This window comes from Arthrobacter sp. AZCC_0090 (genome assembly GCF_014207375.1).
Classification (GTDB): domain Bacteria; phylum Actinomycetota; class Actinomycetes; order Actinomycetales; family Micrococcaceae; genus Arthrobacter.
This window is the reverse complement of record NZ_JACHEE010000002.1, coordinates 282228-339898: the sequence shown is the minus strand read 5'-3', so window position 1 is coordinate 339898 and position 57671 is coordinate 282228. Positions and strand designations below refer to the sequence as shown.

At 63.9% G+C, this 57671-nt stretch carries 50 protein-coding genes (2 of these 50 cut by a window edge); 13 read left to right on the top strand and 37 right to left on the bottom strand.

The window, feature by feature from the left end; all coding sequences use genetic code 11:
• The 15 genes from HNP00_RS04275 to HNP00_RS04205 form a co-directional block, all read right to left on the bottom strand.
• Positions 1-487 carry the start of an OmpL47-type beta-barrel domain-containing protein gene (locus HNP00_RS04275; protein ID WP_184736280.1) on the bottom strand. The gene continues 1040 nt to the left of window position 1, outside the view, so only the first 487 of its 1527 coding nucleotides appear in the window; it begins with the start codon at positions 485-487; its stop codon lies off the left edge, out of view.
• Positions 484-993, bottom strand: a complete 510-nt coding sequence (locus HNP00_RS04270) for a hypothetical protein (RefSeq protein WP_260404752.1) — start codon at positions 991-993, stop codon at positions 484-486. The genes HNP00_RS04275 and HNP00_RS04270 overlap by 4 nt, the downstream gene beginning before the upstream one ends.
• 16 nt (positions 994-1009) lie before the next feature.
• Positions 1010-1861 (bottom strand): hypothetical protein, encoded by an 852-nt coding sequence (locus tag HNP00_RS04265; RefSeq protein ID WP_184736276.1) that lies wholly within the window; start codon positions 1859-1861, stop codon positions 1010-1012.
• 83 nt (positions 1862-1944) lie between these two features.
• Positions 1945-2427, bottom strand: a complete 483-nt coding sequence (locus tag HNP00_RS04260; protein WP_184736770.1) for a hypothetical protein — start codon at positions 2425-2427, stop codon at positions 1945-1947.
• 351 nt (positions 2428-2778) lie between these two features.
• Entirely contained in the window at positions 2779-3006 is a 228-nt protein-coding gene (locus tag HNP00_RS04255; protein WP_184736274.1) for a hypothetical protein, read from the bottom strand.
• Between the two features lie 54 nt (positions 3007-3060).
• A complete protein-coding gene (deoC, locus tag HNP00_RS04250) occupies positions 3061-3765 on the bottom strand; it encodes a deoxyribose-phosphate aldolase (RefSeq protein WP_184736272.1) in 705 nt (234 codons plus the stop codon).
• A 142-nt stretch (positions 3766-3907) separates the two neighbouring features.
• Positions 3908-4819, bottom strand: a complete 912-nt coding sequence (locus tag HNP00_RS04245) for an FAD-dependent oxidoreductase (protein WP_184736270.1) — start codon at positions 4817-4819, stop codon at positions 3908-3910.
• A 163-nt stretch (positions 4820-4982) separates the two neighbouring features.
• Positions 4983-6329 carry a patatin-like phospholipase family protein gene (locus tag HNP00_RS04240; RefSeq protein ID WP_184736724.1) on the bottom strand — a complete coding sequence of 449 codons (1347 nt, stop codon included), beginning with the start codon at positions 6327-6329 and terminating at the stop codon, positions 4983-4985.
• Positions 6329-6808 (bottom strand): hypothetical protein, encoded by a 480-nt coding sequence (locus tag HNP00_RS04235; protein ID WP_260404751.1) that lies wholly within the window; start codon positions 6806-6808, stop codon positions 6329-6331. Before HNP00_RS04235 ends, HNP00_RS04240 begins: the two co-directional genes overlap by 1 nt.
• A 7-nt stretch (positions 6809-6815) precedes the next feature.
• Positions 6816-7298 carry a hypothetical protein gene (locus HNP00_RS04230; RefSeq protein ID WP_184736267.1) on the bottom strand — a complete coding sequence of 161 codons (483 nt, stop codon included), beginning with the start codon at positions 7296-7298 and terminating at the stop codon, positions 6816-6818.
• Positions 7295-8275: an acetoacetate decarboxylase family protein gene (locus HNP00_RS04225; protein ID WP_184736264.1), complete on the bottom strand. Its 981-nt coding sequence runs from the start codon at positions 8273-8275 to the stop codon at positions 7295-7297. Before HNP00_RS04225 ends, HNP00_RS04230 begins: the two co-directional genes overlap by 4 nt.
• Positions 8272-9309, bottom strand: a complete 1038-nt coding sequence (locus HNP00_RS04220; RefSeq protein ID WP_184736261.1) for an esterase — start codon at positions 9307-9309, stop codon at positions 8272-8274. Before HNP00_RS04220 ends, HNP00_RS04225 begins: the two co-directional genes overlap by 4 nt.
• A complete protein-coding gene (locus HNP00_RS04215; RefSeq protein WP_184736259.1) occupies positions 9306-11342 on the bottom strand; it encodes a hypothetical protein in 2037 nt (678 codons plus the stop codon). The genes HNP00_RS04220 and HNP00_RS04215 overlap by 4 nt, the downstream gene beginning before the upstream one ends.
• A complete protein-coding gene (locus HNP00_RS04210) occupies positions 11339-14038 on the bottom strand; it encodes a GMC oxidoreductase (RefSeq protein WP_184736257.1) in 2700 nt (899 codons plus the stop codon). Before HNP00_RS04210 ends, HNP00_RS04215 begins: the two co-directional genes overlap by 4 nt.
• Positions 14039-14194: 156 nt before the next feature.
• Complete coding sequence (locus HNP00_RS04205; protein WP_184736255.1) at positions 14195-15214, bottom strand: LacI family DNA-binding transcriptional regulator; 1020 nt, start codon at positions 15212-15214, stop codon at positions 14195-14197.
• A gap of 132 nt (positions 15215-15346) precedes the next feature.
• On the opposite strand from HNP00_RS04205, the gene HNP00_RS04200 reads away from it, so the two are divergent.
• Positions 15347-16816, top strand: a complete 1470-nt coding sequence (locus HNP00_RS04200; RefSeq protein ID WP_184736253.1) for a sugar porter family MFS transporter — start codon at positions 15347-15349, stop codon at positions 16814-16816.
• Positions 16817-17021: 205 nt separating this feature from the next.
• Here the strand turns inward: HNP00_RS04200 and HNP00_RS04195 are convergent, their stop codons facing one another.
• Genes HNP00_RS04195 through nirB form a run of 3 tightly spaced genes read right to left on the bottom strand, consistent with a single transcriptional unit; the run spans position 17022 to position 21868 of the window.
• Complete coding sequence (locus tag HNP00_RS04195) at positions 17022-18182, bottom strand: uroporphyrinogen-III synthase (protein WP_260404750.1); 1161 nt, start codon at positions 18180-18182, stop codon at positions 17022-17024.
• A 10-nt stretch (positions 18183-18192) separates the two neighbouring features.
• Positions 18193-19227: a uroporphyrinogen-III C-methyltransferase gene (gene cobA / locus HNP00_RS04190; RefSeq protein ID WP_184736251.1), complete on the bottom strand. Its 1035-nt coding sequence runs from the start codon at positions 19225-19227 to the stop codon at positions 18193-18195.
• 13 nt (positions 19228-19240) lie between these two features.
• Entirely contained in the window at positions 19241-21868 is a 2628-nt protein-coding gene (nirB, locus tag HNP00_RS04185) for a nitrite reductase large subunit NirB (protein ID WP_184736249.1), read from the bottom strand.
• Between the two features lie 280 nt (positions 21869-22148).
• Here nirB and nirD point away from each other — a divergent pair, with 280 nt between their 5' ends.
• On the top strand, positions 22149-22517 hold the full coding sequence (gene nirD, locus HNP00_RS04180; RefSeq protein ID WP_184736246.1) for a nitrite reductase small subunit NirD: 369 nt from the start codon (positions 22149-22151) through the stop codon (positions 22515-22517).
• A 27-nt stretch (positions 22518-22544) separates the two neighbouring features.
• Here the strand turns inward: nirD and HNP00_RS04175 are convergent, their stop codons facing one another.
• From HNP00_RS04175 to HNP00_RS04155, 5 genes are all read right to left on the bottom strand, one after another.
• Complete coding sequence (locus tag HNP00_RS04175) at positions 22545-24311, bottom strand: phospho-sugar mutase (RefSeq protein WP_184736244.1); 1767 nt, start codon at positions 24309-24311, stop codon at positions 22545-22547.
• 152 nt (positions 24312-24463) lie between these two features.
• Positions 24464-26125 (bottom strand): glycoside hydrolase family 32 protein, encoded by a 1662-nt coding sequence (locus HNP00_RS04170; protein WP_184736242.1) that lies wholly within the window; start codon positions 26123-26125, stop codon positions 24464-24466.
• A gap of 105 nt (positions 26126-26230) precedes the next feature.
• A complete protein-coding gene (locus tag HNP00_RS04165) occupies positions 26231-27835 on the bottom strand; it encodes a glycoside hydrolase family 68 protein (protein ID WP_184736240.1) in 1605 nt (534 codons plus the stop codon).
• A gap of 543 nt (positions 27836-28378) precedes the next feature.
• Complete coding sequence (locus tag HNP00_RS04160; protein WP_184736238.1) at positions 28379-28519, bottom strand: hypothetical protein; 141 nt, start codon at positions 28517-28519, stop codon at positions 28379-28381.
• The gene (locus tag HNP00_RS04155) at positions 28516-28905 is read right to left on the bottom strand and encodes a hypothetical protein (protein ID WP_221451136.1); all 390 of its coding nucleotides are present in this window, start codon (positions 28903-28905) and stop codon (positions 28516-28518) included. Before HNP00_RS04155 ends, HNP00_RS04160 begins: the two co-directional genes overlap by 4 nt.
• A 177-nt stretch (positions 28906-29082) precedes the next feature.
• Here HNP00_RS04155 and HNP00_RS04150 point away from each other — a divergent pair, with 177 nt between their 5' ends.
• From HNP00_RS04150 to HNP00_RS04140, 3 genes are read left to right on the top strand one after another with little or no spacing between them, the layout of a single operon-like run.
• A complete protein-coding gene (locus HNP00_RS04150) occupies positions 29083-29610 on the top strand; it encodes a PadR family transcriptional regulator (RefSeq protein ID WP_184736234.1) in 528 nt (175 codons plus the stop codon).
• Positions 29607-30323 carry an ABC transporter ATP-binding protein gene (locus HNP00_RS04145; RefSeq protein ID WP_221451135.1) on the top strand — a complete coding sequence of 239 codons (717 nt, stop codon included), beginning with the start codon at positions 29607-29609 and terminating at the stop codon, positions 30321-30323. The genes HNP00_RS04150 and HNP00_RS04145 overlap by 4 nt, the downstream gene beginning before the upstream one ends.
• Positions 30320-32551 carry an FtsX-like permease family protein gene (locus tag HNP00_RS04140; protein WP_311770493.1) on the top strand — a complete coding sequence of 744 codons (2232 nt, stop codon included), beginning with the start codon at positions 30320-30322 and terminating at the stop codon, positions 32549-32551. Before HNP00_RS04145 ends, HNP00_RS04140 begins: the two co-directional genes overlap by 4 nt.
• A gap of 140 nt (positions 32552-32691) precedes the next feature.
• On the opposite strand, the gene HNP00_RS04135 is transcribed toward HNP00_RS04140, so the two are convergent.
• Both HNP00_RS04135 and HNP00_RS04130 read right to left on the bottom strand, forming a co-directional pair.
• A complete protein-coding gene (locus HNP00_RS04135; RefSeq protein WP_184736231.1) occupies positions 32692-33018 on the bottom strand; it encodes a hypothetical protein in 327 nt (108 codons plus the stop codon).
• A 49-nt stretch (positions 33019-33067) separates the two neighbouring features.
• A complete protein-coding gene (locus HNP00_RS04130; protein ID WP_184736229.1) occupies positions 33068-33325 on the bottom strand; it encodes a hypothetical protein in 258 nt (85 codons plus the stop codon).
• Positions 33326-33472: 147 nt separating this feature from the next.
• Here HNP00_RS04130 and HNP00_RS04125 point away from each other — a divergent pair, with 147 nt between their 5' ends.
• Positions 33473-34102, top strand: a complete 630-nt coding sequence (locus tag HNP00_RS04125) for a hypothetical protein (protein ID WP_184736226.1) — start codon at positions 33473-33475, stop codon at positions 34100-34102.
• A gap of 182 nt (positions 34103-34284) precedes the next feature.
• Here HNP00_RS04125 and HNP00_RS04120 read toward each other — a convergent pair whose 3' ends face one another.
• On the bottom strand, positions 34285-35103 hold the full coding sequence (locus HNP00_RS04120; RefSeq protein WP_184736224.1) for a purine-nucleoside phosphorylase: 819 nt from the start codon (positions 35101-35103) through the stop codon (positions 34285-34287).
• A gap of 129 nt (positions 35104-35232) precedes the next feature.
• On the opposite strand from HNP00_RS04120, the gene HNP00_RS04115 reads away from it, so the two are divergent.
• The 6 genes from HNP00_RS04115 (at position 35233) to HNP00_RS04090 (ending at position 41731) form a co-directional block, all read left to right on the top strand.
• On the top strand, positions 35233-36648 hold the full coding sequence (locus HNP00_RS04115; protein WP_184736222.1) for an NAD(P)H-quinone dehydrogenase: 1416 nt from the start codon (positions 35233-35235) through the stop codon (positions 36646-36648).
• A gap of 44 nt (positions 36649-36692) precedes the next feature.
• Complete coding sequence (locus HNP00_RS04110) at positions 36693-37679, top strand: S66 peptidase family protein (RefSeq protein ID WP_184736219.1); 987 nt, start codon at positions 36693-36695, stop codon at positions 37677-37679.
• Between the two features lie 48 nt (positions 37680-37727).
• A complete protein-coding gene (locus HNP00_RS04105; protein ID WP_184736217.1) occupies positions 37728-39632 on the top strand; it encodes an HNH endonuclease signature motif containing protein in 1905 nt (634 codons plus the stop codon).
• 110 nt (positions 39633-39742) lie between these two features.
• Positions 39743-40141 carry a RidA family protein gene (locus HNP00_RS04100; protein ID WP_184736215.1) on the top strand — a complete coding sequence of 133 codons (399 nt, stop codon included), beginning with the start codon at positions 39743-39745 and terminating at the stop codon, positions 40139-40141.
• A gap of 101 nt (positions 40142-40242) precedes the next feature.
• Positions 40243-40995, top strand: coding sequence for a tyrosine-protein phosphatase (locus HNP00_RS04095; protein ID WP_184736213.1), 753 nt, complete (start codon positions 40243-40245; stop codon positions 40993-40995).
• Positions 40996-41170: 175 nt separating this feature from the next.
• Positions 41171-41731 carry a hypothetical protein gene (locus HNP00_RS04090; protein ID WP_184736211.1) on the top strand — a complete coding sequence of 187 codons (561 nt, stop codon included), beginning with the start codon at positions 41171-41173 and terminating at the stop codon, positions 41729-41731.
• Positions 41732-42166: 435 nt separating this feature from the next.
• Here the strand turns inward: HNP00_RS04090 and HNP00_RS04085 are convergent, their stop codons facing one another.
• The 3 genes from HNP00_RS04085 to HNP00_RS04075 are packed head-to-tail and all read right to left on the bottom strand — an operon-like array spanning position 42167 to position 47377.
• Positions 42167-43729, bottom strand: coding sequence for an FAD-dependent oxidoreductase (locus HNP00_RS04085; RefSeq protein ID WP_184736209.1), 1563 nt, complete (start codon positions 43727-43729; stop codon positions 42167-42169).
• Entirely contained in the window at positions 43726-45969 is a 2244-nt protein-coding gene (locus tag HNP00_RS04080; protein WP_184736207.1) for a molybdopterin oxidoreductase family protein, read from the bottom strand. The genes HNP00_RS04085 and HNP00_RS04080 overlap by 4 nt, the downstream gene beginning before the upstream one ends.
• 1 nt (position 45970) lies before the next feature.
• Complete coding sequence (locus tag HNP00_RS04075) at positions 45971-47377, bottom strand: MFS transporter (protein WP_184736205.1); 1407 nt, start codon at positions 47375-47377, stop codon at positions 45971-45973.
• A gap of 292 nt (positions 47378-47669) precedes the next feature.
• Between HNP00_RS04075 and HNP00_RS04070 the strand changes: the two genes are divergently transcribed.
• On the top strand, positions 47670-49079 hold the full coding sequence (locus HNP00_RS04070) for an MFS transporter (protein ID WP_184736203.1): 1410 nt from the start codon (positions 47670-47672) through the stop codon (positions 49077-49079).
• Positions 49080-49185: 106 nt separating this feature from the next.
• Here the strand turns inward: HNP00_RS04070 and HNP00_RS04065 are convergent, their stop codons facing one another.
• The 8 genes from HNP00_RS04065 to HNP00_RS04030 all read right to left on the bottom strand — a co-directional run.
• Complete coding sequence (locus HNP00_RS04065) at positions 49186-50994, bottom strand: biotin carboxylase N-terminal domain-containing protein (protein ID WP_184736201.1); 1809 nt, start codon at positions 50992-50994, stop codon at positions 49186-49188.
• Positions 50995-51131: 137 nt separating this feature from the next.
• Positions 51132-51617: a GNAT family N-acetyltransferase gene (locus tag HNP00_RS04060; RefSeq protein WP_184736199.1), complete on the bottom strand. Its 486-nt coding sequence runs from the start codon at positions 51615-51617 to the stop codon at positions 51132-51134.
• 17 nt (positions 51618-51634) lie between these two features.
• A complete protein-coding gene (locus HNP00_RS04055) occupies positions 51635-52141 on the bottom strand; it encodes a phage tail protein (protein WP_184736197.1) in 507 nt (168 codons plus the stop codon).
• Positions 52138-52575 carry a hypothetical protein gene (locus HNP00_RS04050; protein ID WP_184736195.1) on the bottom strand — a complete coding sequence of 146 codons (438 nt, stop codon included), beginning with the start codon at positions 52573-52575 and terminating at the stop codon, positions 52138-52140. Before HNP00_RS04050 ends, HNP00_RS04055 begins: the two co-directional genes overlap by 4 nt.
• Before the next feature lie 2 nt (positions 52576-52577).
• Positions 52578-53972: a collagen-like protein gene (locus tag HNP00_RS04045; RefSeq protein ID WP_184736193.1), complete on the bottom strand. Its 1395-nt coding sequence runs from the start codon at positions 53970-53972 to the stop codon at positions 52578-52580.
• Positions 53973-54130: 158 nt separating this feature from the next.
• Positions 54131-54805 (bottom strand): nucleoside triphosphate pyrophosphatase, encoded by a 675-nt coding sequence (locus HNP00_RS04040; protein ID WP_184736191.1) that lies wholly within the window; start codon positions 54803-54805, stop codon positions 54131-54133.
• Positions 54806-55026: 221 nt separating this feature from the next.
• Entirely contained in the window at positions 55027-57549 is a 2523-nt protein-coding gene (locus HNP00_RS04035) for an MMPL family transporter (RefSeq protein WP_184736189.1), read from the bottom strand.
• A 24-nt stretch (positions 57550-57573) separates the two neighbouring features.
• Positions 57574-57671: the 3' end of a TetR/AcrR family transcriptional regulator gene (locus tag HNP00_RS04030; RefSeq protein ID WP_184736187.1), read on the bottom strand. The gene runs 607 nt beyond the window's last position; only the last 98 of its 705 coding nucleotides appear in the window; the start codon falls outside the window, past its right edge; its stop codon occupies positions 57574-57576.

Below are 57671 nucleotides of genomic sequence, written 5' to 3'. Positions count from 1 at the left end.
CAACGCTGACGGTTGGCGGAGTCGTATCGATGGATATGCCCGCGCTCCGCGCGCTTTCGGCACCCGTCCAGAGTGAGATTATCGGCGTGATGGTGTAATACCAGGTTCCGTCGGGGACGCTTTGCTCGATGCAGCCCAAGCCGGATACCGTCCCCGTGCAGCCTCCTCCAGCGGCGACCTTGGTACCGCCGGAAGGAGCCGAGTAGCGGGCCACGGTGTAGCCCGCCACTGCGTGTCCGCCCGCTGTGGTGGCGGCAGCCCAGCTGACCGTGACATTGGTGCCGCTCAATGAGCCTGCCGGTGCGCCGCCTTGCGGCATGGTGTCTGCTTTGGCTGCACCGAAATTGCTGCTGCTCAGCGATTGCCAGAAGGCGTTGGCTGCCGGGCCGCCCCAGGAGATGAAGAGCACTGCCAGGAGCGTCCACGTCACGCGACGGTGGAGTGCGTGCCTGTATCCGCGGCCTGCAGAGTGCTTGGGCTTGTTCATTTGCGGACCGCCATCGTCACTGGAAGGTGGAATACGGCGCCTTGGCAGCTGGATTGTGATGCCGTCGACATTGACGCAGCTGCGGGCAGGGTGATCAGAACGGAGGAGTTTGCCGGGATGGACACCGTTGGAGTGAGTGGCGCGGTCGGGGCGTTGAACGTCACGCCCGTGGTAGTGCACAGCGGGTGGGATGAATCCGCGGTAGCGGCTCCGTTGGCGATGAAGCTGTACACCTGCACAGTGAAGGCATTTGGATTGTTCGCTCGCACGATGACCTCCGCGCTACCTCCAGGGACGAGGGTGGTTGCGGGACTGTCACCGGCCACCAAAGCGTCCACGGTCACCGTCTGCATGGTGCCGTTGGCGGCCGAGCCACTGCCGATCCCGATGCTGGACCAATAGGCGTAGGCCGATCCGACTCCCAGCACCAGGCTCAGCAAGGCAGCCGTCACAGCCGCTTTGGCCGCGGCCAAGGAGCCGGTCTTCATCCACCTGTTCGCTTTCATGTCAGTTGCCCGCATTTCAGTTGCCCTGTCCCGTTCCGGAGTAGGAAAGCTGGATGGTTGCGCCTTTGCAGCCGTCCTGGTTGAGCGAGGTGTCCAGCATTCTTATCTGTGGCCACCGAGCCGCCAGGATGCCGCTTGTAGAGAGAAAGGAATTGCCTGGCGGGGCAGAGATCGGATAACTGCCGCTGAATTGTGTGACTGCATAGTCCGAAGGATTGCATGGCCGGTTATTCGCCACAGCCTCTGCAGTTCTGGTGACTCCAGTGATGGATACAGTAAGCCCGGTGACGTTGAGGCTGGAATTGCCCGGGTTCGCCAAACGAAGATCAATCGACACGGCGTTGCCAGGTGCCAGAAGTCCGGTGGGGTCGCCTGAGATGGTGAACGGCTGGTGCTGGCCGGCGGTCACAGTCAAGGAAACGACGACGACCGCGGACTGTGTCGTTCCGCTGCTGCCCTTGAGGCTCAGGGAGTAGGTTCCAAGAGGTGTGGCGGATGTCGTGGACACGTTGAGGTTCGCTGATGCTGATCCGGTCCCGACGGCGACGACTGCGGGCGAAAACGATGCTGTGGCGCCTGCCGGCAGCCCCGAGATTGACAGTGAGACGTTGCCAGTAAACCCGCCTGTGGGCTGGACCACGACGTTGAAGCTTGCCGAGGTCCCCTGTGTCACGGACCTGCTGGTAGGTGCAAGTTGTAAGGTGATGCCTTTTTCGGGGTTTTGGGCGCTGTTTCCATTTCCGTTGCTATTGGCGGCGAGCACGACGCCTGACGTAAAGGTCACCAAAAGAAGGCCAACCAGAAGCACCTTGGCGCCCGCGCGGGCGGTGCGGATCGGCGATCGGAATAGCTCCGGAATGCGTGGCACCGGTTCCTCCTCTGGGTTTGTTCTACGTGGTTCTGTTAAGACAGCACAAGCTGGTGGGCCGTTGCCGGCCCACCAGCCCTCGACTAGTTGCTGGTGTAGGTGAAGTTGACGGTGGCGCCCTTGCAGCCGTCCTGGTTGGTGCCGGTCTTGTCGTTGAACGCGATCGTCGCACCGCCCCAGCTGCCCATACCCGTGCCGCTGGCCACTTCGTGGCCGACGGTCATTGTCGGCAAGGCGAGGGTGAAGTCGCCGGCGTCGCAGGCCCCGACTGCACCAGCGGCCTGGGTGACGCTCGCGATGCTTGCCGTCACGCTGGCAACATAAACCGGGCTGGTGTTGCCGTTGTTGAAGTTGCCGCTCAAGGCCTGAGGCGCGCCGCCCGGCTTCAGATCGGTGACGACGCTGGTCTGCACGACCGTAACCGGCGCATTTGTGCCGGTTGCGCCCGAGGCGACACCGCTACCGGTGTTGGTCCAGTATGCGAAGGCTGCTCCGCCGCTTGCTGCTACGAGGGCAATTGATGCTGCTGCCGCGTAGATCTTTCCTTTTTTGCTCAATTTACGCATGATGAGACTCCTTGTTAATTGTTATTCCCCGGAATAGGTGAACAGCGGCAAGGAATTCGCAAATTACCAATCCTGCTTTGACTGCCCATTCATTCGATGACCAAATGCTGGCATGGTGGGTGTTTAACAAACAACGAGTGGTGCTACCCGTTTTTCCCATTCAAAACGAGTGGTACTACTTGCTCGACCACCACTTCCGACCTTCTTTGGTGGGGAACGACGGCGACACGCCCTTTTTCGGGGCGCGCCGCCGTCGTTCGCGTTGAAAGGAGGTCAGAAGTGGTGGAGTCACACTTAAATAGTTGTGGCCCCGGACCAAAGTCCGGGGCCACAACTTTTGCAGTTGGTTTCTTAGCTTTCGCCTGCCGAGTTGGAGCGGCCGAGGATGGTCTGCGGAATCCAGAATGCGAGCGCAAACAGGCCGAGGCACACGGCCATGGGCCACGGGTTGCTCAGCGTCAGGAAGGACAGCGAATAGATCGCACCGAGGAACAGGACCATGCTGAACACGAAGAGCAGAATGCTCTGGCCCAGTGGGTTCTCTTTTTCGATGGGCTGGCTCGTGGCGTTCTGGGACATGCTTTTCCTCCTCGGCCCCTGGGGGCTCAAAAACCTTGGCGGCTGCGGTGCAATTCAGTACGCGGATGAACCTTGTTCACCTTTGACGATGGCAATTCCGGAGCTCGCACCGATACGTGTTGCACCAGCAGCAATCATAGCCTGTGCATCAGCCAGGGAACGCACGCCACCGGAGGCTTTGACGCCGAGGTCCGGGCCTACCGTCTTGCGCATGAGGGCAACGTCCTCGACTGTGGCGCCGCCACCGTTGAAGCCGGTTGATGTCTTGACGAAGTCCGCCCCGGCCTCGACGGAGGCTTCGCAAGCCAGGACCTTCTGCTCGTCGTTCAGTAGCGCGGTCTCGATGATGACCTTGAGGATGGCCCCGCCCGCGTGGACTGCCTCCGCTACGGCCGTGATGTCGTCCACCAATGCGCCCTTGTCCCCGGCTCGGGCTGCGGCGATGTTGATCACCATGTCGATTTCATCCGCACCGTCCAACACGGCACCACGGGCTTCAAAAGCCTTGACGTCGCTGGGCGTGGCCCCCAGCGGGAACCCAATCACCGAGCAGGTGAGCACGCCGGAACCCTTGAGGGCCTTGGTGACGGTCTTAACCCAAATCGGATTGACGCAGACCGATTTGAACTTGTACTCGGCCGCCTCGGCACAGACCTGGCGCACCTCGGCCTCGCTGGCCTCCGGCTTGAGAAGGGTGTGGTCGATGTAGGAAGCGATGCTTGCACTACTGTCCAGTGCGGTGGAGGCTTGGTTGCTCATGGAGGTCCTTCCGTGGCGGCCCGGTGGCTTCTGCCGCAAGGGTCGCGGCTCGTCAAATGACCATCTTGCCACACTGCCGCGCCGCCGTGGAGGCTGCCCTGAAACGGCGCGAATACCGGGTGTCGGGCCGCCTCACGCCTCCTCAAGCGGCGGCGACGGCGGAACCTGCAGACGGTATGGACCTCGGAGCGCGGACCCTGGCGTCTTCCTCAAGCCGGGCGGCACAATGGGCCGCGGCGGCATCGGAAGACAAGACGAGGCCCAAGCGCATGCCGTCCCAGGAGGCGGCGTCACCGATCGCCCAGATGCCCGCCACGGACGTGGCGAGGTCGCGCCCCACCCGGATGCCGCCGTCGGGAGCTGTTTGCACGCCGGCGCTTTCGGCGAGCTCGTTGCGGGGGAGCCGTTCCTCGGCGAGCACCACAAGATCGCCGTTCATGCTGCTGCCGTCTTCGAAGACGATCCCCGTGGCCGGGAAGACCGAACCGGCGACGGAAGGCATGACGGCAGCGGGGCGCAAGGTGGTGCGGACGGGTCGGACGCCGCGGGCACGCAGCACAGCCTCGGCTTGGCCGGCCGCCGGGCCGGTGCCCACCAGGATTCCGAGCGGGCGACGGCCCAAGACCCGGGTAATGTCCTTGACCGCGGTGCCGATTTGCTCGGCGTCGTCGATGGTGGAGTAGCTCAGCCCGCGTGCAGCGCCCTGGACCGGCGGAAACATGGGCGAGGAGCCGGTGGCGACAACCAGCTGATCGTACGGGAACTCCATGCCCTCGGTGGTGGTCACCGTGCGGGCCTGGGCATCAATGAAGCTCGCGGCCTGGCCGAAACGAACGGAAACCTGGGGGAGGGCAGCTAGCTCGAGGAGGGCATCGGAACAATCGTCGCGGTTGCTCAGGACGGTGATGGTGCCGTGGAAGGCTGCGGTTCCCGGCTGTTGGCGGCTTTTGTGGGGTGTGCTGATCCCCATCAGCCGACGCACGAGCGCCTGGGCGGCGGGCCCGGCTCCTGCGATGACGAGGTGGATGGAGTCTGCGGGCGGGGTGATGGACATGGTGGGTCCCTTCGCTGGATTGACCTGTGGGTGCTTGCCTGTGCCCAGCGTAGGCGTTGGGTTTTTCGGTGGTGTTTCCCCGTTGTTGCTATTTCGCAGGCGCCCGTTCCCTGATGGTTACCCGCCGGTAATGAGCTGGATCACACGGGGAAGGACGCGCGTTTCAGTACCTCTGCAGGAGGTCCCGGAGTCCGTTGGCTACAAAGGTCTCCGCCGCCTTGGCCCGGCCAAGGAACCCGTGGGCACCAACGGGTTCCGCCGACGCGATGAGCCCTGCGGCGTCGCCGAGGCTCATGCTGACCTCGGTATCGATCCGCCCTTCCACCACCAGCCGGGCGCGGCGGGAATCGGACCACGCGTCAGGTCCCGGATCGTCGTGGAAGGTGCGGGTCACCGACACGTCCTGCCAGCCGCCGTCGAGCTTTACTCGCGCCCTGTAGCTGACGTTTTCCCCGTGGGTTTCAACGCGCCCGTCGGCGAGGAAAACGCGGGCTCCGAACGGCCCGTGGTCAAGGAAACCGGACACCTGTGGTGCGGCTCCGGCGTCGGCGGAGGGCAGCACCACGGTGGCCGTCAACGTCAGCGGTTCCCCGCCGGATTCACCGCGGAGGGTGTCGTTGAAACGGACCCCGGTAGGAGGCTCGGTCATGGCCGTACAGGAAGAATCCTTCGCCAAGCCGTCGCTGGTCATCGAGTCCAGGTATTTCCGTGCGTCCCGGTAGCCCATGCCGATCAAGGTGTCTGCGTTGATCCGGTCCAGGTAGAACTCGGGATCGAGCGGGAGGGGATGCTCCGGACGCACCACGTGGAGCACAAACTCGCGTCCGATGGCCTTGGCCGCCTCGAAATCCGCAAGGAGTGCGCCCATGGCACTCATTTCGATCATGTGGACGTACTGCTCCAGCGGGCCGTCGCCCCAATAGGGGGAATTCCCGATGCACCAGATCAGCCAGATTTCGTCAGCACCCCGCCGCAGCGCTTCCTGGACGTTGGCGTCGCGCACCCAGACGGCATCGGTCCAGATCTTGCCGTCCCGCCGCAACGGTGTCAGGAAGATGGGCAACGACATTCCGGCGGCCATGAGCTCCGGATCGATCTCGCTTGCGTCAAGCGCGTGGCAGCGCTTTTCCACGAACTCCACCACGTTGAAGGAGCCCCCGACGGCGCCCGGTTCCGCCGCCCGGCGACGGATCTCAGCAGCATCGATCCCCAAAGCCGGGAACACTTTGTTGAGGAGGCCGTCGGCATCGCCAATGGCAGGCAAGGACCACGGTCCCTTCAGATAGTCGCCCAGGGGGAGGGCCGAGCCGAAGTCCTTGACGTTGACGCCGGACCAGTTGCTGCACATGTCCTCCGGGGACACTCCGGAGAGCATCATCCCGGCCGTCAATATCCCGCCGGACGTCCCGTCCACATGGTCGAACGTGAGCCCTTCCTCCGCGAGCGCCCGCACCACGCCGGCCTGCCAAGCCACGCGCATCCCGCCTCCGGCCAACACCAGGGAGCGCATCACGTCCTAGCCCTCCCCGGAACCGTACCCCCGGCGGACGCAAGGCGTCGCCAATAGATGAAGCAGAGCACCGCCGTCGCAAGATCAAAGAAGGCAACCGTCAGCGCCAGTGGCGCGAAGACGCCGTTCAGGACTCCGATCCCGACGGCGGTGAACGCGCCTGCCTTCTGCACTCCGGACCACAGGACTACTTCGTGCGAAGCTACGGGGTTGAGCAGGGTGTGCAGGAGCAGTCCGCCTACCACCACCATGAACATCCCTACGGTGCCGAAGAGTTGGTGCGCCTCCGGCGTTGGCTCTGCCCCGATCAGCTGGAGAATGGCCGCACCGAACGGAATCTGCGCTGCCCCGGAAAAGACAGTGATGATGGCGATGGCTGCCAGGACGGCCCGCAACGGATCGGCGGTGGCCCAATTCAGGACCCCGGGAGCGTGTTCCTTGTGCGGACGCGGGTGCGGCTGTGGGTGCGCGGTGCTCATGGGAACCTCACAAGTAGCTTGCCAGTAGCCTGCCGCGGTCTACGAGCAGCCAGACCATGGAGAGCCAGGTGAGGGTGGAGACGTAGAAGCGGATGTCGTTGAGGAACATCCAGCGCAGCAGCAGTTGGCGGAGTTCGGCGTCGTCCTTGAAATCGCCGCCGCGGATCCTGATGTTGATGGGGATGATGATTCCCTGGCCAACCACCGTCAGTGCGATGATGCCCAGCAGGCAGATGATGGCGGGAACGACCCGGATGCTGCCCCATTCCGTCCACACCAGAATGGCCCCGGAGACGAACATGATGGGCACCACCACTGTGAAGAATTTCGTGGCCGCACGGGTTGGAATGCCGAAGTGCATGTCCACGTTGTCGCGGGAGAGGGACTTCCAGGTGGGGTAGAGGAACCATTTGAGGACCCACATGGTGCCCACGTACATGGTGGATCCAAAGAGGAAGTACAAGGCGTTCAGGAGGAGGAGCCAGTTCATGATGCCTGCCCTGGGCCGGTCTGCGTCTGCTGTGCCGATTGCCGTACGCCTGGGCGGGAGCGGTCCGGAGGTGCCAGCCACTCCTGGCTTTGACCGAGGCCCACCACGCTGTCCATCATGTCTCCGCCGCGGAGGGCAGCCGCTTCCGCTTCCGTCGCGGCCGTGACGAACCACGCCTCGTAGTGGTCGTCCAAGACTCCATGTGCTTCCGGAAGCCATGCGGTGAAGACCGGCTTCGGCTCCACCCGGAGGGTCTTCAAGGGCGCGACGCCGGGCGCGTCACCCAGGATGAGCCGAGCCTTCGCCTCCTTGCCAAGGGCGATGTCCCCGGTGGCTTCGAAGTAGATATCCGACTTCCAGAGCATCCCGCGGAAGGCGCAATAGTTGGAGGCAGCCAACTTCAAGGGGAGTCCGGCCGGCTCGGGCCGTTCGATTTCGATGTAGCAGCCCAGCTTTCCGTCCTGGTCGTATTGGGCCGAAACAGTTTGGTCCGTGACGACGAAATCGAGGTTGGCCTGGTGCTTGGGCATCCCCCAGATTCCCTTGCCGCCCTTGACCGAGATTTCGGTGCTGACGGGCAGGTCCACCACGAACTGGCCGAGCTTGAACGTCTTCTGGAAAATGAGCGGCAGGATCGGCGGCACGGGCCGGCTGCCGTGGGTGATGGCAATGGCCAAGGAATATTCGATGTATTTGCCGATGTCCGTCGATTTGTAGTTGACCACGGTGACCACCAGCAGCCCCTTGCCGCCGAGGCTGAAAGGCCGCATTTCCGTTCCGGGGAGCAGCGCTGCGGCGGCGCGTTTATTGATGGGGAAGGCCGCCATGAGCACGGGTGAGTCGTCCGAATTGACTGGCATGACGTATTTGATGCCGTCCACTTTTGCGTACTGGCCGGTGAGTTCAATCTGCCGGCGGGGGAGGGGCGACGGCATGAGCTTGAGGAGGGATGCGAGCAGCTGGTCGACGTTGTTCATGAGTTCAGCTCTTGGACGATGATCGGGAAGGTGTCCCGCCACGCCCGGGCGCCGAAGAAGACGTCCAGATGGCCGTAGCCGGGAATGAGGTGCAACGAATCCTTGCCGGGTCTGTGGGCCTGGAAGAACTCGAAAGTGCGTTCCTGGCTCTCGGGCAGGAAGCAGAGGTTGTCCATGCCGGCCAGGAAGACGAACCGCGCGTCGGTCCGAGGTGCTTGGGCCACGAAGTTCTCCGGGAGCTCGGGGTGGTTGCCTGCTGCCACCATGTGCCCCGCCTTGATGCTGCGGCCCATTTCCTCGAAGAAGCTCACGGGGACCTCGGCAAATTCACCCTTGAGCCATTCGTGCGTGGCGTCGTCGAGGTTTTCGTGGGACCACAGGGCCGGCCTGCCGCTGCCGTAGGTGAAACTGACCATCTTGCAGACCGTGTTGTTGCATTCGTGGTGGCCGGCCTTGACCAGGAAACGGATGAGGCGGGTGAAATAGCCCTCGGACTTGTACGCCCACGACGGCGACAAATAAGGAGTGAACAGCTTCACCACGGGCGTCAGGTAGTCGATCTTGAGCCGCGAGAACGCCGGAACCACCGGATGCAGGGACACTGCGTTGGAGATGATGGTGTCCACTTGCGGCAGCAGGCCCGCCGCGGCAGACATGGCGAACGATGTGGAGCCCTGGCAGTGGATCACGGCCTTGAGGGTCGCGGCGCCGGCGGCCCGGAGGACGTGCTCGACGGCGGCGGGATGGTCGTAGACCGCGGCGTCGCCTAGTGTCCAGGAGAGGGGGTCGAGGTCGATCGAGGCCCGCCAGTTCAGCATCCAGACGTCCCAACCGTCCTCAAGCAGCACATCGACCAGCGTGGTGGGGACCGGTGGCCGAAAGAGTTCAGCGCGGACCCCGGACCCATGCACCAACAGCACGGGACCCTTGCCGGGACTCAGTGGCGAACTCACGTGCACAAGGCTGAGCGGCGTGTCGTCGCGGGCCAGGAAGGGGATGACCTCGGTGTGGTGCTCGGCCCGGGTGACAGTCATGGTGAAATTCCTTCCCGGGAGATGGTGATGGGCGTTTCAAGTAGCCGGACTGCCGGGAGCCCGGCGGCAGTGCCGCCCTTGGCCGGCACTGGACGGACGCCGTCGGCCGTGGTTTCCAGCGCCCAATCGCGGCAGATCTCATCGATGACCAGCGGGTAGACCGTGAGCGTGCCGTCCGGGGCCAGGCGGATGCGCAGGAAACCCTTGTGGTCCTCCACCGACTGCCCGGACATCGTCCAAGACGCCACTTCACCGTCTCGCGTACCCAGGATGAAAAGGGCAAAGGCCTCACTGCCAAGGACCCAGCCGCTCACGAAGATGACTGCAAGGGCGAAAAGGGCCCCCAGGAATTGAGGCCAGCCGGGAGGCCAGTGCAGGACTGCAACGACCACCAGGCCCACTCCCATCGCCGCGAGTTGGTACAGCACTCCGCGCAGGAAGGTGACAAGGCCCTTGCGGTCCCGGATCACCGATGAGGTGCCGAACAATTTCCAGAGCAATGCCAGCGCGCCGAGGAGTACAAGCGGTCCCAACACGCCGTAGAGCAACGGCCGTGCCAGGCCGGCCCCTTCGAGGGAACCAAGGGTGTCCATGAGTGACTGGCCGCGGAAGCTGCTGAAGACAGTCCATCCGGCCAGGAAGAAGAGCACATGGATCAGTCCCAGAAGAGGTCCGAAGCCTGGATTCCGGGCAGGAAGCCAAAACGGTGAGAACGGGTTTGCGAGCCGACGCCTCATTTTCCGGCCGTCGTCGCAACTGGGGTAGCACGTGGGAGTCCGCGTGAAGCTGCGGCCGAGCGAGCCGACGTCCGGCGTTGGGAGCGACGCCGAGACGTTCGGCGACGTGGTGGGCGTCGGCAGGATGATTTCCTCGGGAAGTTCGGAGGTGTCGGCGAGGTAGGCGCCGCCGAGCCCGCACGTGATGAGCTGCGTTCGTCCCGGCTGGCTTGATTCGCTTCCATCGCCGGGACTGCTTTGTGCTCCCTCTGCGCCCTGGGCGCTTTGTTCGAAGCGTGAGTAATGGTGCTGGTCGCCGCTGAGCCAGAGACGGACTATGGCGCCTGTGTCCTCGAAGCGGCCAGTGATCGGGTTGAAGCGGCGGCGCAGATAATCCTGCTCGAAGAAGTTGACCTGGCGGAAGGCGCTCGCCGAGGGGGAATCGGAGAAGATCCAGTATGGAGAAGCCAAGCACAGAATAATGGCATCGCCCGGCTTCAGCTGCGTGGTGACGTTCTTGTAGAAGTACTCCAACTGGGGCTCGTCGATGTACTGGCCAAGTTGGCTGTCCAGGCCCAGCACCCACCAGCCCGGGTTGCCGGGACCGCCGGTGAGCCGCACGCCGAAATAGCTTCGGTTCTGGACTGTTCGCCAGGCTCCGATACTGCGCTGCCTCGTGAACAAGCGGATGAACGACGTGAGTCCGTCGTACCAGTCGTGGTTGCCGGGCAGCGCCAGCATCAACGTGGCAGGCGGACAGGCGCTCGGTGGCGGAGTGTCCGAAGTGCCAGGCACGGGAGCGGGAAACGCCTTGCGGTACGGGCCCACCATCTTGTCTTCGTAGCGTTCCGGCGACGCCACGGGATAGACCTCGTCGCCGCCAAGCACCAGGACGTTGCCCCGCGGCAGGGCATGTCCAGCCACCTCGAGCCTGTCCTGGGCCAGCAGAAGCGCTACCGAATACGTAGCGTCGAAACCGTCGCCGAGGTCAGCGGTGAAATCAAGCCACAATTCCTTGGTCGTGGGGGCTCCGGCCGGTTCTTCCACCCGGCTCCGCAGTTCGTCCGGCGCGGGCAAGCCCTTGTCCATGACGGCAGGCTGGGCGGCCTGGCCAGGCAGCGGGAGCCGGTCAAGGTACAGCGGCTCGCCCGGGAGCCCGGCCTCGAGTTCGCGCTTGTCGCCGAAATCGGCGAAGAGGGTTGCCGCCGCTACCTTGAGGCCCGTGCGGCCCAGGGCAATGGGCGAGAGCCAGCGGACAGTATCGCGGGGCGTGAATCCCAGTTCCCCGCCGTGTTGTGCCAACTCCCAGTGCTTCATGATCGCGGCCGGAAAGGGAACGGAATCTTGGGAACAGTTCGCCCGTAGACCTGCCAGAGCTCGCCCAGGAACAATTTCCCAAACGCCGTGAGCCCAGCCGCGGGAGCCGGGCCCACAGCCCGGAAAGTGGTGAGTTGCCAGGCGAAGTCCAGCGGCCTGATGTGCAGTATCCCGGCGCCGACGACGGCAGGATCGTCGCCGTCGTCGTCCTTCCTCGCCGCTGCGTCCGGTTCCGGCGGCGGAACATGGCCCCGCAGAATCGTGGCGTAAAGGATGGTGGTGTCCGGCCAGACGTCGAAGCCGGCCTCGTTGTGGATGAGCTTGTAACCGGTGAACGTCAGCGGGGTGCCGCCCGGATCGCGCAGCCAGAGCCGGTACAGCATGCGCCTGCTCGGTGTGCCGTCGCCGTTGTCTCCTTCGGAGCCACCTTCCACGAAGAGGTTGAACCAGCCCCTCTCCACGGGCAATCGTCCACCGAACTGGTCCGCCAGCACATAACCTTCGGCCGCGGCCGGGTGGGCGGGATCTGCGACGAAAGCATCGATGTCCTTCGCCGTGATGGTCAGTTCAAACATGATCCGGCGCCCCCGGTCGCGGCCCAGGCTACGGCCCTTTTCGGGATCGGAGATGCCAGGGCTGAACCAGCCGTGCATCTGCTCCGTGAAACTGACGGACGTGGTTTTGTTTTCGAACTCTCGATGAGGATCAAGCCCGCGAACCTGCTGCGCCGGCCCGGAGGCCGCGGCCGGCTTTTCCTTGCGGCCCGAGATGCCTTTGGTCGCATCGGGGGCAAGTGCACGTGGCGCGGTCTCGGCTTGGTCGACGACGGCGGCCGCCGCCACGGGCGGACCCTGCACGGGAGTGATGCCTCCGCGCTCTCCGGAAACCGGACCGGCTCCCATGGCGCCCGGCCAGCTGTCCGACTCAAGGATGTGCCGGCACGCCCGCTCCGCGAAGGCCGCGATAGTGAGGGAAGGATTCGCTCCCACGGGTCCGGGCATCGCGGCACCGTCCACCACGTGCAGGCCGGGGTAGCCGAACACTTCGCCGTATTCATCGCACACGCCCTCGGAGGGATTCCTTCCGGACGGCGAACCCCCGATGGGGTGCACCGTGATGACCCTCTTGGCCCACCACAGGGGATTGTCCACGAAGTTCCCGTCCAGTTGGCCGGCGATGTCCTCCATCGTTTTCTGCACCCTGCTGAAGTAGCCCTCAGACGAGGACAGGGTCCAGTCGATGGCGAGCCTGCCATCCTGCAAGCTCATCACGCCGTCGGGGATGTCGCGTCCCATACCCAGCAACGGAACGGAACTGCTGGACAGCCGACCATCACCAAGAGCCGCGGCCAAGTCTGCAGAGATGTTGGAATGGTGGCCTTCAAACAGCCGGTCCTTGAGGATTTGCGTGGCCATTTTGGCAGTACGGCGGGCCACTTGCCCCAGTTGGGCGGTTTCGATCAACCAGTTGATGAAGGCCGGATATCCGGCATCTTCCACGTAATATCCGCGGCCGGAGCCTCCGTCCACCGTATCCGGAACGCGAATGGCCGTGGTGATCACCGGGCCCCGGCTGCCCGAAAGCATCCGGACTCCCGGGGTGCCACCGCGCCCGTTCGGTGGGCCTGCCTCGCCGGTCTTCGCATCCATGATGAGGGTCAGGAGGTCACCGTTGCCGCTGAACCTTGTGCCCAGGGTTTCGCTGAGCCCCGGCAGGGAACCCCGGTTGCGTAGGAGCAGGAAGTTGCTGCCGAATGTGCCCGCACCGAGAACCAGGCGACGGCAACGGATGAACCGCTCGCGCAGCAGCGCGCCGGGGTCCTGGGGATCATGGATTACGTAGCGGACTTCGTAGCCGCCGCGCTGAAGTCCGTTGCCGGGTAGCGGGCGGATGCCGCGCACGTCGTGGAAAGTGCGCAGATCTGCGCCGGCGCGTTTCGCGGCGGACAGATAGGTGTGGTCCAGGGTGTTCTTGGCGCCGACGTTGCAGCCGATATCGCACTCTCCGCAGAGAAGGCAGGTGGTCCTGACGGTCCCCTCGCCATGGACACTGCCGTAGGGCGCGGCGGGCAGCGGCTGGTTGCTTCGCGGCTCGGCGTCGGGGCCCGTGGAAAAGGTCACGGCAATGGGAGGCCGTGTAATGGCCAGGCCCAGGGCTGCGGCGCTTGCCTCCATGGCGTTGGTCTTGGGCGTGTCCCGGTAGGGATAGGGGACAGGTTGAAGCATCTTTTCGGCTTCGCCATAGAACGGTTCCAAGTCCTCATAGCTGAACGGCCAGTTCTCATAGCCGCCGCCAGGCACCGGGGATTCCTTGACGAACCACTTGGGGTCCTTGCGCAGCAGGACGTTGGCATAGATGAGGGAGCCGCCGCCTAATCCGCTGGACACGAGGCCTTCGGTCCCGCGGAACGTCCAGGCGTCGAACAATCCGTAGAGGCCACGGTCCGGGTCCCAGAAATTGCGGCCCACTTCCGACGGCGTGCGGGCGAAGCTTCCCGGCGGATAAGCCTTGCCGCGTTCCATGAGGACTACGGACTTGCCGCCCTCAGCCAGCCTCAGCGCAGCGACAGCGCCACCAAAACCGGAACCCACCACCACGGCGTCGACGGTCTCGATGGCACCATCTCCGTGGCGCAGAGGATCAGAAGCAGGCCCGAAACCCGCGTCCCCACTTTCCCTGGTCCCCAGACGAACCATGGCCGTTCCTCTCACAGGAGAGCTGACCTGGAGCCACCCGGGCGTAGCCGGACGATGCCTCCGCGGACTATGGCCCCATGTTCCCACCGGGCCGGGAATCTGTCCATGATCTGGAGTTATTGCATGCGTTGCTTACGCGGGAACTCGTACTCTTTTCTACTTCGCGGTTCTCTTCGGCCGGGCCGTTGAGTTGCGGACAACCAACTCCGGCGTGAGGCGCTTGTCTACTATGGGAGCGTCGGGATCGTCGAGCCGCTCCATAGCTACCGCGCCGGCCGTGCGCCCCAGTTCCATCGCGTGGAGATCCACCGAGGTCAGATCGATACCGTGGAGCCGGCCGGTCCGTGAATTGTCATAGCCCACCAAGGACAGGTCCCCGGGGATCGCCAGGCCCATGGCGTACGCGGCTTCGCGTGCCCCCAAGGCGAACTGGTCATTGTGGGTGAAGATGGCCGTGGGCCGGTCTGCGGACTCAAGCAGTTCGGCGGCGGCGCGTTGCCCGGCATCTTGTGTGAAGTCATGGGCAGGTACCGTCCATGGAACCATTCCGGCGTCGCGCATCGCCTTCTCGTAGCTTCTTCGGCGGACCGTATGGCCGTCATAATTGGGTCCGGCGAGATGGGCGATCCGGGTGTGTCCAAGGCTGAGGAGATGTTCTGTGGCAGCCCGGGCGCCGGCTTCGTCGTCGGAATACACGCTGTCGACGCCCGCCACTGGCCGCATGACGCTGACGAGCGGGGCTATCTGTGCCAGTTCCCGCACTCGCTCGTCGGAATCCAGCAGAGTTGCGGCGATGATGATCCCCACCCGCGCCTCGATCAGCGAGTCCACTGCCCCAGGGTCCACGCCGTCGACGGATCGGGAGACACTGAGGATGAGTCGGTTGCGGGCCTGGGGGAGTGCTATCCGTACGCCGCTGAGGATGTCCGCAAAGACCTCGTTGCGGATGTCCATCAGGTAGAGTCCGACGGCGGAGCGGTGCTTGCGTGCCAGATCGGCGGCGGCCGCGTTGGGCCGGTACCCGAGGCGTTTTGCCGCGTCGAAGATGGCCTGCTTGGTCTCGCCGCTGACGCCGGGAGCATCGCGGAATGCGAAAGACACGAGCGTGCGGGAGACGCCGACTTCGCGAGCCACGTCGCTCTGTGTTGCGGGACGGAGCTGCCGGTCAACACCCATGCCTTCATCTTCCCACGGCGAAGACGTCCACATTAAGTCATTTGTTAGTTTGACCTTACATTTAAATCTTTCGCGCGTTAGTCTGGTGTTAGGGCGGGTACATGACCCGCATCACAAGACAAAGGAGTCCTGATGTCTGCTACTCAAAGTCAAAAGGGAGGCGGCAGCGCAGTCGCGCTTCCTCCGCTGACCAACGGCCCGCATCGCAAGCGCCTTGGCCTGGTCGCCCTGATCGCCACCTTCGGTGGCCTGCTGTTCGGTTATGACACGGGCGTCATCAATGGCGCCCTGAGGCCAATGACGGCCGAGCTCGGCCTCACCCCGTTCACCGAGGGCATCGTTGCCAGCTCGCTCGTCTTCGCCGCGGCGATCGGGGCGCTCTCGGGCGGCCGCATCTCCGACGGGTGGGGGCGCCGCAAGACCATCATCCTCCTGGCGGTGCTGTTCTTCGGTGGCACCTTGGTGTGCGTGTTCACGCCGAGTTTCGGGGTGCTCGTCGTCGGCCGCATCCTGCTCGGTCTCGCCGTGGGCGGCGCCTCGGCGGTGGTCCCGGTGTTCCTGGCGGAGATGGCCCCGTATGAGATCCGCGGCTCCCTGGCCGGCCGCAACGAGCTCATGATCGTCGTCGGTCAGCTGGCGGCCTTCGTCGTCAACGCCATCATCGGCATCGTGTGGGGCGACATCCCCGGGGTGTGGCGCATCATGCTTGCGGTCTGCGCGTTGCCGGCGATCGCGCTGTTCTTCGGTATGCTCCGCGTGCCCGAGTCGCCGCGCTGGCTCGTGGAGAAGGGCCGGCACGATGAGGCCCTCGCGGTGCTGCGGTCCGTCCGTTCCGAGGACCGCGCGCTTGCGGAGCTCGGCGAGGTCGAGAACGTCGCCAAGGAGGAGCAGGAGAGCCAGCAGATCGGCTGGCGCGCGGTCTTTAGCAACAAGAACCTGTTCCGCATCCTACTCGTGGGAATCGGCCTAGGCGTCGCCCAACAGCTGACCGGCATCAACTCGATCATGTACTACGGCCAGACGGTGCTCGTCGAGTCGGGCTTCAATGAGAGCGGCGCGCTCATCGCGAACATTGCGCCCGGCGTGATCGCCGTGGTGGGCGGCGTCATCGCCCTGTCGCTGATGGACCGGATCGACCGTCGCAAGACCTTCATCCTCGGCCTCACGCTGACCACCAGCTGCCATCTGCTCATCGGGTTCGCTTCAATGATGTTGCCCGTGGGCAACCCGATCCGCCCGTACGTGATTCTCTTCCTGGTGGTTGCCTTCGTCGGATCCATGCAGACGTTCCTGAACGTCGCGGTGTGGGTTTACCTGTCGGAGGTCTTCCCGCTGCACATGCGCGGCTTCGGTACCGGCGTCTCGATCTTCTTCCTCTGGGTCGTCAACGGTTTCCTTTCGCTGTTCTTCCCGTCGCTGGTCGCGGGGGTCGGGATCACCGGCACCTTCTTCCTCTTCGCCGTCGTGGGGGCGCTGGCCCTGGTCTTCGTCGTCAAGCAGGTCCCCGAAACCCGTGGCCGCACGTTGGAGGCGCTGGAGGAAGACGTCACCACCGGTGCCATCTACCTGGTTCACAAACACCAGGCACCCGTCGGCTCGTAGCAGTCGTGTCCCCGCGGGTTATGAGGTCGGGTCTTAAGACGCTCGCTCACCTATGAGCCCAAATCGCCGGACCCTCCTGCATATTTGGGGTGTGAAACGGAAGCCCCCTGCACATAAAAGTGCAGGGGGCCAGCCTTTACCGGAAGATCTGCAGGAGGATCGGCCGAAACCGGCCCATAAGTGAGCGAGGATCGCGGGGAAGGACCTAGACGCGGAGCCGGTAGCCCCGCTTCACCACGGTTTCCACAAGCTTTCCGTCCGGCAGGGAGGACCGCAATCGGCTCACCGTCATGTCAAGGGCGTGGACGGAGCCTCGCAATTCCAAAAGGTCGGAGAGCGCTTCGCGGGACAGGACGGCACCGGCGGCACCCAGGAGCGCACGCAGCAGGAGCAACGGAGCCGGGGCCAGTTCCACCACCGCGCCATCGATCCTCAAACAGCGGCCGCGCAGCTCAATGTTCCCCGCAGGAGTATCGAGCCGGCGAACATGGTTCAGGGCCAGATGTTCGGTGACGAGCCGGATGAGCGCACCCATGCGGTAGCGGTCCGGTATGAGGGGGGACAGTCCGGCGTCGATCAGCGGTTGTGCGGTGACAGGCCCGACGGCGGCAACGGTCACCTGGGTCTTGAGGGCCTCGATCAGTTGGCGGTACATGCCCATTTCGTGGGCTGTGCTCCACATGGCGTCTACCGCAGGCGCGCTCGTGAAGGTGAGCACATCCAAGTCCCCACTGCAGGCGGCTTCGATGAGGCGCGGCAGCTTGTCTTCGCCGTCGGGCTTCACCCAGCGGTAGGGGGTGACGGTGAGGACTGTCGCACCGGACATACGGAGGCGCTCAAGCTGGCGGACGTCGGTGTAGCCGTGCAATTGCACGGCGACGGTCTTTCCGCGGACGCCCTCTTGAAGGAGCATGTCCACCAGTGTGGCGGTGGTTTCGTCGCTGCTGATCCCGACGTCGGCAAGCCCCGCCGCGCGGACGGCACCGCGTGCTTTTGGTCCCCGCACGAACATGCGGCACGCGCCCAGGACCTCGAGAAGTTGCTCGCCGATGCCGAAAGAATCCGCGGCTTCGCACCAACGCCGCATTCCATAAGCGGTGGTGGCGATGCAGATATCGGGCTTGGCCGCGATGATCGTTTTCGTGTCCTCGATGAGCGTGATGTCTTCCTGGACCGGCGCGATCTTCAAGGCAGGGGCATGCAGCACAGAGGCCCCACGCCGTTCGAGGGCCTCGATCAGGTCACGCGACCGCCGGTGCGAAGTCACTCCGATGCGGAAGCCGTCCAGCGGCGCATCGTCGTTTGGTCCAGGGGCGGCCAGCGGCGAACCTGCATCGACGGAATCAAAGGCGTTCAGAGTGGTCATAGGGTTTCCTTCAGGCTTCAAGGAGCGAAGCCGCGAGCCGGCTCAGTTCTGCGGAGGCTTCGGCATGATTGCGGTTGGCTTCGGCCACCCGGACCACCTCGCCGATGACCAGGACGGCCGGGTTGCTACAGCCAGCGGCAGCCGTTTCGATGGTGCCGAGTTCGGCGATGGTGGTGCGTTGTCCGGGGCGGTAGCCGCGTTCGACGACGGCCATGGGCATTCCTGCGTCCATTCCCGCCCGGCGCAGCCCGGCCGCCAGCTGCGGGAGGGTCCCGATGCCCATGAGAACAACGATGGTGCCGCCGAGGCCGGCCAGATGGGTATGTTCCTTTTCGGTCAGCGGAGCGTGGCCGGACACCACAGTGAATATATGGCTGACTTCGCGGTGGGTGACGGGGATGCCTGCGGCCGCTGGGACGGAGATGGCGCTGGTGACTCCGGAGATGACGCGGACGGGGACGCCGGCGGCGGCGCAGGCCGCGACTTCCTCGCCGCCGCGGCCAAAGACGTAAGGGTCGCCGCCTTTGAGGCGGACCACGTTGTTCCCAGACAGGGCGGCGTCAACCATGAGCTTCTCAATATCGCACTGGGCTACTTTGTGGTGGCCCGGCCGCTTGCCGACATCCACCAGCTTCGCCGACGTGAGGCGCACCAATTCTTGGTAGGGAGCGAGGCGGTCGTAGAAGACGACGTCGGCGTCCCGCAGCGCGTGGACCGCGCCGACGGTGAGCAGGTCCAGGGCGCCGGGTCCACCGCCGACCAACGTGACACGGCCTGGCTCCCCGGCTGCCGGTTCGATGGCGATGGGGATCCCGGCTTCCCGGCAGCGGTCGAGCAACGGCTCCCAACCGGGCTCACCGTCGTCTACGGCCGCGACGAGGAACGGGCGCTCGGGCAGCGGGCCATCGCCCTCGGCACCGTCAGGCGTGCTGAGACGGTAGACGATGGCGCCGGCGGCTTCGTAACGGCGGACGGCCTGCCGGGCGGCGTTGGCCGAACCGGTGACCAGAACGTCGCGGTCTGTGAGGTCGATGGTGAGCTGCATGGCTTCTTGCTCCTTAGTCCTGGCCACGAACGGGGATCGTGCTGGCGATGAGGACGCCGCCTTTTTCCTCGTTGGTGGCCGGGCGGATCTGGCCGCGTTCGGGGACGAAGGCGATGGCTTCGTCTTTCTGGTCAGGGGCGTTGACGAAGGAGCGGAAGCGGCGGAGCCGTTCAGGGTCCTTGAGGGTCTCGGCCCATTCGTCCTGGTAGGTATCGATGTGGCGGGCCATGGCTGCCTCAAGGTCCGCCCCGATGCCGAGGGAGTCGCGGACGATGACGTCTTCGATGTGCTGGAGGCCGCCTTCGAGTTCTTCCTGCCAGCGGGCGGTGCGTTGGAGGCGGTCGGCGGTGCGGATGTAGTACATGAGGTAGCGGTCGATGTATTTGATGAGGGTGTCGTCGTCCAGGTCCTGGGCGAGGAGTTGGGCGTGGGCGGGTTGGAAACCGCCGTTGCCGCCGACATAGAGGTTCCAGCCTTTGTCGGTGGCGATGACGCCGACGTCCTTGCCGCGGGCTTCGGCGCATTCGCGGGCGCAGCCGGAGACGCCCATTTTGAGTTTGTGCGGGCTGCGCAGTCCGCGGTAGCGCAGTTCCAGGTTGATCGCCATGGCCACGGAGTCCTGGACGCCGAAGCGGCACCAGGTGGAGCCCACGCAGGATTTCACCGTGCGCAGGCTCTTGCCGTAGGCCTGTCCGGACTCGAAACCGGCCTCGACCAGTTCCTTCCAGATCTCCGGGAGTTGTTCGAGACGGGCGCCGAACATGTCGATCCGCTGCCCGCCGGTGATCTTCGTGTAGAGCTCGTATTTCTCGGCAACGCGGGCGATCACGCCCAGGCCCTGCGGGGTGATTTCGCCGCCGGCGATGCGCGGAACCACGGAGTAGGTGCCGTCCTTTTGCATGTTGGCCAGGGCGCGGTCGTTGGTGTCCTGCAGGGTGCCGCGCCCGGCGCCCAGGACGTATTCGCTGTTCTGGCTGGCCAGGATGGAGGCGATGGTCGGTTTGCAGATATCGCAGCCGGCGCCGGTGCCGTATTTGGCCAGGATGTCCTCGAAGGAGTCCAGTTCCAGGACGCGGATGGCGTCGAAGAGTTCCTGGCGGGAGAGGCTGAAGTGCTCGCACAAAGCCTTGGAGACCTCGATGCCGGACTTCTTCAGCTCGCCTTCGAGGAGTTTCTTGAGCATCGGCACGCACGAACCGCACTGGGTGCCGGCCCGGGAGCAGGTCTTCAGTTCGCCCAGTTCCCGGACCGGGGCGTTGCCCTCGCAGGAGCCGCAGCCGTTGACGGCGTCGCGGATGCTCCCGGCGGGGACGTTGTTGCAGGAGCACAGGATCGCGTCGTCGGGTAGTTCGGTTTCGGGTGCTTCGCCGCCGCCGGCGGCGGTGAGGTAGGCGCCGGGTTCGGCGGGGAGTTCGCGGCCGAGCAGGGGGCGCAGGCTCATGTAGGGGGTGGCGTCGCCGACGAAGATGCCGCCGAGGAGGGTCTTGGCGTCGTCGGTGGTGACGATCTTCTGGTAGACGCCGCGGGCGGGGTCGGCGTAGACGATTTCCAGGGAGTGTTCGGTCCTGGCGAACGCGTCGCCGAAGCTGGCCACGTCCACGCCGGAGAGCTTGAGCTTGGTGGCGGTGTCGAAGCCCGCAAACGTTGCCTGTCCGCCGTGCAGCCGGTCGGCCACGATCTCGGCCATCGTGTTCGCCGGGGCCACAAGACCCAGGCACATCCCGCCGAAGTTGGCGACTTCACCGATGGCCCAGATACCGGGGACTGGCGTGGCGCAATGGTCATTGATGACCACGCCACCCTTCTTGCCCAGTTCGAACAGCGGCTCTTTGCCATCAGTGGAGTCTTCGTCTGTGCGGAATAGTTCATCGCGGGGACGGATGCCGATGGACGCGATGACCATGTCGGCGGGGATGATGCGGCCGTCCTTCATGAGGACGCCGGTGACCTGGCCGTCGTCGTCGGACAATACTTCGGCGGGGTAGGTTCCGGTGAGGACTTCAAGTCCCTTGGCGGTGACGAGCCGGCCCAATGCCTGGCCGGCGCCTTCATCCAGCTGGGCGTTCATGAGCCAGCGTGAACCGTTGATGACGGTTGCTTGCGCTCCGAGCTCCATGGTGCCGGCCGCAGCTTCCAAGCCGAGGAGGCCGCCACCGATGGTCACGGTCCTGACGGTCCGGCCGAGCTTCTCCGTGAGTTCGGCAATGGCCTTGTTGATGGCCCAGACGTCGTCCAGGGTGCGGTAGACGTGGGCGAGCTCGCCGCCGGGGAAGGAGAGTTGCGCTGCGTCCGAACCGGTGGCAACCACCAGATGGTCGTAGGGGAAGCTGTTGCCGGCCGCGGTTTCCACGGTCTTGGCTTGCGTATCAATGCTTACTACACGCTCGCCGGTGCGGAGATCCAAAGCATCGTGCGCCCACATGGACATGTCGCCCAAGGTGAGGTCATAGTCCACGTCGGTGAGGGCCTTGCTCAGCGTGACGCGGTCGTAGGGAACGTGGACCTCCTCGGCCAGGACCGTGACGTGCCAGCCCTCAAGACCGCGGGTGTGCATGGCGTCGGCAAAACGGTGGGCCGCAGGGCCTCCACCGGCGACAACAATACGGCGCAGGTTTTCTGGGTTGGAAGTGTGTCCGGTCACTGGTGGCCTTTCGCATACGCCGCAGAACGTGCTCCGCAACTTGTCATTTCAGACTACGGACGGGCAGTTTCGCCTCAGTTTCCCTTTTGTTTCGTGGTCTTAACTTCTGGGTCACGATTGCATGTCGTTGCGTGTGAGGTCTCTTTTACGCACCGGACACATTGACTGCGTTCCGGTGAAACACTCGCGGCCTACCTTGAAAGTGTGGCCGCTAGGCGGCCAACGCCTGAAAGGCAAGGACAGTATTCGTCCAGTCGATGGCACAGTGAGAGGGGTTGACATGACCGTCATTCTGGAACGGGAAGAACAACTGATGAGCGCGCCGGCGTCCGGCTGGCACCGAGTGTGCCCGTTGGACGAGCTTGAGTTGGCGTGGGGCGAGGCCGCCTTGATCGACGGCATTCAGGTGGCGCTCTTCCGCGTCGACGCCGAAAAGGTGTACGCGGTTGCCCAGCAGGACCCCGCAACCTTGGCCAACGTCATGGCCCGCGGCATCACCGGTTCCCGCGGATCACGTCCCACCATCGCCTCGCCGTTGCACAAGGAGGTCTACGATCTTCAGACCGGCGAATGCTACTCGAACCCCGAACTCCGGCTCCCGGCCTTCAAGACCCGTATGGTTGACGGCTTCATCGAAGTCGAAGTCTAGCTCAGAGCCCCGACAGGGCCAGGCGCCTCAGAGTCCCAGCGCCTCGCGGACGTCAGCCAGTATGTGGTCCAAGGTGGTCCGTGCGGAGTGCCGGGTTTCCGCGAGTTCCGCCGCGGAACCGACTGACTTGATGACTTCCAGGTAGCACTTGAGCTTCGGCTCGGTGCCGCTGGGCCGGATGATGACGCGGCTTTGGTCCTTCGTGAGGTAGAGGAGGCCGTCTGTGGGTGGCAGTTGTTCACTTCCCTCGGCCAAGTCCACAAAGGTCTCGATGGCGGAGCCGCCGAAGGACTCCGGCGGATCGGCCCGGAGCCGGTTCATCATGGCGTCCAGCAAGCCAAGGTCCGCCACCCGGATGCTGAGTTGGTCACTCGCATGCAGGCCGTGCACCAGGTAGATCTCGTCCAGGGTGTCGAAGACTGTCTTTCCTTCAGCCTTGGCCGCTGCCGCTAGTTCGGCGATGAGCAAGGAAGCGGAAATGCCGTCCTTATCCCTCACGAGCTCGGGCGCCACGCAGTAGCCCAAGGCTTCCTCGTAGCCGTAGACGAGTCCCGGAACGCGTGAAATCCACTTGAATCCCGTCAGGGTTTCTTCGTGGGCGAAGCCGGCCGCCGCAGCGATGCGGGAGAGCAGGCGGGACGAGACGATCGAATTGGCAAAAACACCCTTCTTTGCGACATGGCCCGGAGCGGCGTCGCTTTGCCGGCTATCGGCGGTGTGGCGCGCCACCACGTGGGCGCCCAGCAGGGAGCCTACTTCGTCGCCCCGCAACATCCGCCAGGCACCCGTGTCGGGATCCTTCGCGGCGACAGCCGCGCGGTCGGCGTCGGGGTCGTTGGCCAGCACAATGTCGGCATCCGAACGCGCCGCAGCGGCCAACGCCAGATCCAGCGCCCCGGGCTCTTCCGGGTTGGGGAAGCTGACCGTGGGGAAGTCCGGATCCGGTGCTGCCTGCTCTTCCACCAGCGTCACGTCGGTGAAGCCTGCCGCGTTAAGAACCGAGACCGCGGTCGCACCGCCCACGCCATGCATGGGCGTGAGGACGACCTTCAGTTCCCGTGCCGGGAAGTTTTCGACATCGGCCAAGCCAGCCATTGCGGCCTCGTACTCGCCGGTGATGGAGCCGGGGAGCACGGTCCAGCCGGATTCAGCCAAGGCGATGGAGTCCAGGGAACCCACTGATTCGATGCTTGCGGCGATCTGCGAATCGTAGGGCGTCACGATCTGGGATCCGCGGCCGCTTTCCTCCACGGCCCGGCCGCCCAAGTACACCTTGTAACCGTTGTCCTGCGGCGGGTTGTGGCTCGCAGTGACCATGACACCGCCGTCGCAATCAAGGGACCGGACCGCATACGCCAGCAGCGGGGTAGGAAGTGCCGAAGGCATCAGGAACGTGTCGATTCCCGCGGCCGTGAAGATCGCCGTCGTTTCCCGCGCAAAGACATCGGAGTTGTGCCTGGCGTCATAGCCGACGACGGCGCGCGGCCGCGTTCCGGGGGAGGCCGTCGCAACGGCGTCCTTGAGGAAGGCCGCCAAACCTGCTGCTGCCCGCCGCACTACTACGCGGTTCATCCTGTTGGGGCCCGGACCGAGGGCGGCACGGAGTCCCGCGGTACCGAACTGCAGCGTTCCACTGAAGCTGTCTTCAAGCTGTTGGCGGGCCGCGGCAACGCCGCTGGAGGCGAGTCCGGTCAATTCGGAAAGTGCTGCTGCGGTGATTGGGTCCGGGTCCTGGGCTGCCCACTCGCCGGCGTCGGATATCAGCTTTTCAAATTCGGCATCGCTCGATGTCATAGGGATAAAGCTATCGTCAAAGAGCATGGATGCCGAGGCACAGGGTCGTGTCAGCTGTCACAGTCCGGCCACCCCACCCAACTGGCTCGCAGTTGTTGTCGTTATGAGGCGTTTTAACGACAACTAATGCGAGCTAGTTGGGCTGCCGTGCGTCAGGGTTGCTTCCGTGTGCTGGTGAGGTTGAAGCTCGCGGTACCTCCGGTGCTGAAGGCGGTGGCGCCTGTGCTGCCCCATCGCGGGAAGAAGATGTCCGAGATCACCGCCGATCCATCTTGGGTGAAGACCTCTACTGACGAGGAATCCAGGAGGACGCGCAGGCGGACTTTGCCGTCCTTCAGGGGCACGGAGGCTTGGTGGTAGGGGCTGAATTTTGGCGAGAAGTTGGAGGTGCCCGCCGCCGAGCGGTCCACCTTGAGGGTCTGGCTTGCGCGGTTGTACGAGATCCGGAGGCCTGCCTTGCCGTCCGTCGAAGCTCGCAGCACCAAGCCGGCCTCAGCGCAGCCCGCAACATCGATCTCGGCGTCGATCAGCTGGGTTCGCGAACCAAAGTCGCTTCCGAGGGGTTCTGTGGAGTCGGTGACGGTGAGGTTTTTGCCATGTACTTCACTGGTCTTGGCGTCCGTGAGGGCATCTGCTGCAGCGGCGGCGATAGCTGAATGCAGCTCGAAGCGGTTCCCTACAACTACAAGGGATAGTTGGCGCGGGATGGCCATGGATCCGCGCCACGGGGTGCTCGGTACGGACTGCGCGTAGTCCCAGTTGCCCATCCAGCCGAGCAGCACGGGTTTGCCGCCGGGGGCGTCGGAGATGGAGTTCGCAGCGTAGAAGTCCGCTCCGTGGTCCAGCCATTGCGAAGCGGTCAGTGGGTCACCAGGCTTTGCCGCGCGCTCTGCCGTGAATCGCGTGCCGTCGAAGTCGCCCACGAAGTACTGCATGCCGGAGCCTCCCGCGATGCCTCCGGGGTTGATGCTCAGGATCATGACCCACTTCTTCAGTCCGTTGCCGCCGTCGACGTCCATATGGAGCAGCTCCGGAACTTCCCAGAGTCCGCCCTGGGCGCCCACTCCGGAGAAGTCGCTGAGGAAGTTCCAGTGCAGCAGGTCCGTGGATTTGAAGAGTTTCACCACCTGCGCGTCAGCTACCACTGTGGTCATGACCCAGTATTTACCTGGCTCGTACCAGGTGATCTTGGGGTCGCGGAAGTTGTTCGACGCCGGCTGCAGGCTCAGCACAGGGTTGCCTTTGTACTTGGTCCAGGACGTCCCGTGGTCCAGGCTGTAGGCCACCGACTGGGCCTGGCTGCCCTTCGGCAACGCCCCGCCGTCGCCGTACGAACTGGTGTAGAGGGCTACCAGTGGCGGGTTATCGGCAGTCCCCAATCCGGAAGCGTTCCTCGTGTCAGGTACGATGGCGCCGGAAAAGATTTCCTCGCTCGCGGAGCCCTCCATGGCCACTGGCTGCTGCGTCCAATGCACGAGGTCGGTGCTGGTGGAATGGCCCCAGGACATGTCGCCCCAGAAGTTGCCGTGTGGGTTGTGCTGGTAGAACGCGTGATAAGTCCCGTTTTCGTAGACAAGCCCGTTGGGATCATTGATCCAGTTTTGCGACGCCGTCAGGTGCGCAGCAGGCCGCCACGGATCCGATTCGGACGGTGCCGGCGCAGACGGCACGACGGCGGATGGCGAGTTCCCGGCGGAGGGTGGGGCGTCCGGCGTCGTGGTGCAGGAGCTCGCGAACAGCGTCAGGACGACGGCGACGACGGCGAGTAGCGCCTTGCGGACGGGCCAAAACGGGTGGTGGGGGGAGTAGAGCATGGGACTTCCTGGGGTTGGGGAGCGGGGCGCCCGGGTGGAACCGAACGCCCCGCGTTTTGCCGGGCAGGCGACGTATTCTGCCGGCCCGGCGGTTCTAGCCGTGGCCTACTTGTAGAGGCCTTCCCCGCCGACGCGGACGTTGGTAGGGAGGTAGCCGAACGGGCCAAGGCCGTTCTGGCCGAAGCTGTGGTCAACCTGGGTGACTCCACCGGCGAAGTTGATCTTCACGGTGGGGGACAGGGAGCCGCCGCGGACGCCGTCGACGTTGTCGATGAACGACTGGACCAGGCCGCCCGGCTGCACGTAGTGCGAGTAGGCCTGGAACTGGCGGCCGTTCTGCTGGGCCGACAAGTTGCCGCTCGGGTTGTTCGCCGGCAGGTTCAGGTCGGTCGGCGAACCGAGCGCGAGGCCTGAGTTGTTGACAGGCTGGAAGTCCGAACGCACACCGTTGCCGACGAAACCGTAGACGCCGTCGGGACCGCGCATGCCATCGGCATAGGTGAACTGGTGGCTGATGGTGAACAGGTAGTACTTGTTCTTGCCGTTTTCATTCTGGATGAAGATCTGCGGGCGCTCAGTCTGGTCGTTGACGCAGTTGGCGGACAGGATGGGCGGCAGGAAGTGCCACTGAGTCAGGTCCTTGTTGTCTGCGACGGCCAGGCCGACGCTCGCGGTCTGGAACCAGGAACCGGTGGTGGTGTTCACCGTGTTGGTGTTTTCTGCATAGGGATCGCCCGGGCGGTAGCCAAGGTCAGCATCCGTGCACTTGTAGTCGCCACGGTTGCCCGCAGTGTTGCCCTCGAAGACCATGAAGGTCTTGCCCGGCTGGGCCGGGTCCTGGAAGGTGTACGGGTCGCGGAAAGCGAAGCCCGCATTCTGAGCCTTCGTTTGGTACAGCTTTCCATCGGGCTCAAGGAGCTTGGCGTGCTGGAAGCCGTCGAAGGTCACGCCGTTCTTGTCGGCGTGGATGTTGCCGAGGGCCTTGGCGATCACTGCGTCAGGGGCGATTCCTCCGCCACCGGCGTTGCGCTCTGCGCGGTCGTAGAACGTGGTGGCCGTGTAAAACACGTTGACATGGTCGCCCTGCATGAGGCGGGTGGAGCCCGACCACTCGGTGTTGCCGATTGAGGTGTTGTCCAGGAACAGGTGTCCGCCGTAGTTCCACTTGTCCTTGGCCGGATCGGCGTTGGTCTTGCGGAAGAAGTAGCCGATGCGCGCGTTCCAGTGGCGCTGGTCGAAGCCGTAACCTGCGTGTCGGTCAGCGACGAGGGAGAAAATGACGTCCCAGCCCTTGTAGCTGATCTGGTTGGCGTTTTCGTCGGTCAGGGACCATGTGTCCCAGACCCAGACGTCGTCGTTCATCGCCGGGAAGTCCTTGGGGATTTCCGGCATGGTGACGTTTGGGCTCATGGAGTTCTGGCCCGGGGTCACGTTCGGGTTGCTCTGGGCCATGATCTGCTTGGCATCCGCTCGCGTCCACTTAGACGTGAAGTTTGCCGCAGGATCAAATGCTTCCTGCGTGTGGACGCTCGGCAGTGGGAAGCCGGGCGTGGGAGCCGGCATCGTGGTGGCCGGCTTGTCGGCAGGCAAGTTCGCCTGTGCCGCCGGGGATGCCATGAGCACCGTGGCGGCCACGCTGGCAGCGGCCGCAAATGCGGCTACCGACCGCATACGGCGGCGCCGCCTGTTGGGGTTTGAGTGAGATTTCATGCTGCTCTTCTCGCGGAGGTTGGACTACGTGGAATGGGCGCAAGCCCTGTCCGAACTCCGGCGTCCCCGATAACACCGCTGGCGCCATCCGGAACGCCATCGTGTCGGGGTGGATGAGGGCTTTTTGGAGGCCCCCATCCTTGTAGTCCTGGCACGTCGACTTGCCGGGACCGTTCAAAGCTAGTCAGGCGTGGAATGCTGCCGCAACCCGTGTTTCGAGCGGGCTGGGAGCCTATCTGCCACGTGTAAGACATCTATGCGCAAGCGCTTACATTTTTACACCGCGCGCGTGCCATAGAAAGGGTAGTGGGGTCAAATATTTCTGAATAAATCTGATTTATTCGAAAAGTTCACATGCCATTAACGAAGGGGCGAATTGACTTGACGTGCACTGGAATATTGGTGTGACGAGACTTGTCGCATGGTCCATGTGGCTTGGTGCGGCTCGGTTCGATGAGGGCTGAGTGAACTGGTGGTGAGTGGGAGCGCGAACAGCCCGCGCCGGGCTCGGCGCGGGCTGTTCGTCTGATCGTTGCGGACGGGCTACTTGCTCTTCGTGGCGCGCGTTCGCGCCAGGGCCGTGACGCCGGCGGCGAGGCCGATCAGTCCTGCTGCCAGACCGAACCAGCCGGCGGTGGATCCGCCGTCGTCGGACGCTTTCGCAGCCGCCGGTGCCGCGGTCACGGACGGCGAGGAAGTGGGTGCCGCTGCCAGTCGCTTGTCGCGGCGTGGGTTGAGGAGACGGCGCTCATGGTGTCGGGGGCTGGCGCCACGGAAACATGTCCGGCATGCCCGGACTGAAGCGGCGCCACGGAGGAAGCCCCGGACAGTGCGCAGAACGCCCAGTGAAGGCAGAGTTGCCCGGCCCCCAGTAGCCCTGCGAAGACGGGCAGCGAAAGCCGGGAGTGTGTCAATACGGCTACCGGGAGTATCGTCAGCGCGCACAGAGCCGCCAGAATGGCGGGCTCGGGTAGTTTGCCGCCACCGGCCAGGTGCGCGCCCACGGCCAAGCCCAGAATGATGGAACCGACGAGGGCCGTGCGGAGCAGCCGGAAAGGCGCAGATGTCATCATCGGCGGTCCTTTCCGGTCGAAGCGCCATCGTGGAGAATCACTCAAATTCTACTGGCCCGCGACGCCGGATTTCCCAAGCGCCCAGGTAGCGATGCCGGCTACCCCTACGGCTCGAAGGGGGACTCGCCGGCGTCGATCTGGACCAGACTATAAACTCAGTGTATAGATGGAGTGGTGAACAACTCCCTCACCCTGTTGGGTCTGCTCAGCCGTCAGCCGAGCTATGGCTACGACCTCAAGCATTCCTATGACCGCTACTTCGGGGCCGGGAAGCCCTTGGCTTTTGGGCAGGTGTATTCAACTTTGGCCCGGATGATCCGTGACGAGCTGATCCGCGCCTTGGGCGAAGAGACCGGCGGCGGTCCGGACCGTAAAAAATACGAGATCACGGTTGCCGGTCAAGACAAGGTGCGCGAGTGGCTGTTCACTCCCGACGTGCCATCAGAGTCCCTGCAAAGCAACCTCTTCGCCAAGACCGTGATTGCCTTGCTGATCGACGACGATGCCGACCGGCTGCTCGACGTCCAGCGCAGTGAGCACATGGCACGTATGCGTGAGCTCACCAAGCTGAAGCAGGATGCCGAGCTGCTGCAAGTGTTGATGTGCGACCACGGGCTGTTCCACATTGAAGCCGATTTGCGATGGATCGAACTCACCAGCGCACGCCTAGCCCGCCTGAAAAAGGAGCTGCAGAACGCATGAATGCTTTGTCCAGCTTCCCAGCAGTCCTGAGCGCACGCTCGCTTCATCAGTCCTTCGGCCAGACCCAAGCCCTTCGCGGAATCGACCTCGAGGTCCGCTCGGGTGAGGTATTGGCAGTCATGGGTCCATCCGGTTCTGGCAAGTCCACGCTGCTGCACTGCCTCGCGGGGGTCATGGTCCCGGATTCCGGATCAGTGGCTTACAGTTCACCCGGTGCTCAATTGCCCTTGGAGATTAGTGCCCTGAATGAACCGATGCGGTCGAGACTGCGGCTGACCGACTTCGGCTTCGTCTTCCAATTCGGCCAATTGCTGCCGGAGCTCACAGCGGTGGACAACGTCAGCATTCCGCTGCTTCTCGGCGGGACCAAACGCGCGGAGGCCATGCGCCGTTCGGCAGAATGGCTGGACCGCTTGGGACTGGACGGGATGGGGGAGAAACTGCCCGGTGAACTCTCAGGAGGCCAAGCCCAACGCGTTGCTGTTGCACGCGCCATGGTCACTTCCCCTGCCGTGTTATTCGCCGACGAACCTACCGGGTCCCTCGACTCGCTGGCGTCTGAGAACGTGTTGACGCTCATGCTTGAACTTGTCAGGGAGATCGGCACCACGGTGGTCATGATCACCCACGATGCGCGCACGGCTGCATATGCAGACCGGGAGGTCGTTGTGCGCGACGGCATGATCGGCGCAGGGTACCGGGTGTCTTCGTGAATCCGGGTTTGCTGAAACTGGCAGTTGTTGGCAGTAGGTCCTCCTACGGCCGGCTCATGGGAGTCTTGGGTGGGGTGGCCGTCGGAGTGTGTCTGCTGCTGTTGCTCTGGGGTGGCGCCAACGGACTGAACCACCGTGACGAGCGTGGCGCCTGGCTGCGTGAAACGGGCGGCTCCTCCATGGCCACTCCCGTGGCGGCGGAAGGGCGCGGCACTACGGAACCGGTAACGCCGCCACCGTTGACGTCGGATACGGCGCTCATGAGGGCAAATTCGGTGGAAGTTTTCCGTGACCAACTGATCAACCGCCGCGATTTCGCTGTCTCGCCAACGACAACCCTGAAGATTCCCGGCGTTGAACACGCTCCGGGTCCAGGTGAGTACTATGCATCGCCTGCACTCCAGCGCTTGATCGAGGCCACACCCCGGGATCAGTTGGGGGATAGGTTCGGGCAGTTTGCCGGCATCATCGACGATTCTGCGCTACCGGGGCCCGATTCCTTGATTGTCATCACGGGCGCCACGGAAACCGAGCTTCGACGGAGCGGAGCAGCGACTCTGGTGTCCGGGTTCACGTCCAACCCGTATGGCGAGAACGCCAGCGCATATATGACCGTGCTGCTCATCGGGGCAATTGCGGTGTTCTTTCCCGTGCTGTTGTTGATCCGCATCGCTACCGCTTTGGGCGCGGCTGAGCGCCGGGAACGCTTCGCCACCCTGCGACTGATCGGAGCCTCCCCTCAGGTGGTTTCCTGGATCGCCGCCATCGAAACCGCTATCCCAAGCCTGGCAGGGGCAATGCTAGGCATCGTGCTCGCTGTCTTCCTCACGCCGGCCGCCGCCCAGGTCTCGGTCAACGGGACCAGGATGTTCGAAGGTGACCTTGCCATCAAGGGGGCCATGGCCGCCGTCGTCGTCATCCTGGTGGTTGTGGCCGCGACCCTGGTGGCGGGATACAGCACCGCCCGGGCAGGAATTGGCCCCTTGGGAGCGGCCCGGATGGTGCATGAAAAGGCGCCAGGCAAACGACGGCTTGTGCCACTGCTGGCCGGACTGCTTGCCATGATCATGGAAGTTGTCATCACCCGAACCGGGAAATTTCGCACTCCATGGCTTGAAATGCCGCTGCTCGTTGGAGGCTTCGCGCTCATCCTGGTTGGCATTGTGATCGTCGGACCGTGGCTGACCCTGCGTGCGAGTCGGATAGGACTTCACTACGCGCGCAGCGCGTCCGCGGTCATTGCCGCCAGCCGGATCGGCAGGACTCCCGTGGCGACCTTCCGGTCCGTCTCCGGGTTGGTCGTTGCCGTGTTCGTGGTCTCAGTCTTCGCCGGTGCATCCAGCATCATCCAGACAGAAGCCGCGCCCGCCGCCCGTCCAGGCCTCATCCAGCCCACAAGCCTTCATGCGACCATTGGCGCTGGACAGGCCCGTGCGGAGGTGGCACAAGTCGCCGACCGAGCCAAGGAGCTCCCCGGGATCCACAGCGCCACCATCGCCTACGCCCACTCTGCCATCGCCAAGGGAGGCGGCCCCGACTTGTACATTCAAGCCGCTGACGCACCCGCCCTGGGATTCGAAAACATTCCTCAGGCCGACGTCCTGTCCCTGGACCTGTCATTCCTTTACCCATGGACAACGCAACCGCTGACACTGACTCCTGCGCCGGTCGACGGCCTTGCCGCACTCGTGCCGGCGGTGATGGTGGTCGGGACCGACGGGACGCCTGAGGCCATGGACCGAGCCAGGACTCTTCTGAACGGTTCGGGCATCACGGCGCAGCCCGCTTCCTCCGTCATGGACACCCAACTGCAGAGTCGCACGCGTCTGATCCAGGGCCTCGCGGTACTCGCTTACCTCGGCATGTTTGTGGCAATCGCGATTGCTGGGATGTCCTTGGCCGTCGCCACCGCATCAGCAGTCTTGGACAGGAAAAGGGTCCTCGGCCTGATGCGATTGATGGGGATGCCAATGTCCGTCCTGCGCCGGATCATCGTCCGTGAGGCCGCGGTGCCGCTGGTGACCGTGCTGTTCCTCTCAATTGGGCTCGGATTTTTCGTCGCCTGGTTGATGGTGACCGGCATCAACGATACGTACCGGGTGACCTGGCCAGCGCCCGACTACTTCGCCGCCCTGGGCCTGAGCCTGCTGCTGGCCCTCGCCGCAGTGACAGCAACGTTCAGGGTCATCCGGGCACATACCGCAATAACCGCAACGCGCTTCGAATGAGGCAATCAACCAACGAACGCCGTCGAACAGAGTTTCTGCTCGACGGCGTTCGGCGTTAGTCCCGCTATCCTGGCCCTAACCGCGGTTGGTAAATCAGAGCTTTGCGATGATGTCCGCCAGGAGGACATACCGTACCCGAATCAACCCCACCATGAATCGCCAGGAGTCAGGGCACCGCACACCATTCCGGTCCGCCCGAAGACAATTCCCTGAGACACCCAACCATTGAAGAAATCAGCCTTCCATGACCATGATCTGGTTGCCGACCATGAGCTGCTGAACCAAGGAGCGCGGCCGTCAAGGTTGTAGATGTCATAGGAGTTTGCCGAAGCGACGACAACCCGCCAGATATGCGACGCCGGTCCGCCCATCCACGGGTCTGAGATGTTGTAGGCGGTGAAGAAGCCTTGACCTGTTCCTGTGAGAGTGGCTGTGCCGCAGTTGCCGTAGACCGTGCCCATCGTCACGATTTCGCCAGGCTCCGGGCGTTTTGTGCCTGGAATGTAGATGGCTCCCTCAGAACACCCCCTTTGGTGTGTTGACAGGTATGGAGTACTTGACTCCATCCTTGTCAGTGCGGATTTCATAGCCATTGGCCTTGGCGGTTTTCTCATTAAACCCGAGATACTCCAACCGCACTGTGCCCTGAACCGCACTAGGTGAAGGTGCTGGCTGTTTCGCTTCGGCGTTCGCTGGAACTGCAGTCAACCCTGCTCCGATCAACGCCGCAAGCACGACGGAAAGCACGGATACGCGCAAACTATTCAATTTCATTTAATTCTCCTAGACACTCATCCCCCTGAGTGACGCCGAGTTTATGGGCATTCCGATCGCCTCGTCAATGGAATCCATTCGCCAAATTCAAATGGGGTTCCTTGACCCCGATGACACGGGTAAGGTGTCAACCAAAAGGGGGAAATTATGCGCCGCCAGCTACCGTTGCCGAACAACCGGTGGCCCAGTGACATGGCCATCACCGTGGATTACTTTCCGCCCTCCCTCGCGCTCCTTCTGTTTGTCCGTAACGCTTGGGGGCTCGCTGGTTACCGGGAAATTCCGCCGATGGCGTCCGCGCCCGACGCCGGAGGGTCCAAGCTGCCCGACACCCCCGGCCGCGACGAATGGGAAGATCGCTGGAGACGAGCGTGGGACCGTGCCATTGCCTGGTACACGGTGGAGGACCGAAAACGCCGGCACCCCACCTCGGAGGTTCTGAGAGTCCAATCGCAACCCGGCCAGGAACTGCACCCGGCGGTCGCACCATCCTGGTCCGATGAATACGGATTTGAAGGACTGGACAAGCAAGCCTTCATGCGCTGGTTCGATTCTGTGCGGCAACGTCACCTCCAGCCAATCGAGCCCAGCCCGGAACGAACCAGCCTTTCTGCCCTCATCGAGGCGTGGAAAACCGGGCTCGACACCGTAATTTCCATGCCGTATGACGGACACTACGCCCAGCGCATCACTCGTCGGCACCTCGTCGTGTCGGACACCACTCACGAGGACCCGGTTCAGTTCGTCACCGCGCTCAGGGAATTGACCGCGCCTTAAGGTTTGCGCCTTTCACGGGGATCGGGTGCAATATTCCTTTCAATTTCGAGAGGCCATGTCGGGAATATTGCCCGATGTGTCATCGAATATTCAGTTCATTTGCGAACGCCGTCGAGCAGAGTTTCTGCTCGACGGCGTTCGGCGTTAGTCCCGCTATCCTGGCCCTAACCGCGGTTGGTAAATCAGAGCTTGGCGATGATGTCCGCCAGGAGTCGCGAAATACGTGCGCCCGCCGTCTGGCCTGCTTCTATGACTTCCTGGTGGCTCAGAGGTACCGGGCTGATCCCGGCGGCCAGATTGGTGACCAAGGAGATGCCGAAGACCTCCATCCCCGCGTGTCGGCCGGCGATGGCTTCCAAGGCGGTGGACATGCCCACCAGGTCCGCGCCGATTCGCTTGGCGTACTGGACTTCGGCCGGCGTCTCGTAATGCGGGCCGGTGAACTGCGCGTAGACGCCTTCGTCGAGCGTGGGATCCACCTCGCGCGCCAGGCCGCGGATGCGCGAGGAGTACAAGTCCGTGAGGTCAACGAACGTGGCGCCTTCCAAGGGAGAAGCCGCCGTCAGGTTGATGTGGTCACTGATCAGCACCGGAGTGCCAGGGGTCCACGCCTGGTTCAGGCCGCCGCAGCCGTTGGTTACCACCAGGGTCTTGCATCCTGCAGCCGCGGCCGTGCGCACGCCGTGGACCACCGATCGAACGCCTTTGCCTTCGTAGTAGTGGGTGCGCGCGCCCAGCACGAGGGCACGCTTGCCCTCCTTCGTCAGGACCGAGCGGATGGTGCCCACATGCCCCTCAACCGCAGGGGCCGAGAAGCCGGGAACTTCCGATGCCGTGAGGGTCGCCGTCGTTTCCCCTATGAGATCGGCGGCTGCGCCCCAGCCTGAGCCGAGCACGAGGGCGACGTCATGGGATTCGACGCCGGTCTCCGCCGCGATGTAGTCGGCCGCAGCTTTGGCGGCCTCGAATGGGTCTGTGTTGATCAGCTCTGTGTTACTCACTGGTACAAGCTACAGTGCCGTCCGCGCTGTTGAACAGGGCACTCTTGAACAGTGACAACGGGCCTCTCCGAGCGTTCTCAGGTGGGGCTTAGTGGCAGTGGCGCCGTCAATAAGTAAGAATTGATCATTGTGACCATGCATCCTGACTTCAGCTCACCACGAATCGCGATCCTGGGCGGAGGTCCAGGCGGATATGAAGCGGCTATGGTCGCAGCGCACCTGGGAGCGCGGGTCACCCTCATCGAGCGCGCCGGGCTCGGCGGCTCAGCCGTCCTCACCGACGTCGTGCCTTCCAAAACCCTGATCGCGACGGCGGATCTCATGACCCGCGTCGGTGAGGCGGGGGAGCTGGGTGTCAAGTTCGCGGTCGACGGCGGCGATGTAGCGCCGGGCATGCGCGCGGACCTGGGCCACATCAATGACCGCGTCCTGCACCTTGCCCGGGAGCAGTCCGACGACATCCGGGTGGGCCTCGAACACCTTGACGTGGAAATCCTCATGGGTTCGGGAAGGCTCGTGGACAACCACACCATCGAGGTCATCACTTCCGACGGCACCAAGACGATCACCGCCGACGCCATCCTCCTGGCCGTCGGCGCACACCCCCGCGAACTGCCCACGGCGAAGCCCGACGGCGAGCGCATCCTCAACTGGGCACAGATTTACAACCTTGAGGAACTTCCGGAAGACCTGATCGTCGTTGGTTCCGGCGTCACTGGCGCCGAGTTCGCTTCGGCCTACAACGGCCTTGGCTCCAACGTCACCCTCATTTCGAGCCGCGACCAGGTGCTGCCGGGATCGGACACGGACGCGGCCCAGGTCCTTGAAGGTGTCTTCAAGCGCCGCGGCGTGCGCGTCCTGTCCCGCTCTCGCGCCGAAGCCGTGGAAAGGACAGACGCCGGCGTGCAGGTCACCTTGGGTGACGGTTCCGTCGTGACGGGCAGCCATTGCCTCGTCTGCGTGGGTTCTATCCCCAACACCGCCGGAATCGGGTTGGAAGAGGCGGGCGTGGCTGTCACGGAGTCCGGCCACATCAAAGTGGACGGCGTTTCTCGCACCACGGCGCCGAACATTTACGCCGCAGGCGACTGCACGGGGATCTTGGCACTCGCCTCCGTCGCTGCCATGCAGGGCCGCATTGCGGTTGCGCACTTCCTGGGCGACGCCGTCATGCCCATCAAGCTCCACCAGGTGGCGGCCAACATTTTCACGTCACCGGAAATCGCTTCCGTGGGCGTCTCCGAGGCCGACCTCGAATCCGGCAAGTACCAGGGCGACGTGATCACACTGTCCCTGCTGAGCAACGCCCGCGCCAAGATGCGCAACACCAAGGACGGCTTCGTCAAGATCATCGCGCGCAAGGGTTCCGGCACCGTGATCGGCGGCGTCGTCGTGGGACCGAACGCTTCCGAGCTGATCTTCCCGATCGCTGTTGCCGTGAAGCAAAAACTGCACGTCGACGACCTCGCGAGCACCTTTACCGTGTACCCCTCGCTGACCGGGTCCATCTCGGAAGCCGCGCGACGGCTGCACGTGCATATGTAGTTAGCCTCGTTCTCAGCCGGCTTTGGTTTGCTAGCGTCGAGGACATGCCATCTATCTACCCGCCCAAATTTCGTCGCGGTGACTTGGTACGCGTCGTTGCACCTGCCCTGAGCCGTGCCGTGGTCATGGAGCACGACAATACGAGCCACATCGAGAGGCGCTTCGCGGAGATGGGACTGCGGCTTTCCTTCGGGGAGCACGTGGACGAGATGGACGGACTTCTTTCGTCGTCAGTGCAGTCGCGCGTTGATGATCTTCATGCGGCTTTCTCGGATCCGGATGTGGCCGGAATCCTGACCGTGATCGGTGGATTCAGCAGCAATGAATTGCTCCCGTACCTGGACTGGGATCTCATCGCGGCGAACCCGAAGATCCTGTGCGGCTATTCGGACATCACGGCCCTTCAAAACGCTATTCACGCGCGAACCGGACTGGTGACCTATTCGGGGCCCCACTGGTCCACGTTTGGCATGAGGGACCACTTCGAGGAGAGCCACACTTGGTTTGTGGACGCGTTGTTTGGCCAGGCGACCATGGACATACGTCCGGCCGAGGCATGGACAGACGACACATGGTTCCGCGACCAAGATGGGCGAACGCTGATTCCGAGCGATGGCTGGTGGCCGCTGCAAGGCGGCACTGCTAGCGGAAGGATTGTGGGCGGAAACCTCTGCACCCTGAATCTTCTGCAAGGAACGGCGAACATGCCGTCCTTGGAAGGGGCACTCCTCTTCTTGGAGGATGACTTCGAAAGCCATCCGGCCACTTTCGCTCGGGATCTGGCTTTTCTCCTCCAGACGCCGGAAGCTCGCGGTGTCAGGGGGTTGGTGGTCGGTCGCTTTCAGCAGGCAAGCCAAATGACCCGGGCACTGCTTGCCTCGATTGTGGCCAAGCAATCCGTCCTTGCAGGCTTGCCGGTGCTCGCCAACGCTGATTTTGGCCACACTTCGCCTATGCTGACTTTCCCGGTAGGTGGCGAAGCCGAACTTGCGGTCGGTGAATCCTGCGCTTTGAGGATCACGCGCCACTGAAAGGGGTGGGCGGGTTATTTTGTCGGGGCCTGCTGGCAGAGTAGTTCCATGGAAGCGACCGGACACCTCAGCACCCGCCAGGGCGCTGTGCTCGGCGACCGGTTCCTGGTGTCCCATAGGGGGCGGGAGCCGCGTAGAGTGGCTGCGGCTCGTCAAGCGCCGGAGCTGCGCCGACTCGCTCTGCTGGATCCGAGCGAGGATCACAGCGGCGGTCACGGTGGTCCGCAGCGGGTTCTGGAGAGTACTCTTGCGGCGTTGCGGTCGCTGGCGCGGACGGCGGTCGACGACGTCGGGTCGCTGGGGTTGCAGGACTCCGCTGCGTTTGCCTTCCGCGTGGAGGAGCTGTCCCGCACCCTCGATTATTTGCAGGTCGTCGCCGCGGGACAGTTGCACCGTGTGCGACAACACGAGCCGGCCAGCAAAACTGGCTGGATCACAGGCTGGGGAGCTGGCGTCGGGGCAGGCCGTTCCAGAGCTGGAGCTGGCAACGCAGGAGCGGAGGCTGAGGCAGCCGGTACCCGTGCCGACGTCGACGACGGCGGGCTCGGTGAGGGGTTCGGTGACGGAACCGCCCGCACCAGTACGTCCGAATCCAGTGCCGATGCGCTCAGCGCATGTGTCGCGGGTGTTGTGGCGGAAACGGACCGAGCCGGGGTCCAGGAGTTCAGGAACACGGGCGAGCACTTGCGCTCGCTCTTGAGGATCAGCGCGGCCGAGGCCCGCCGCCGCCTTGCCCTCGCGGAGAATCTGCTTCCCGCCCGCTCACTGACGGGGCAAACGATACAGCCACGATATGCGGAAGCGGCCGCGGCCTTGGCCTGCGGGAGCATCGCTTCCCGGTCGGCCAGCACCATTACCACGGCTCTTGAACGCGTCCGGCCCCTGTGCAGCCCCGAAGCAGCCGCGGACATGGAACACGCGCTGACCATGACGGCGGGCGAGAACGACGCCGATTTCCTGGCCAGGATCGCCCGCCGCTGGACCGAGGCCATCGACCAGGACGGTACCGAGCCCAGCGAAGAAGCCTTGCGCCACCTTCAGGGCGCCTTCCTCCGTCGACCCAAACACGGGCTGCAGCATCTGGAAATCTTCGCCACCCAGGACCAATACGAACACTTGCTCACTGTCATGAACACCGCCACCAATCCCCGGACTCGCACATCTGAGGAGCCTGGACCGAGGGACAGCCAGGTGGACGCGGGCTGCGGGAATGACCCGCCAAACGCTTCGGTGAGCGATCGGCCAGGTGTTTCACGCGATGATGCCGCGCCCCTGGACCGCCGCACGAGGGCGCAGAAACTCCTGGACGGGTTGTTGGGCGCCTGCAAGATCGCCCTCGCCACGGGGGCATTGCCCGCGTCCGGAGGCCAGCGCCCCCAGATCATGGCCACCATCGACCACCGGGACCTCCTGACACCGCTCAAATACGCTGGGCAACTCACCTTCCCCGAGCAATCTGAACAACCGGCGCACGCCGGCGGGTCGCTGCCGCACCGGCAACCGGCGCTGTTCGGGCAATCACAGCCGCAAACGGGCACGGGGACCTTTACTTTCACTGGTCCGGTCCCCACGGCCACGCTGCGGAAGATCGCCTGCGACGCCGATATCATCCCCGTTGTCCTCGGCGGGGAAGGCCAAGTGCTGGACATAGGCCGGGCCTCCAGGATCTTCCCCGCCCACATCCGGAAGGCCATCACTGCCAGGGACAAAGGCTGCGCATTTCCTTCGTGCACGATGCCGGCCCCGTGGTGCGAAGCCCACCACATCGAGTATTGGTCCCGGGGCGGGCCTACCAGTGTCGGCAATGGTGTCTTGCTCTGCAGTCACCACCACCATCTGATTCACAAGGAAGAGTGGCACATCCAAGTCCAAGCTGGCGTGCCTTGGTTCATCCCGCCACCCCACATCGACCCGCGCCAACAACCACGCAAGAACCACTACTTCCACGTGTGAACACGTTCGGTAGCCGTTCTCATCGGCTGTGCAAGAGTATGGGGATGGAGATTCGCAATCGGGAGGGCCTCGTTGCCTGATCATCTATTCAAAGGAGAAGCGAGGCGCTGATGCCAAACCATTACTTCAGTACCCGTCTTTATCAGTCCTTGGCGCCCTTTTCGCACTTTGTCGAGCACGCGGGTAGCGGCTTCACGGCGGGCATCATCGGCCAACGCAGGGACGATGGCTTGCTAGTTTCCAATGACGTCGCAGAGCAATGCGAGGCGATGATGGACAACCTGAAAACGCTCCTTGAAGAGCTGGGACTGGGATTTTCGGATCTTGTGCGAACCACGATCTATTTGACGGATTACAAGGATTTTGAAGTCATCAACGCCGTTTACGCCAGTCACATGACCGAACCATTTCCAGTCCGAACCACGATCCAAGCGGCAGCTCTGCCCCTTGGCGCGAAGGTGCAAATAGACACCGTCGTGGCTCTTAGGAAGACTGGTGAAACGCGGTAGGCAGATCCCACGCAGCCAAAGCGTTCAGCGCGTGAACCGCAGTTCCTCGCCGCCGGCGACTTGCATGCTCAGGTTTACTACGCTCTGGTTTACTAGGGGCCATGGGGGACTTTGAAGACAATCAAGATCGCACACTCAAGGTTGACGGCTTGGTCAACGGACGCGACCTCGGTGGTCTTCGGCGCGCAGATGGGACCGTTACTCCAAGGGGTGTGTTCTTCCGGAGCGAGAACGTCGATTGGATCACCGGGAACGGATGGCAACAGATCCATGATGCCGGGATCCGTACAGTGGTCGACCTCCGTCAGCAAGGGGAACGCAACAAAGATACCCGGGAACGGCCAAGCTGGCTTACCACGATCCACGTTGATCTTGACGGTTTGGAAAACAAGGAGTTCTGGGCAGACTACTGGGACAACGGCCTAGTGGGCACAGCGATTTACTTCCTCCCGCACCTTGCAGCCATGCCCGAACGGGCCGGTGCAGCCATAACGGACGTACTCAACGCACCGGCGGGAGGAGTCCTCTTCCATTGCATGGGAGGCAGGGACAGGACGGGCCTGCTTGCCATGGCTCTGCTTCATGCAATCGGCACCGACCCCGAATGCATCATCGATGACTATCTGGAAACAGTCAGGTTGGGTGATGTCCGGGCGGCCAACAGCGAGCGAAACAACGCTGAACCTATGCTCGAGGAATTGTGCCGGCAACATGGCACAACAACCGAAGGCGCGTTCCGGAATGCCCTGGAAAAATTCGATCTCCAAGCCTTCCTCGACGCCGCAGACTTCACCGACGAGGACCGGAAGGCCCTTTTCACTTGGCGCGGCGCGACCATCACACGGAGTCCTTGACGCGGGGGCCCTTAACCTCTAGGTCTCTAGCGGATCGGGTGTGGCCTGATTCCACTATGGCTTCACTAGAGCGTTAGTGGAATCAGGTCGCGTCGCCGATTGGCATGCGGTGTAGCAAGTGTCCAGTGGGGGCGTCGGAGGCCGGTGCGTGTGCGGTGAACGGTAATCTCTGAGGATGGAATTCTTTACGCGATCACAGAACACTCATTTGCGTGCGAGAAGGACAGCCGCGCTCGGGGTCTTGCTGACCGTTGGCGCCTTCGCCGCTGGATGCTCAAGCCAGACGCAGGCCGGACCGCAGGTGACCCCGGCTGAGGCTCCTTCGGAAGCGGGAGTGCCTGGCGTCACCCGGGCGAACGCTCAAGACCGCAGCGTCGTTGCGGATGCGATGAAAACGGCGACGGACTACTATGCGACCACGGAATGGAACCTCGCAGAGATTTCCTCAAAGTACCCTTCGATGGTGGCGCGGTCGAAAGACTCCAACTACACCGACCTTCTAGCAGCCAGCAACACCGATAAGGTCGACGCCGCCAATGAAAGGATCATCCCGTTGATCTCGGCTAAGAGCATGGACGACTTCAACACTTGGATGGACTGGCAGAACAAGGTGATCAGCCTGTCCACTGACCTTGAATTCTGGGGTGCCAGCACAGTTCCTGGTCAGGACTTGAAAGCGAAGGCCACCAAGGACCTAGCGGATGCCCGCGCAGACATCGAAAAGATCCGCAATTAGGTTAGTGCTGACGACACGCTGCGGGCTTCTGAGGCCAAGTCACAAAAGCCCCGTATTGAGACCGTTGATTTCGGTTGTGTGGGCGTCCTCGACCGTGCCGCCGCTAGGCCTTTCCCGATAGCGATTCCAGGTGCCGGTACAGGGCTGCCCTGGACTTTCCCAGATCCGCCGCTACCTGTATCGCCGGTTCACCCGAATCGATCAGACGGCCCGCGTTCATAACCGGGCTGTCGGTGAACTTTTACTCCAAGGGGCGCCGGATAACGAAGCGTGCCGCTTTCCACCGGCAGTATTACTGCCAGTGTCGCAAGCGCGAATCTGCCTGACAATGGCCGGACTGGGACTGAGACTCGAACTTGCCTAACGTGCGGTTACAGCTGCCGAGAGGTTGCACTGTGTTTCAACCATGTGCGGGTTTCCCGAGTTCAGCGCCCCTTACGCCGCAACCCCCTGGAAATGCCGTTCAATAATCCCCTTGATGTCCCCATGGCATCCGCCGCAGCCCGTCCCCGCGCGGGTGGCCTTGGAAACCTCCGGCACCGAGGAGCATCCATCCAGCACGGCTTCCTCGATGCTCGCACCGCTGACGCCCGCGCAGCGGCAAACTGTGCGCTGCGGATCATCAATCGAAGCAGAAGAATCCAGCTGGTCCGGACCGTCCAGGCGAAGCAAAAGCGAACGGTCGGCGGGCAGTTCGGAGCCGCGTTCGAAGAGCATCACGAGTTCCGCGGCCGTGCGCGGCATGCCGACGGTCACGAGTCCTTCGAGCGCCCCGCCCCGCGTCGTCATCTTGACGTAGCGGCCGTGTTCGGGATCGGCCCATTGGGCCACTTGGCGTCGCGGCCTGCCGTCGGCAACGCCGACGCACAGCAACTCGTCGTCCCACGGTTCGGCAGCGTTGTCGCCAGCGACGGCGAGGTTGATGCCGCGGGCCTTCAACACCACCACTCCGGGCTTCTCCTGCGGGAGCGGCGCCAAGGTGACGGCTGCGTCCTGGCCCCCCTCGGCAAGGAGGATCAGGTACTCGGCAAGCCACTCGGCCTGCCGCCAGCCCGGACCAACCAGACCTGAAGGACCCGGTGCGGTGCGGCATTCTGCGCACTCGGCATCGGCGCAGCGGACTTCGGCGCAATCACCGATCGCGAACATGTGCGGCTCGTGGTATGTGCGCAGGTGGTGATCCACCAGGATGCCGGTGGCCGCAGGCAGCCCACAGCCTTCAGCCAGTTCGATCCTCGGACGCACGCCGCAGGAGAGGACCAGAAGATCGCCCTCGATCCTCGAGCCGTCGTTGAGCACCAGGGCGGAAAACATCCCGTCCGGGCCATTGTGTTCAACGGCCGTGGAACGGGCGTTGCCCACCATGGTTATCCCGCTGTTGCGCAAACTCGCCGCGAGTACGGCTCCACCGCCGCGGTCGATATTGCGGCCCAGCGGGAAAGAACCGTTGTGCACCACCGTGGTCACGGCGCCTTCTTCCGCCGCAGCCAAAGCGGTTTCGAGGCCCAGTACACCGCCGCCGAGGACGATCACGCGCTTGCCGGCAACCACGGCCTCGCGAAGCTGTGCGGCGTCACGAAGGTCGCGGAGCGCGGTCACGCCCAAAGGCAGTACCGGGTGCGAAGGATCAGGGTTGATACCCGTAAGGTTCGGAATGACTGGCCTTGAGCCGGTGGCGAACACCAGGCGGTCGTAGCCGGGAGTGGTTCCATCCGAGAGGACAACCTGCTGGCGCGCACGGTCGATGCGTTTGACCGTGACACCCAAGCGGACCTCGACGCCGTCGGCCGCCAAATCGGTGGCGTCCGCCATCGCGAGGGCCTCCGCGGTGGTCCGGCCAACGCCGAGTTCCGCCACCATGACGCGGTTGTACGCGGCTTCGCTTTCCTGCCCGACGACGAGCAGCTGGACGAGCCCGCTGCGCACGGCGGGCAGCAACTCGTCCACCAGCCGGGCCGCGACCGGTCCGAATCCGACAACCACAATTCGCTCGCTCACGATGCCTCCTTGACGTGCATTGACAAGCCGGCCGCCACTGGCGCAGCTGTGGAGAGCACTGCCAACTGGGCAGCCAACTCCGGTTCGACTATTGGCAGTGCCGCCTTCCGGACCCAGACCCTGCTCGTCTTGAACTCCGGCATGCCGGAAATGGGATCCGTAACCGCCTCGGTGAGCCGGTTGGCGCTGCCCAGACCGGGGAAATGGAAGGGCAGGAAAACGGTGTCCGTCCGGATCGAGTTGCAGATCTCCACCCTGCATAGGACTTCTCCGCGCTCGTTGGAGACCCGGACAAAGTCGCCAGCGGAGATGTCCCTGACGGCCGCCGTCGCGGGGTGGATCTGCAGGAGGGCCTCTGGCTGCGCGGCCGAGAGCTCGGCGACCCGGCGGGTTTGGGCGCCCGATTGGTAGTGTTCCAGCAGCCGCCCGGTGACGAGCGTCAGCGGATCGTGATCAGAGCCGACGACGGCGGAGCGCTGGGACCGCTTCTGCGGTGCCACCGGGACCATCACCGCGCGCCCATCGGCGTGCGCGAAGCTGTCGAGGAAGAGTCGCGGCGTTCCCGAGCTGCCGGTGGGATAAGGCCAGTACGCGGCTTCTCCGCGATCCAGCATGGCGTAGTCGATGCCGGAGTAGTCGGCCAAGCCGCCAGCCGAGGCGAGCCGTAGTTCCTCAAAGACAGTCTCGGGATCATCGCTGAACGTGGACGGCGCCTCGAGGGATTCGGCGAGCCGGGCCATGAGCCACAATTCGCTGCGGACGCCCGGGGGAGGGGTGAGGGCCTTCCGACGCCGGAGCACGCGGCCCTCGAGGTTGGTCAGGGTGCCCTCTTCCTCGGCCCACTGGGTGACGGGGAGGACGAGGTCGGCCTCAAGCGCAGTCTCGGACATGAAGAAATCGCAAACCACCAGGAAGTCGAGGCTGCGCAGGCCCTCGATCACGGCGCTGGCGTCCGGTGCTGACACCGCCACGTTGGCTCCGTGCACGAAAAGGCAACGGACGCCGTCGGGCTGTCCCAAAGACTTCAACAGCTCCACTGCCGGCAGGCCCGGGCCGGGGATGAGGGATTCGTCCACTCCCCATACTTTGGCGACGTGGGCGCGGGCGGCGGGATCGGTGATTTTGCGGTAGCCGGGGAGCTGATCGGCTTTCTGGCCATGCTCGCGGCCACCCTGGCCGTTGCCTTGGCCGGTCAGCGTGCCGTAGCCGCTGCGGGAGGATCCAGGCAGGCCCAGGAGGAGGCTGAGGTTGATTGCGGCCGTGGCGGTGTCCGTTCCGTCCACGTGCTGCTCGACTCCGCGGCCGGTCAGGATGTAGCTGCCGCCGCGCCGGGCGCCGTCGGCGAGGCGGCGTGCGGTCTCGCGGATGAGCGTGGCGGGCACGCCGGTGATCGATTGCACGCGCTCCGGCCAGAAGGCCGCGAGGCTGCGGACGATCGCCGGGTAGCCGGTGGTGCGGCTTTGAAGGTATCCAGCGTCGGCGAGGCCTTCGTGGACCACCACGTGGGAGATACCCAACAGCAGGGCGAGGTCCGTTCCCGGGGTCGGCTGTAAGTGGAGGCCGCCGCCGTCGCCGGTGAATGCGGCGGTCGCGGAACGGCGGGGATCGGCCACGATCAACCCGCCGGAATCGCGTGCGCCCTGCAGGTGCTGCACGAAGGGCGGCATGGTCTCGGCGACGTTGGAGCCGAGAAGGAAGATCACGCTCGCCGAATCAAGGTCCTCCACGGGGAACGGGAGGCCGCGGTCCACCCCGAAGGCGCGGTTTCCCGCCGCCGCAGCGGAGGACATGCAGAAACGTCCGTTGTAGTCGATGCGTGAAGTACCCAGCGCCAGGCGGGCGAACTTGCCCAACTGGTAGGCCTTCTCATTGGTCAGTCCGCCGCCGCCGAACACGCCAACGGCGTCGGCTCCGTACTGCTCGCGGGTCTGCTTGACGGCTCCCGTGACCAGCATGAGCGCTTGGTCCCAAGAGACCGGCCGGTGGACGCCGTCGGACCCCTTGAGCATGGGTTCCGTCACCCGTCCGATGTGGTTCAACAACGACGCCGATGTCCAGCCCTTGCGGCACAGCCCGCCCCGGTTGGTGGGGAAGTCGCGGCCGGCCACGTCCAGTAGGGGAAGGGCCTTTGCCTCGGGAGCGGGGTCTGACCCCGGCTGCGCCGAGGGCGCCGCCGGGGTCAGGGTCATGGCGCACTGCAGCGCACAATACGGGCAGTGGGTGTTGGCGCCATTGGGCATATTAGATGTGTCCCATCGCTTTGCGGTTGGCCTTGCGGAGGTAGCAGACCCAGCAGACTGCCAGCATCAGCACGTATGCGCCGACGAAGCCATAGAACGCGGGAGTGTAGGAGCCGGAAGCGCTGGATGCGTTGAGCACCTGGGGGATGACGAATCCGCCGTAGGCGCCGATCGCCGAGATCAGGCCGAGCGAGGATGAAGCCAAGCGTGCCGTGCTTGCGGCGCTGGCTCCGGAGCGGGCGGCTCGGCTGGAGGTAGCGAAGATGACCGGAATCATGCGGTACGTAGCACCGTTTCCAAAGCCGCTTGCCGTGAAGAGCATCAGGAACAGGACCAGGAAGAGCCAGAAGTTCTTGAGCGGAAGGGTCCAGATCATGGTCAGGGTGATGATCGCCATCGCTGCGAAGGATGTGACGGTCATCCGGGCCCCGCCCATGCGGTCAGCCATGCGTCCACCGTAGGGGCGGGCCAGGGAGCCGACCAGCGGTCCGAGGAAGGCGAGCGAGAGGGCAACTGCGCCGAGGTGCATGGAGGAGAAAGCCGGGAAGTAGTCCTTGATGAGCTTGGGGAAAACTCCCGAGAAGCCGATGAAGGAGCCGAACGTGCCGATGTAGAGGAAGGCCATGATCCACAGGTGGGGTTCCTTCAGTGCTGCGATGGAGCCTGCCACGTCACCCTTGGCGCTGGTGAGGTTGTTCATGTACTTCCACGCACCGAATGCGGCGATCAGGATCAGCGGGATCCAGATGAGGCCTGCCATGGGCAGATTGACGGTGCCGGCGGCCAGGAGGGTGACGGCGATCGGGACAACGAGCTGCGCGACGGCGGCGCCGAGGTTTCCGCCGGCGGCGTTCAGGCCAAGCGCCCAGCCCTTTTCGCGGGCAGGGTAGAAGAAGGTGATGTTTGCCATCGAGCTGGCGAAGTTTCCTCCGCCGAAGCCTGCAAGTCCCGCTACCAGCAGCATGACGCCGAAAGGGGTCGCGGGGTTGGAGACGCAAAGAGCAAGGCCGGCTGTGGGGATCAGCAGCAGGAGGGCCGAGACGATGGTCCAGTTGCGGCCGCCGAACTTCGGGACCATGAAGGTATAGGGGATGCGCAGTGTGGCACCGACCAGGCTGGGGATCGAGATGAGCCAGAAGATCTGGTTGGTGTCGAACTTGAAGCCTGCTGCCGGGAGCTGGACGACGACGATCGACCAGAGCTGCCAGACGACGAAGCCGAGGAACTCGGCAAAGATTGACCAGTACAGGTTGCGCTTGGCGATGGAACGGCCGGCGGCCTTCCATTGCTCCTTGTTCTCTGCATCCCAGTTGGCAATCCAGCGGCCAGGGCGGTGTTCGAGCTCGGGGACGAGGGCGGTGGGCGCCTGCTCGTTGGTGAGGATTTCGGTGCTTCGGTCAACTGTCACGGGGTGCCTCCTTTGTGGGGACGTTGTACTTCCACGTTAGGGACGGCGCGTTTCGCGGACCGTCGCGGTTTGTAAACGTGCTGTGACATTTGCCTATCGGAGGGGGTCACCACTGCGTGAGATGGTGGTGAGGTTGTTGTGTCGTGGACCACAGAGTGAGACTTTTTGGGACGTCCGCATCTTGGACTGATTGTCCATTTGTTGGATGCCGGGAACTATTATTGAACTCTCAAATAATCTTTGCCGGCAGGCTCAGGATCGCCAGGCCGGCGTGAACGAAAGCAACCACTACATGTCTTCCATCGCTGAATCCAAGGAAAGCGAGTCAGCCAAGCCGGTGAACTCGCGGGGTCGCGTGATCTTCGCCAGCCTCATCGGAACGTCGATCGAGTTCTACGATTTCTACGTCTATGCCACGGCAGCCGTTCTCGTCTTTCCCAAACTGTTCTTCCCGACGGCGGACGAGACCACCCAGCTGCTGAGCTCCTTCGCTGTGTTCGGTGTCGCCTTCATTGCCCGGCCGCTTGGCTCAGTCGTTTTCGGCCATTTCGGTGACAAGTTCGGTCGCAAGGGAACCCTGGTTGCGTCCCTGCTGACCATGGGTATTGCGACGTTCCTGATCGGCTGCCTCCCCACGGCGCAGGTCCCGGGCTGGACCTTCCTGGCCCCCATTTTGCTGGTAGTCCTGCGTTTCGCCCAGGGCCTGGCCCTCGGCGGTGAATGGAGCGGCGCAGCGCTGCTCGCGACCGAGAACGCGCCGGCCAACAAGCGCGCCATCTACGGAACCTTCCCCCAAATGGGTGCGCCGATCGGCTTCATCCTGGCCAACATCATCTTCCTGGTCTTCAGCTACACCCTGACTCCGGAGGCCTTCGCCGCCTGGGGCTGGCGCGTGCCGTTCCTGCTCAGCGCCGTCATGGTGATCCTCGGCCTCTACGTACGCCTCAAGCTCATTGAAACTCCGGCATTCACCAAGGTGCTGGAGTCCAACGAAGTGGCCAAACTGCCCATCGGACGCGTGTTCAAGTCCAGTTGGCGCCCGCTGATCCTCGGTACTTTCATCATGCTGGCCACTTACGTGCTGTTCTACCTGATGACCACGTTTACGCTGACCTACGGCACCAAGCCCACCTTGGCCGGCGCGCAAGCCGCTGCGGTCAAGGCCGGGAAACCGATGACCGAAGCGGCCGCCGCGGCGTTCGTTCCGGGCTTGGGCTTCAACCGCAACGACTTCCTCTGGATGCTGATTGCCGGCGTCGTCTTCTTCGGCATTTTCACCCTGGTGGCCGGTCCGCTGGCCGAAAAGTACGGCCGCCGCAAGATGCTGCTCGCCGTGACGGCCGGCATCCTGGTGTTCGGCTTGCTGTTCGTGCCCCTGTTCAGCGGCGGCTTCGTGGGGACCATGGCGTTGCTGATCATCGGCTTCACACTGATGGGCCTCACCTTCGGACCGATGGGCGCACTGCTCCCGGAACTGTTCCCCACCAATGTCCGCTACACCGGGTCCGCAGTCAGCTACAACATGTCCAGCATCCTCGGCGCAGCAGTCGCTCCGTTCATCGCGGTCTGGCTCTGGGAATCGGCCAAGGGCAGCACAGTCCTGGTGGGTGTCTACCTCAGCGCCATGGCAGTGTTGACGCTCTTGGCCTTGTTCCTGTCCAAGGAAACCAAGGACACAGACTACGAGAACAACGTGGCCTGATCCGGGCCCAAAACAGCTTCGGCCAAATAGCCTCGCGTTAAACAGCTCCGGCCCCGCACCAATGGTGCGGGGCCGGACCCATTTGCGCTGCTTGTCTTCGATCGTCTTAGTCTTCGATCGTCGCGATCACAGCGCCGGCCGAGACGGTTTCGCCTGCCGTGGCCAGCAATCCGTGGATGGTGCCGGCTCTGTGGGCGGTGAGGGGCTGTTCCATCTTCATGGCCTCGAGAACCACGATCAGATCACCCTCGGCAACCACATCGCCGTCGGCTACTGCTACCTTCACGATGGTGCCCTGCATCGGTGAGGTGAGGGCGTTGCCGCCCGCCACGGCGGCTGTGGCGCCCGCAGAGCGGGAACGCTTCTTGACCTTCGCGCCCTTGGCGCCCGGGCCCGCAGCCGAGGAAACCGAGCCCAGGGTCGCGGGAAGGACAACTTCCAGCCGCTTGCCGCCAACCTCGACGACGACGCGTTGCCGCTCACCGGCGTCGTTGGCTTCTGTTCCTCCTCCGGTGGGGGTCCACGCGGGGATGTTGTTGATGAACTCGGTCTCGATCCAGCGCGTGTGCACCTTGAACGGGCCTTCGGCCGGAGCGAACGCAGGATCGGTGACCACCGCAAGGTCGAAGGGAATGACGGTGGGGATACCCTCCACCACCATTTCCTCAAGGGCCCTGCGGGAACGCTGGAGGGCCTGTTCGCGGCTGGCGCCGGTGACAATCAGCTTTGACAGCATGGAATCGAAGTTCCCGCTGATGACGTCGCCCTGCTCAATGCCGGAATCGATGCGGACGCCCGGACCCGTCGGGTTCTTCAGCGTGCTGACCGTTCCCGGTGCAGGCATGAAGTTGCGGCCCGGGTCTTCGCCGGTAATACGGAATTCAAAGGAGTGACCGCGGATCTCAGGATCGCCGTAGCCGAGTTTCTCGCCTCGGGCGATGCGGAACTGCTCGCGGACCAAGTCGATGCCCGTCACTTCTTCGGAAACGCAGTGCTCCACCTGAAGGCGGGTGTTGACCTCGAGGAAGGAGATGATGCCGTCCTGGCCCACGAGGAATTCGCACGTTCCTGCGCCCAGGTAGCCGGCTTCTTTCAGGATGGCCTTGGAAGACTCGTAGAGGCGTTCGTTCTGCTCGGCGCTAAGGAACGGTGCCGGGGCTTCTTCAACCAGTTTCTGGTTGCGGCGTTGGAGGGAGCAGTCGCGGGTGGAGACCACAACCACGTTTCCGTAAGCGTCCGCGAGGCACTGGGTCTCGACGTGGCGAGGGGAGTCAAGGAAGCGCTCGATGAAGCACTCGCCGCGACCGAACGCGGCAATGGCCTCGCGCACAGCGGACTCGAAAAGTTCAGGAATTTCCTCGACTGTCCGGGCCACCTTGATCCCGCGGCCGCCACCTCCGTAGGCAGCCTTGATGGCGATCGGGAGGCCGAACTCCTTGGCAAAGGCCAGGATCTCGTCAGCGGATTCCACAGGGTCGGCCGTGCCAGGAACCAGGGGAGCGCCAACCTTTTCGGCGATGTGGCGTGCCTGCACCTTGTCGCCCAGTGCAGAGATGGCCTCCGGAGACGGGCCGATCCACGTGATGCCGGCGTCGATGACCTTGGTGGCGAAATCGGCGTTCTCGGCGAGGAAGCCATAGCCGGGGTGGATGGCGTCCGCACCGGACTGCTTGGCAACATCGATCAACTTGTCCATGACGAGGTACGACTCAGCAGCCGTGTTGCCGCCCAGCGCGTATGCCTCATCTGCCAGCCGGACGTGCAGGGCGTCGCGATCGGGGTCTGCGTAGACGGCCACGGAGGCGATGCCTTCGTCCCGGGCTGCGCGGATAATGCGGACCGCGATTTCGCCTCGGTTGGCAATCAAGACCTTGGTGAGAGGGCTGGAAATGGGCTGCGCCGGATTAGCTGACAAGTTGACTCCTTCTGTCCTTCAGGGAGCCTAGCGTGATTTTGAGGGTTCCGCCCATATTGATGGGGGATTCCGTGTGTGAGACGGCCCGTCTTTGTAGGGTTGCTACAAATCGTGATTGATGGTTACGCCAGAGCGGCTCAGCTCGTCCGGTGCGCTTGCGCTGAGGTCGATTCATGCCATCTGCGCAATGACAGGAAAACGGCACCGGCCTCCTCAGCCACGAAGCCACTCCGCTGGTATAAGGCCAGCGCTCCAGTGTTATCGCGCGCTACGGCCAGCCGAACGTCCAACCCCGCTATATCGGCAGCCTCGCAGATGCTGCCGAGGAGCCGCCCGCCCAGACCAGCGCCGCGAAATGCCGGTAACAAGGCGATGTCCACCAACCGAATGTCACGCGTGCCCCATGCGGTCCAGATCCTGCCAGCCGGGACGCCGTCGAACTCCACAATGACGTTCCCGCTGCCGCCCCACAACTCGGACCACTGCTGATGTTGCGCTCGCTGCTGCATCTCCAGCAGGGACGTCGGGAGGAATTCCCGCCCCGGCGCCGCTGACGTGAAGAGATCCAGGAGGAAACCGGAGTCGCGGTCTTCAGGGGTGCGGAGCCGAAGTGCCCTTTCCACGGGTGTGGCCGTGCCCCCTAGCTCCTCGATGGGAAGATCCCTTGCAACGCAATCACATAGTTCAAGGCCAAGGATGGCTGAAGGTTGCTGAAAGCTTGCCCGCCTCCGGCAGGCTGGGTTGAAGCCAACGCCACTCCGGAGTCCGGTGGTCCGTAGGAACCGCCGGGGGCGGGCGCCATCCCTGCCGAGGGCCGATCCGTCGTCTCGGTAGTTGAGGCAATCATTCCGGGGTGGGTGTGCGGCGGAAGATTCGAGGTGATCAGGGTTGTTGTTTCCGAACCGGCGACTTGGCCTTGGTAGTAGCTGGAAAGGCCCGGCCCCTGGCCGTTGTGCAACGCCGCACGGCCCCGCAAGTCGGGGAGGGCGAAGTTTGTCATCCCATCACCGCCGTACATTGTGCCTAGCAAGGAAAACAGGGCCGTGTTCTGCGCGATCGACAACTGTTGGCCGTTGCACAACGCCCAGCCATTTGGGGCGAAGTTGAATCCAACAAGCCGGATCTCGCCGATAAACGGTTCAGTCATGAGTTCGGTCCTTTGCTTCTGGGGGCTGAGGCAGTTGGAGGCAACAGCGTAGCGCCCCTCCTGTCGATGACAGCGGTGGCGTTGCTGCCGCCGTGAGTAATGAAGAGACTGACCAATCCACTCTTGGGGTGGACGATCGCGATGGTTTCCGGGGGAAGCGCTCCGGTGACCAAGCTGAAGCCCAGCCGGAAGCGTTCAGCTGGATCCGCGTGCTCCCCGGGGCGCGGCGCCCGCCGAAGATCCTCCGCAGTTTCCAAGCGGACGACGGCGGGGCCCGCCGCCAGCTGTTGGCCAACCAGCGGCGTCCAACTGGCAAGGGTGAACACGTCGGGTTCAGACGCCTGGGACGTAAGGGGACCCGCGGCGGCCAGGACCACGGCCCCGGCCCCGCCGATCAACAAAGTCCGGCGGCTCAGTTTGAGTGAGGTGTCCATTTTCAGCCTGCGTTAAAGCCGAGCGAGAACCGGAGGTTCCGCACCGCCACACCGTTGGCGTGGGTCACCTTGATGCTGACGCTCTGCCCGGCGGCTACGGCGGCTGTGTCCACGGCGTCGCTGCACGTGGTGGCGGCGGTGGCGATGGAGCAAGTCAACGAAGACGCTGATCCGTTCACCATCACTGTGACGCTCACGGCTGGGCCGCTGCTGACGTTCGCCGTCAGTCCCTTGATGGTTCCAGCTCTCGGCATGACGATCGCAGCGTCGGACTCGGCTGCCGCGATGCCCGAACTGCCGGAGAGGGGCACATAACCGGTTGTATCGGAGGGATCGATGAATCGCACTGATCCGGTGAAGACCGGGGGTGGCCCATCAAGGCCGGCAACGCCCTGGGCACCCTGAGCACCTGTGGCCCCCGTGGCGCCGTTTGTGCCGGCAGCTCCTTGCGCTCCGGTTGCGCCTGTCGCACCGGTGGGGCCTTGGGGCCCGATCGGCCCTGCCGGCCCAATGAGGGATTGCCCAATTCCCGGCCAAGTGCCCGCGAACTTAGGTCCATACATTTTGTAGTCGGAAAGATTGAGGTAGAAGTCGCCGTCCTTGCCGATGCCTGCAGTTGGCGCGCTGGCTCCGCTCAGAACGCTGTTGCCGTCGGTTCCCGGAAGCCCATTGGCCCCGGCAGCTCCGGTGTCTCCCTTGATGCCTTGGATGCCTTGAACGCCTTGAGCGCCGGTGGCGCCCGTGGCCCCGGTTGCGCCTTGGGCGCCTTGAGCGCCGGTGGCGCCCGCTGCGCCTTGGGCGCCGGTTGCGCCGGTCGTGCCTTGGGCGCCGGTGGCACCGTCCGCGCCGGCTGCTCCGGTGTCGCCCTTGAGGCCCTGCGCGCCGATTGCGCCTGCGGCTCCAGTGTCACCCTTAGCGCCCCGGGGGCCCGTGGCACCTGCGGCGCCTTGGGATCCAGCCGCACCTATGTCGCCGGTGGCCCCCGTCGTACCAGTGTCACCCTGCGGACCCTGTACTCCCGCAGGACCCTGTACTCCCGCGGGACCCTGTGTTCCCGCAGGTCCAGGCGCGCCAGTCGGCCCGGCCGGTCCTGTGGCTCCAGTTGGGCCCGGCGCGCCAGTGGCGCCTGCGACTGAAACATTGGCGTCCTTGCCCCACGAAACTGCTACGGCGCCGTCACCGCAGGTTTTCTTTGCGTTTCCTTGGGAAACCGAGCTGATAGTTCCCTGTTGGGTGTCGAGGCAGGCGCTGAATGTGCCGGAATCCGTGCTTCCGCTGGACGCGGTGCACCCGGTCGCGGCGAAGGCAAGCAGCAATCCCAAAGTTGAAAGTTGAATCTTGCGGGTAAGCGGCCACCGCCGGCCCTCCGAATTGGACGACAAAATCGCAGGACTCATCCTGGACCCCCTTGAGACCATGTTGTAACGAGGAATTCTGCCCCCAATACCGGCAGGTGACTGGCTGCCATGCTGCAATTCCTCGGAGTCCAGTCCATGTGAACAATATCACGCCCAATTGCCCTCATTCAGGGCAATTGGAGCGGTATTACCGCGCTTTATTGTGACGCCGTGGAGCCGTCCTGAGTCCAAAGCTCTGTGATTCCAACGTTCGCCTGCCCCAGCAGATCGCGGAGGGTCGAGATGGAGAGCCCGACGACGGCGTGCGGATCGCCGTCGACCTTACGAATGAAAGCCCCGCCCAAGCCGTCGATCGTGAATGAACCGGCGCAGTGCAGGGGCTCGCCTGTCGCGATGTAGGCGTCGATGTCCTCCTCGCTCATCTCCGTGAAGTGGACCTCTGCGCTGGACACGGCACCGACGGTTGCGCCGGTTCCGTCGGCCGTCCCGCCGTCGTCGTCCATGTCGGCAGCGGTATCGCGACAGTCCACCAGCCAGTGCCCGGTGTGGAGGACGCCCTTGGAGCCGCTCATGCGCAGCATCCGTTCCTTCGCGATGTCCACGGTGTAGGGCTTGCCGTGCGATTCGCCGTCGAATTCGAACACGGAATCGCAGCCGATCACCAGGGCGCCCTCGGCATCGGGCAGGGAGGCGACAGCCTCGGCCTTGGCCCGGGCCAGGAGGAGCGCGGTGTCATGCGCGTCGGTCACGCCATACCGGGCTTGCACTGCATCCTCGTCCACATCCGAGACGAGTACTTCGTGGTGGATGCCGGCCTCCGTGAGGAGCTTGGTGCGGGCGGGGGACTGGGAAGCCAGGATCAATCGGGTCACGGCTCAAGCGTAGTACGCGACGTCACCCTCCGACGCTCGCTCACTAATAGGCCCAAATCCCCGACGCTCCTTCACATCTGGGGCCACATCCCGAAACTCTCCTTCACATTTTGGCCCGGGTGAATTTAGAAGTGAGAGAGGGTTAGGGGAAAGGACGTTAAAGGTGAGCGGGCGTCGGTTCTGGACCCAGAACCGACGCCCGCTCAAACGTAAGCAGCCGCTTAGTGGACCAGCTCCTTGGCGACGCCTGCCGCCGTCGTGCGCTGCAGGTTGGCGCCTTCGACGTCGACGTCCGGCAGGATTCGGGACAGCCAGCCGGGCAGCCACCAGGCCTTTTCGCCCAGCAGGTACATCACGGCCGGAACAATGGTCATCCGCACCACAAACGCATCCACGAGCACGCCGAACGCCATGGCGAAACCGAGAGGCCGCACCATGGTCAGGTGGCTGAAGATGAAGCCGGCAAACACGCTGACCATGATGATGGCGGCGGCCGTGACCACGGCAGCGGCATGGCTGAAGCCGCTCCGGACGGCTTGCTTCGCGTTCTCGCCGTGCATGAACGATTCGCGCATGCCCGAGGTGATGAACACCTGGTAGTCCATGGCCAGGCCGAACAGCACGCCAATCAGGATGATCGGCAGGAAGCTCAGCACGGCTCCCGGGTTGGCGACGTCGAACACTGTGCCCAGCCATCCCCACTGGTATACGGCCACCACAGCGCCGAACGCTGCCGCGAGCGAGAGCAGGAAGCCGCCAGTGGCGAGCAACGGAACGACGATCGAGCGGAACACCAGGAGAAGCAGGACAAGCGAGAGCCCGACGACGATCGCCAAGTAGGGTGGCAAGGCCGCACCGAGCTTCGCGGAGACGTCGATATTGCCGGCTGTCTGCCCCGTCAGCCCAATGGTGGCGCCTGTGGCCTGCTGGATTTCGGAACCCTTCGCGCGCAGTTCCGAGACCACCTGGACGGTGCTCGCACTGGCGGGCCCGTCCTTGGGGATGACCTGGAAAACGGCCGTGCGGTGATCCTGGCTGAGGGCTACCGGTACGGCCGCCACGACGTTGTCGACGCCGCGCAGTTTGTCCGCGACGTCGAACTGCTTGGCCTTGGCCTGGTCGTCGCTGAGCCCGGACGGGAAGGTGCCGACGACCACGATGGGACCGGTCATTCCTTCGCCGAAGCTCGTCCGGGTGAGGTCGTAGGCCTTGAACGCTTGCGAGTCGACCGGTTCCGAACCGCCGTCGGGCAGGGCCAGCCGAAGCTGGGAGGCCGGTAGGGCCAGCACGCCGAGCAGCGCGACGCCAGCAAGCAGCGAGACCACAGGATGGCGAGTCACGAGACCACCCCAGCCGCGGCTGCTCCGCCGCTGGTCCTCGGCACGGTCTTCCGAGACGTGGTCCGGCTCGGCGTTGTGGCGTTCGGCCTTGGCCCAGGCTCGCTTCGAGATCAGCTTGCGGCCCACAAGGGACAGCACCGCCGGGGTCAGGGTCAAAGAAACGACGACGGCGACCGCCACCGTTGCGGCGGCAGACAGGCCCATGACGGCGAGGAACGGGAGCCCGGGAACCACCAATGCGGCAAGCGCGATGACGACCGTGAGGCCGGCAAAAAGGACGGCGTTGCCCGAGGTGCCGGTGGCAAGTGCCACTGATTCCTCCGCGTCCATGCCCGAAAGCAATTGCCCGCGGTGTCGGTTGACGATGAAGAGCGAGTAGTCGATTCCAACAGCGAGGCCCAGCATGAGTGCGAGCATCGGGGAGATGGAGCTCATGTCGATGACGCCGGTGAGGGCAAAGGTTCCGCCGACACCCACGGCCACGCCAATGATCGCCATCAGGAGGGGTAGGCCTGCGGCGATGAGCGTTCCCAGCATCACGATGAGGGCGATGGCCGCCACAGCGATGCCGATGATTTCGGAGACACCAAACAACTGGGAGACGTCTTCCGTGATTTCCTTGCTGGCCAGTGCGGTGACACCTGCTGAGGAGACTCCGTGGACAATGTCTTGGACTTGCTGCCGGACTGCGGGGGTCAGGCCGTTGATGGAGGTCTTGAACTGGACCTGGGCGATTGCCGCTTTGCCGTCTTCGGAGACAAAGCGCATGCCCTGGGAAGCTGTCACCTGGCGTTTGGCCAGTGCAAGGGCAGTGGCACCGTCGGCGGCTTGCTTTTGGCCCGCGTCGAGTTTTTGGCGTCCGGCCACCAGTTCGGCCTTCTGAGGGGCAAGTTGGGCCTCAATCTGCGCCGCTGGCATCCCGGCCGCGGTCATTTGCTGCTCGGCGGCCTTAAGCTGGGCATCGCCAGCATCCAGGGTGGTCCGGGCCTTGTCCAACTCAGCCTGCCCGGCGGCAGCTTTCTGTTCCCCGGCAGCGAGATCTGACGGCGCTTTGTCCAGGGATGCTTGAGTCGTAAAGGGATTGACCGTGGACTGCACGTCCGGCAGTTTTTCCAGCCGGGCGAGGGCCGACGCAATGGCGTCCTTGCCGGCCTGGTTGAATCCGGCATCGCCGGCTTCGAAGACGATCCCGGCGGATCCGCCTGCGGAGGCAGGAAGTTCCTTCTTGAGTTTGTCCAGCATCTGCTGGGTTTCGGTGCCGGGGATCTGGAAGTTGTTGGACATGGTGCCGTGGAAGGCGGCTGCGGAGCCGCCGACGGCCACGAGCACGGCCAGCCACAGCGAGATCACCAGCCTACGGTGACGGTAGGAGAACTTGCCAAGGCGGTAGAGCAGGAGTGCCATATCGGAACCGATCTGTCGGTGTGGTTATGCCTGGTGTTGCGTGTCAGCCGAGGGCTCTGCGCCGTGGCGGGCTGCGCCGTGGCGGGCCGTGGCATGGGAAGCCGTTGCAGCCGTGAAGCCTG

Coding starts and splice junctions, on each gene's coding strand:
- HNP00_RS04050 (WP_184736195.1), bottom strand. CDS start 52,575: ATGGACACCTCACTCAAACTGAGCCGCCGGACTTTGTTGATCGGCGGG.
- HNP00_RS04045 (WP_184736193.1), bottom strand. CDS start 53,972: ATGAGTCCTGCGATTTTGTCGTCCAATTCGGAGGGCCGGCGGTGGCCG.
- HNP00_RS04110 (WP_184736219.1), top strand. CDS start 36,693: ATGCCATCTATCTACCCGCCCAAATTTCGTCGCGGTGACTTGGTACGC.
- HNP00_RS04155 (WP_221451136.1), bottom strand. CDS start 28,905: ATGACATCTGCGCCTTTCCGGCTGCTCCGCACGGCCCTCGTCGGTTCC.
- HNP00_RS04175 (WP_184736244.1), bottom strand. CDS start 24,311: ATGACATCGAGCGATGCCGAATTTGAAAAGCTGATATCCGACGCCGGC.
- HNP00_RS04230 (WP_184736267.1), bottom strand. CDS start 7,298: ATGAACTGGCTCCTCCTCCTGAACGCCTTGTACTTCCTCTTTGGATCC.
- deoC (WP_184736272.1), bottom strand. CDS start 3,765: ATGAGCAACCAAGCCTCCACCGCACTGGACAGTAGTGCAAGCATCGCT.
- HNP00_RS04125 (WP_184736226.1), top strand. CDS start 33,473: ATGCGCCGCCAGCTACCGTTGCCGAACAACCGGTGGCCCAGTGACATG.
- HNP00_RS04205 (WP_184736255.1), bottom strand. CDS start 15,214: ATGGGTGTTGACCGGCAGCTCCGTCCCGCAACACAGAGCGACGTGGCT.
- HNP00_RS04220 (WP_184736261.1), bottom strand. CDS start 9,309: ATGACTGTCACCCGGGCCGAGCACCACACCGAGGTCATCCCCTTCCTG.
- nirD (WP_184736246.1), top strand. CDS start 22,149: ATGACCGTCATTCTGGAACGGGAAGAACAACTGATGAGCGCGCCGGCG.
- HNP00_RS04055 (WP_184736197.1), bottom strand. CDS start 52,141: ATGACTGAACCGTTTATCGGCGAGATCCGGCTTGTTGGATTCAACTTC.
- HNP00_RS04225 (WP_184736264.1), bottom strand. CDS start 8,275: ATGAACAACGTCGACCAGCTGCTCGCATCCCTCCTCAAGCTCATGCCG.
- HNP00_RS04240 (WP_184736724.1), bottom strand. CDS start 6,329: ATGCGCTCCCTGGTGTTGGCCGGAGGCGGGATGCGCGTGGCTTGGCAG.
- HNP00_RS04105 (WP_184736217.1), top strand. CDS start 37,728: ATGGAAGCGACCGGACACCTCAGCACCCGCCAGGGCGCTGTGCTCGGC.
- HNP00_RS04095 (WP_184736213.1), top strand. CDS start 40,243: ATGGGGGACTTTGAAGACAATCAAGATCGCACACTCAAGGTTGACGGC.
- HNP00_RS04165 (WP_184736240.1), bottom strand. CDS start 27,835: ATGAAATCTCACTCAAACCCCAACAGGCGGCGCCGCCGTATGCGGTCG.
- HNP00_RS04200 (WP_184736253.1), top strand. CDS start 15,347: ATGTCTGCTACTCAAAGTCAAAAGGGAGGCGGCAGCGCAGTCGCGCTT.
- HNP00_RS04235 (WP_260404751.1), bottom strand. CDS start 6,808: ATGAGCACCGCGCACCCACAGCCGCACCCGCGTCCGCACAAGGAACAC.
- HNP00_RS04195 (WP_260404750.1), bottom strand. CDS start 18,182: ATGACCACTCTGAACGCCTTTGATTCCGTCGATGCAGGTTCGCCGCTG.
- HNP00_RS04215 (WP_184736259.1), bottom strand. CDS start 11,342: ATGAAGCACTGGGAGTTGGCACAACACGGCGGGGAACTGGGATTCACG.
- HNP00_RS04245 (WP_184736270.1), bottom strand. CDS start 4,819: ATGTCCATCACCCCGCCCGCAGACTCCATCCACCTCGTCATCGCAGGA.
- HNP00_RS04130 (WP_184736229.1), bottom strand. CDS start 33,325: ATGAAATTGAATAGTTTGCGCGTATCCGTGCTTTCCGTCGTGCTTGCG.
- HNP00_RS04255 (WP_184736274.1), bottom strand. CDS start 3,006: ATGTCCCAGAACGCCACGAGCCAGCCCATCGAAAAAGAGAACCCACTG.
- HNP00_RS04035 (WP_184736189.1), bottom strand. CDS start 57,549: ATGGCACTCCTGCTCTACCGCCTTGGCAAGTTCTCCTACCGTCACCGT.
- HNP00_RS04210 (WP_184736257.1), bottom strand. CDS start 14,038: ATGGTTCGTCTGGGGACCAGGGAAAGTGGGGACGCGGGTTTCGGGCCT.
- HNP00_RS04260 (WP_184736770.1), bottom strand. CDS start 2,427: ATGCGTAAATTGAGCAAAAAAGGAAAGATCTACGCGGCAGCAGCATCA.
- cobA (WP_184736251.1), bottom strand. CDS start 19,227: ATGCAGCTCACCATCGACCTCACAGACCGCGACGTTCTGGTCACCGGT.
- HNP00_RS04100 (WP_184736215.1), top strand. CDS start 39,743: ATGCCAAACCATTACTTCAGTACCCGTCTTTATCAGTCCTTGGCGCCC.
- HNP00_RS04170 (WP_184736242.1), bottom strand. CDS start 26,125: ATGCTCTACTCCCCCCACCACCCGTTTTGGCCCGTCCGCAAGGCGCTA.
- HNP00_RS04270 (WP_260404752.1), bottom strand. CDS start 993: ATGAAAGCGAACAGGTGGATGAAGACCGGCTCCTTGGCCGCGGCCAAA.
- HNP00_RS04070 (WP_184736203.1), top strand. CDS start 47,670: ATGTCTTCCATCGCTGAATCCAAGGAAAGCGAGTCAGCCAAGCCGGTG.
- HNP00_RS04080 (WP_184736207.1), bottom strand. CDS start 45,969: ATGCCCAATGGCGCCAACACCCACTGCCCGTATTGTGCGCTGCAGTGC.
- HNP00_RS04145 (WP_221451135.1), top strand. CDS start 29,607: ATGAATGCTTTGTCCAGCTTCCCAGCAGTCCTGAGCGCACGCTCGCTT.
- HNP00_RS04090 (WP_184736211.1), top strand. CDS start 41,171: ATGGAATTCTTTACGCGATCACAGAACACTCATTTGCGTGCGAGAAGG.